The 57671-nt window shown below is 43.6% G+C and carries 62 protein-coding genes, 1 tRNA gene and 1 pseudogene (1 of these 64 only partly in view); 19 read left to right on the top strand and 45 right to left on the bottom strand.

The genetic code is table 11. The features are described from left to right. Positions 1–90 carry the end of a YitT family protein gene (locus tag E7L17_RS02885; protein ID WP_316321764.1) on the top strand. It extends 804 nt beyond the left edge of the window, so the window shows 90 of its 894 coding nt (coding positions 805–894); its start codon lies off the left edge, out of view; the stop codon is at positions 88–90. Between the two features lie 117 nt (positions 91–207). Here the strand turns inward: E7L17_RS02885 and E7L17_RS02880 are convergent, their stop codons facing one another. The 5 genes from E7L17_RS02880 to tsaE all read right to left on the bottom strand — a co-directional run bounded on the left by E7L17_RS02880 (position 208) and on the right by tsaE (position 3256). After that, positions 208–831, bottom strand: coding sequence for a CatA-like O-acetyltransferase (locus E7L17_RS02880; protein ID WP_316321763.1), 624 nt, complete (start codon positions 829–831; stop codon positions 208–210). A 198-nt stretch (positions 832–1029) separates the two neighbouring features. After that, on the bottom strand, positions 1030–1662 hold the full coding sequence (gene upp, locus E7L17_RS02875; protein ID WP_316321762.1) for a uracil phosphoribosyltransferase: 633 nt from the start codon (positions 1660–1662) through the stop codon (positions 1030–1032). 12 nt (positions 1663–1674) lie between these two features. Further along, positions 1675–2121: a ribose 5-phosphate isomerase B gene (rpiB, locus tag E7L17_RS02870; RefSeq protein ID WP_085833566.1), complete on the bottom strand. Its 447-nt coding sequence runs from the start codon at positions 2119–2121 to the stop codon at positions 1675–1677. A gap of 2 nt (positions 2122–2123) precedes the next feature. Next, positions 2124–2837: a tRNA (adenosine(37)-N6)-threonylcarbamoyltransferase complex dimerization subunit type 1 TsaB gene (gene tsaB / locus E7L17_RS02865; protein WP_316321761.1), complete on the bottom strand. Its 714-nt coding sequence runs from the start codon at positions 2835–2837 to the stop codon at positions 2124–2126. Beyond that, positions 2834–3256: a tRNA (adenosine(37)-N6)-threonylcarbamoyltransferase complex ATPase subunit type 1 TsaE gene (tsaE, locus tag E7L17_RS02860; protein WP_316321760.1), complete on the bottom strand. Its 423-nt coding sequence runs from the start codon at positions 3254–3256 to the stop codon at positions 2834–2836. Before tsaE ends, tsaB begins: the two co-directional genes overlap by 4 nt. A gap of 259 nt (positions 3257–3515) precedes the next feature. On the opposite strand from tsaE, the gene E7L17_RS02855 reads away from it, so the two are divergent. Continuing rightward, positions 3516–4598, top strand: coding sequence for an FtsW/RodA/SpoVE family cell cycle protein (locus E7L17_RS02855; RefSeq protein ID WP_316321759.1), 1083 nt, complete (start codon positions 3516–3518; stop codon positions 4596–4598). A gap of 63 nt (positions 4599–4661) precedes the next feature. Here E7L17_RS02855 and E7L17_RS02850 read toward each other — a convergent pair whose 3' ends face one another. The 4 genes from E7L17_RS02850 to typA all read right to left on the bottom strand — a co-directional run bounded on the left by E7L17_RS02850 (position 4662) and on the right by typA (position 9265). Next, on the bottom strand, positions 4662–5552 hold the full coding sequence (locus E7L17_RS02850) for a radical SAM protein (RefSeq protein WP_316321758.1): 891 nt from the start codon (positions 5550–5552) through the stop codon (positions 4662–4664). Beyond that, positions 5542–6378 carry a peptidoglycan editing factor PgeF gene (pgeF, locus tag E7L17_RS02845; RefSeq protein WP_316321757.1) on the bottom strand — a complete coding sequence of 279 codons (837 nt, stop codon included), beginning with the start codon at positions 6376–6378 and terminating at the stop codon, positions 5542–5544. The genes E7L17_RS02850 and pgeF overlap by 11 nt, the downstream gene beginning before the upstream one ends. A 109-nt stretch (positions 6379–6487) precedes the next feature. Further along, positions 6488–7396: a 3'-5' exonuclease gene (locus tag E7L17_RS02840; protein ID WP_316321756.1), complete on the bottom strand. Its 909-nt coding sequence runs from the start codon at positions 7394–7396 to the stop codon at positions 6488–6490. Between the two features lie 48 nt (positions 7397–7444). After that, positions 7445–9265, bottom strand: a complete 1821-nt coding sequence (gene typA / locus E7L17_RS02835) for a translational GTPase TypA (protein WP_316321755.1) — start codon at positions 9263–9265, stop codon at positions 7445–7447. 333 nt (positions 9266–9598) lie between these two features. Here typA and E7L17_RS02830 point away from each other — a divergent pair, with 333 nt between their 5' ends. Beyond that, positions 9599–10540 (top strand): DMT family transporter, encoded by a 942-nt coding sequence (locus tag E7L17_RS02830; RefSeq protein ID WP_316321754.1) that lies wholly within the window; start codon positions 9599–9601, stop codon positions 10538–10540. A 69-nt stretch (positions 10541–10609) separates the two neighbouring features. On the opposite strand, the gene E7L17_RS02825 is transcribed toward E7L17_RS02830, so the two are convergent. Further along, positions 10610–11488 carry a DUF4261 domain-containing protein gene (locus E7L17_RS02825; RefSeq protein ID WP_316321753.1) on the bottom strand — a complete coding sequence of 293 codons (879 nt, stop codon included), beginning with the start codon at positions 11486–11488 and terminating at the stop codon, positions 10610–10612. A 167-nt stretch (positions 11489–11655) separates the two neighbouring features. Next, positions 11656–11731 (bottom strand) — tRNA-Gly (locus E7L17_RS02820). 326 nt (positions 11732–12057) lie between these two features. Between E7L17_RS02820 and E7L17_RS02815 the strand changes: the two genes are divergently transcribed. From E7L17_RS02815 to E7L17_RS02790, 5 genes and pseudogenes are all read left to right on the top strand, one after another. Continuing rightward, entirely contained in the window at positions 12058–13065 is a 1008-nt protein-coding gene (locus tag E7L17_RS02815) for a DnaD domain protein (RefSeq protein ID WP_316321752.1), read from the top strand. A gap of 7 nt (positions 13066–13072) precedes the next feature. Further along, a complete protein-coding gene (locus E7L17_RS02810; protein ID WP_316321751.1) occupies positions 13073–14062 on the top strand; it encodes an ATP-binding protein in 990 nt (329 codons plus the stop codon). A 35-nt stretch (positions 14063–14097) separates the two neighbouring features. Then, the gene (locus E7L17_RS02805; protein ID WP_316321750.1) at positions 14098–15771 is read left to right on the top strand and encodes a DUF2207 domain-containing protein; all 1674 of its coding nucleotides are present in this window, start codon (positions 14098–14100) and stop codon (positions 15769–15771) included. 61 nt (positions 15772–15832) lie between these two features. Beyond that, a pseudogene (locus E7L17_RS02800) lies at positions 15833–16246 on the top strand (carboxymuconolactone decarboxylase family protein); the annotation flags it as partial. 416 nt (positions 16247–16662) lie between these two features. After that, positions 16663–17145 carry a YbhB/YbcL family Raf kinase inhibitor-like protein gene (locus E7L17_RS02790; protein ID WP_316321749.1) on the top strand — a complete coding sequence of 161 codons (483 nt, stop codon included), beginning with the start codon at positions 16663–16665 and terminating at the stop codon, positions 17143–17145. 104 nt (positions 17146–17249) lie between these two features. On the opposite strand, the gene E7L17_RS02785 is transcribed toward E7L17_RS02790, so the two are convergent. Genes E7L17_RS02785 through prfB form a run of 6 tightly spaced genes read right to left on the bottom strand, consistent with a single transcriptional unit; the run spans position 17250 to position 24410 of the window. Next, complete coding sequence (locus E7L17_RS02785; protein WP_316321748.1) at positions 17250–18326, bottom strand: glycosyltransferase; 1077 nt, start codon at positions 18324–18326, stop codon at positions 17250–17252. Positions 18327–18340: 14 nt separating this feature from the next. Next, complete coding sequence (locus E7L17_RS02780) at positions 18341–19402, bottom strand: glycosyltransferase (protein ID WP_316321747.1); 1062 nt, start codon at positions 19400–19402, stop codon at positions 18341–18343. Continuing rightward, complete coding sequence (locus tag E7L17_RS02775) at positions 19399–20814, bottom strand: oligosaccharide repeat unit polymerase (protein ID WP_316321746.1); 1416 nt, start codon at positions 20812–20814, stop codon at positions 19399–19401. The genes E7L17_RS02780 and E7L17_RS02775 overlap by 4 nt, the downstream gene beginning before the upstream one ends. Beyond that, on the bottom strand, positions 20811–21962 hold the full coding sequence (locus tag E7L17_RS02770; protein WP_316321745.1) for a leucine-rich repeat domain-containing protein: 1152 nt from the start codon (positions 21960–21962) through the stop codon (positions 20811–20813). Before E7L17_RS02770 ends, E7L17_RS02775 begins: the two co-directional genes overlap by 4 nt. A 21-nt stretch (positions 21963–21983) precedes the next feature. Next, on the bottom strand, positions 21984–23258 hold the full coding sequence (locus tag E7L17_RS02765) for a lipopolysaccharide biosynthesis protein (protein WP_316321950.1): 1275 nt from the start codon (positions 23256–23258) through the stop codon (positions 21984–21986). Between the two features lie 24 nt (positions 23259–23282). After that, positions 23283–24410 (bottom strand): peptide chain release factor 2, encoded by a 1128-nt coding sequence (prfB, locus tag E7L17_RS02760; protein ID WP_316321744.1) that lies wholly within the window; start codon positions 24408–24410, stop codon positions 23283–23285. A gap of 363 nt (positions 24411–24773) precedes the next feature. Here prfB and E7L17_RS02755 point away from each other — a divergent pair, with 363 nt between their 5' ends. The 5 genes from E7L17_RS02755 to rpsR all read left to right on the top strand — a co-directional run bounded on the left by E7L17_RS02755 (position 24774) and on the right by rpsR (position 28103). Beyond that, positions 24774–25856, top strand: a complete 1083-nt coding sequence (locus E7L17_RS02755; protein WP_316321743.1) for an RING finger protein — start codon at positions 24774–24776, stop codon at positions 25854–25856. A gap of 25 nt (positions 25857–25881) precedes the next feature. Next, the gene (locus E7L17_RS02750) at positions 25882–26757 is read left to right on the top strand and encodes a UTP--glucose-1-phosphate uridylyltransferase (RefSeq protein WP_316321742.1); all 876 of its coding nucleotides are present in this window, start codon (positions 25882–25884) and stop codon (positions 26755–26757) included. Positions 26758–26971: 214 nt separating this feature from the next. Beyond that, the gene (gene rpsF, locus E7L17_RS02745) at positions 26972–27328 is read left to right on the top strand and encodes a 30S ribosomal protein S6 (protein ID WP_316321741.1); all 357 of its coding nucleotides are present in this window, start codon (positions 26972–26974) and stop codon (positions 27326–27328) included. Positions 27329–27333: 5 nt separating this feature from the next. Beyond that, positions 27334–27792, top strand: a complete 459-nt coding sequence (locus E7L17_RS02740; RefSeq protein ID WP_316321740.1) for a single-stranded DNA-binding protein — start codon at positions 27334–27336, stop codon at positions 27790–27792. 50 nt (positions 27793–27842) lie between these two features. Then, positions 27843–28103 (top strand): 30S ribosomal protein S18, encoded by a 261-nt coding sequence (gene rpsR / locus E7L17_RS02735; protein ID WP_085833592.1) that lies wholly within the window; start codon positions 27843–27845, stop codon positions 28101–28103. A 323-nt stretch (positions 28104–28426) separates the two neighbouring features. Here rpsR and E7L17_RS02730 read toward each other — a convergent pair whose 3' ends face one another. The 28 genes from E7L17_RS02730 to flgB form a co-directional block, all read right to left on the bottom strand. After that, entirely contained in the window at positions 28427–28912 is a 486-nt protein-coding gene (locus E7L17_RS02730) for a chemotaxis protein CheD (protein ID WP_316321739.1), read from the bottom strand. Continuing rightward, positions 28909–29526, bottom strand: a complete 618-nt coding sequence (locus E7L17_RS02725; RefSeq protein ID WP_316321738.1) for a chemotaxis protein CheC — start codon at positions 29524–29526, stop codon at positions 28909–28911. Before E7L17_RS02725 ends, E7L17_RS02730 begins: the two co-directional genes overlap by 4 nt. Positions 29527–29589: 63 nt before the next feature. Continuing rightward, positions 29590–31317 (bottom strand): FapA family protein, encoded by a 1728-nt coding sequence (locus tag E7L17_RS02720; RefSeq protein ID WP_316321737.1) that lies wholly within the window; start codon positions 31315–31317, stop codon positions 29590–29592. A 28-nt stretch (positions 31318–31345) separates the two neighbouring features. Further along, positions 31346–32050, bottom strand: coding sequence for a flagellar hook-basal body protein (locus E7L17_RS02715; protein ID WP_316321736.1), 705 nt, complete (start codon positions 32048–32050; stop codon positions 31346–31348). A gap of 99 nt (positions 32051–32149) precedes the next feature. Continuing rightward, positions 32150–32890 carry a flagellar hook-basal body complex protein gene (locus E7L17_RS02710; RefSeq protein WP_316321735.1) on the bottom strand — a complete coding sequence of 247 codons (741 nt, stop codon included), beginning with the start codon at positions 32888–32890 and terminating at the stop codon, positions 32150–32152. A gap of 13 nt (positions 32891–32903) precedes the next feature. Beyond that, positions 32904–33674 (bottom strand): FliA/WhiG family RNA polymerase sigma factor, encoded by a 771-nt coding sequence (locus tag E7L17_RS02705; RefSeq protein WP_316321734.1) that lies wholly within the window; start codon positions 33672–33674, stop codon positions 32904–32906. 46 nt (positions 33675–33720) lie between these two features. Beyond that, the gene (gene flhA / locus E7L17_RS02700) at positions 33721–35796 is read right to left on the bottom strand and encodes a flagellar biosynthesis protein FlhA (RefSeq protein WP_316321733.1); all 2076 of its coding nucleotides are present in this window, start codon (positions 35794–35796) and stop codon (positions 33721–33723) included. Next, complete coding sequence (flhB, locus tag E7L17_RS02695; RefSeq protein WP_316321732.1) at positions 35780–36859, bottom strand: flagellar biosynthesis protein FlhB; 1080 nt, start codon at positions 36857–36859, stop codon at positions 35780–35782. The genes flhA and flhB overlap by 17 nt, the downstream gene beginning before the upstream one ends. Positions 36860–36911: 52 nt before the next feature. Beyond that, positions 36912–37688: a flagellar biosynthetic protein FliR gene (locus E7L17_RS02690; RefSeq protein ID WP_316321731.1), complete on the bottom strand. Its 777-nt coding sequence runs from the start codon at positions 37686–37688 to the stop codon at positions 36912–36914. A gap of 20 nt (positions 37689–37708) precedes the next feature. Next, the gene (gene fliQ, locus E7L17_RS02685; protein ID WP_316321730.1) at positions 37709–37975 is read right to left on the bottom strand and encodes a flagellar biosynthesis protein FliQ; all 267 of its coding nucleotides are present in this window, start codon (positions 37973–37975) and stop codon (positions 37709–37711) included. A gap of 36 nt (positions 37976–38011) precedes the next feature. After that, entirely contained in the window at positions 38012–38608 is a 597-nt protein-coding gene (gene fliP / locus E7L17_RS02680; RefSeq protein WP_410470641.1) for a flagellar type III secretion system pore protein FliP, read from the bottom strand. Positions 38609–38741: 133 nt separating this feature from the next. Beyond that, entirely contained in the window at positions 38742–39149 is a 408-nt protein-coding gene (locus tag E7L17_RS02675; RefSeq protein WP_316321728.1) for a flagellar biosynthetic protein FliO, read from the bottom strand. Positions 39150–39171: 22 nt separating this feature from the next. Next, positions 39172–39534 (bottom strand): response regulator, encoded by a 363-nt coding sequence (locus tag E7L17_RS02670; RefSeq protein ID WP_085833608.1) that lies wholly within the window; start codon positions 39532–39534, stop codon positions 39172–39174. Positions 39535–39567: 33 nt separating this feature from the next. Beyond that, entirely contained in the window at positions 39568–40752 is a 1185-nt protein-coding gene (fliY, locus tag E7L17_RS02665) for a flagellar motor switch phosphatase FliY (protein WP_316321727.1), read from the bottom strand. A gap of 24 nt (positions 40753–40776) precedes the next feature. Next, the gene (fliM, locus tag E7L17_RS02660) at positions 40777–41775 is read right to left on the bottom strand and encodes a flagellar motor switch protein FliM (RefSeq protein ID WP_316321726.1); all 999 of its coding nucleotides are present in this window, start codon (positions 41773–41775) and stop codon (positions 40777–40779) included. A gap of 122 nt (positions 41776–41897) precedes the next feature. Further along, complete coding sequence (locus E7L17_RS02655) at positions 41898–42098, bottom strand: flagellar FlbD family protein (RefSeq protein WP_085833611.1); 201 nt, start codon at positions 42096–42098, stop codon at positions 41898–41900. A gap of 76 nt (positions 42099–42174) precedes the next feature. Next, a complete protein-coding gene (locus E7L17_RS02650; protein WP_316321725.1) occupies positions 42175–43548 on the bottom strand; it encodes a flagellar hook-basal body complex protein in 1374 nt (457 codons plus the stop codon). A 32-nt stretch (positions 43549–43580) separates the two neighbouring features. Then, positions 43581–43994 (bottom strand): TIGR02530 family flagellar biosynthesis protein, encoded by a 414-nt coding sequence (locus tag E7L17_RS02645; RefSeq protein WP_316321724.1) that lies wholly within the window; start codon positions 43992–43994, stop codon positions 43581–43583. 33 nt (positions 43995–44027) lie between these two features. Further along, a complete protein-coding gene (locus E7L17_RS02640; RefSeq protein ID WP_316321723.1) occupies positions 44028–44717 on the bottom strand; it encodes a flagellar hook capping FlgD N-terminal domain-containing protein in 690 nt (229 codons plus the stop codon). Between the two features lie 14 nt (positions 44718–44731). Beyond that, the gene (locus E7L17_RS02635) at positions 44732–46021 is read right to left on the bottom strand and encodes a flagellar hook-length control protein FliK (RefSeq protein ID WP_316321722.1); all 1290 of its coding nucleotides are present in this window, start codon (positions 46019–46021) and stop codon (positions 44732–44734) included. Positions 46022–46069: 48 nt separating this feature from the next. Further along, complete coding sequence (gene fliJ / locus E7L17_RS02630; RefSeq protein ID WP_316321721.1) at positions 46070–46510, bottom strand: flagellar export protein FliJ; 441 nt, start codon at positions 46508–46510, stop codon at positions 46070–46072. A gap of 2 nt (positions 46511–46512) precedes the next feature. After that, positions 46513–47811 carry a flagellar protein export ATPase FliI gene (gene fliI / locus E7L17_RS02625; protein WP_316321720.1) on the bottom strand — a complete coding sequence of 433 codons (1299 nt, stop codon included), beginning with the start codon at positions 47809–47811 and terminating at the stop codon, positions 46513–46515. Positions 47812–47840: 29 nt separating this feature from the next. Further along, positions 47841–48653: a FliH/SctL family protein gene (locus E7L17_RS02620; RefSeq protein WP_316321719.1), complete on the bottom strand. Its 813-nt coding sequence runs from the start codon at positions 48651–48653 to the stop codon at positions 47841–47843. Beyond that, positions 48646–49653, bottom strand: coding sequence for a flagellar motor switch protein FliG (gene fliG / locus E7L17_RS02615; protein WP_085833618.1), 1008 nt, complete (start codon positions 49651–49653; stop codon positions 48646–48648). The genes E7L17_RS02620 and fliG overlap by 8 nt, the downstream gene beginning before the upstream one ends. After that, positions 49646–51331 carry a flagellar basal-body MS-ring/collar protein FliF gene (gene fliF, locus E7L17_RS02610; RefSeq protein WP_316321718.1) on the bottom strand — a complete coding sequence of 562 codons (1686 nt, stop codon included), beginning with the start codon at positions 51329–51331 and terminating at the stop codon, positions 49646–49648. The genes fliG and fliF overlap by 8 nt, the downstream gene beginning before the upstream one ends. A gap of 63 nt (positions 51332–51394) precedes the next feature. Beyond that, positions 51395–51694, bottom strand: coding sequence for a flagellar hook-basal body complex protein FliE (gene fliE, locus E7L17_RS02605; protein WP_316321717.1), 300 nt, complete (start codon positions 51692–51694; stop codon positions 51395–51397). 6 nt (positions 51695–51700) lie between these two features. Further along, the gene (gene flgC, locus E7L17_RS02600; protein WP_316321716.1) at positions 51701–52138 is read right to left on the bottom strand and encodes a flagellar basal body rod protein FlgC; all 438 of its coding nucleotides are present in this window, start codon (positions 52136–52138) and stop codon (positions 51701–51703) included. Positions 52139–52162: 24 nt separating this feature from the next. Next, positions 52163–52546 (bottom strand): flagellar basal body rod protein FlgB, encoded by a 384-nt coding sequence (gene flgB, locus E7L17_RS02595; RefSeq protein ID WP_316321715.1) that lies wholly within the window; start codon positions 52544–52546, stop codon positions 52163–52165. Between the two features lie 407 nt (positions 52547–52953). On the opposite strand from flgB, the gene E7L17_RS02590 reads away from it, so the two are divergent. From E7L17_RS02590 to E7L17_RS02565, 6 genes are all read left to right on the top strand, one after another. Beyond that, positions 52954–53286: a flagellar biosynthesis anti-sigma factor FlgM gene (locus tag E7L17_RS02590; RefSeq protein ID WP_316321714.1), complete on the top strand. Its 333-nt coding sequence runs from the start codon at positions 52954–52956 to the stop codon at positions 53284–53286. A gap of 68 nt (positions 53287–53354) precedes the next feature. After that, positions 53355–53834 carry a flagellar protein FlgN gene (locus tag E7L17_RS02585; protein WP_316321713.1) on the top strand — a complete coding sequence of 160 codons (480 nt, stop codon included), beginning with the start codon at positions 53355–53357 and terminating at the stop codon, positions 53832–53834. Between the two features lie 13 nt (positions 53835–53847). Next, positions 53848–55581, top strand: a complete 1734-nt coding sequence (flgK, locus tag E7L17_RS02580; RefSeq protein ID WP_316321712.1) for a flagellar hook-associated protein FlgK — start codon at positions 53848–53850, stop codon at positions 55579–55581. 28 nt (positions 55582–55609) lie between these two features. After that, positions 55610–56977 carry a flagellar hook-associated protein FlgL gene (gene flgL, locus E7L17_RS02575; protein ID WP_316321711.1) on the top strand — a complete coding sequence of 456 codons (1368 nt, stop codon included), beginning with the start codon at positions 55610–55612 and terminating at the stop codon, positions 56975–56977. A gap of 15 nt (positions 56978–56992) precedes the next feature. Then, positions 56993–57400, top strand: coding sequence for a flagellar assembly protein FliW (gene fliW, locus E7L17_RS02570; RefSeq protein ID WP_316321710.1), 408 nt, complete (start codon positions 56993–56995; stop codon positions 57398–57400). A gap of 19 nt (positions 57401–57419) precedes the next feature. Next, the gene (locus tag E7L17_RS02565) at positions 57420–57650 is read left to right on the top strand and encodes a carbon storage regulator (RefSeq protein ID WP_316321709.1); all 231 of its coding nucleotides are present in this window, start codon (positions 57420–57422) and stop codon (positions 57648–57650) included. The last annotated feature ends 21 nt before the right edge of the window (positions 57651–57671 follow it).

The following is a 57671-nucleotide window of genomic DNA, read 5'->3' as shown; positions in this document are numbered from 1 at the left end:
AAACGTATTGTACGCGACATTGACCCCCAGGCCTTTATCATCATAAACGATAGGTTAGACATAAGCGGTAACTTTATCAAACGATTATAATGACTTTTCTGTAATTTCAAGTAAATAAACCGGCGGTTTCCCTTATTAATGAAAAGGAACCGCCGGTTTTTTATTATGATAGATTGAAATTTAAAAATAAAGGTCGATTGACTTTATTTATGAATCCAGCTCAGAAAGCAATCGATTTAATTCCTCGTAGAAGCGCCCGATATGTAAGCCATCTACAAACCTATGATTTAGCTCGATGGAAAGATTCAGCCGCTTGCGACCATTTTCCTCTTTATATTTTCCCCATGCAATACGTGGTACGGCATCATCGGGATTCATATTGCGCTCATTAGTTAAAGCCGTTAACTCAACCCAAGGCAAGCAGGTATAATAAATATAATCATTGGTGTCGTTATCCGTATCAATAAAGCAGTTTTGTGCCTTGCTGGTTTCTGTCGCTGTTCTGCAAAACTCTTCTAAGCTTCCCGTACAGGGAATGGTAACGATGTGGAACTGCTCGCTCCCCTTTTTTAAATCTGTAAAGCTTGGAATACGTTCCTCTAGAAGGTGCAGTTCGCCTTCTAACAACGTATAACGGAATGCCTTTACTGAATTTATTGCTTTGCTACATAGGTAAATAAAAGAATAGTAAAATGAAATATTGTGCTTCTTCACATAGTGATATAATTGTGTGACGTCCACAGTAAAAGTAACCATATAAAATGGATTTGACATTGCGGAAAAGAAATCGAACACTTCTTTTCGTTCCCAATCTTTTATCTCTACCTTCAATTTGTAATCCTCCTTATTCGCATTTATTATTGTGTATTATAACGCTGCTCTGTTCCTAATTTCAAACAATATTTTCTTTGCTCCTGTATTACATAAGAATCGATTGAATCAAAATAAAAAGACCCTCCCTAAAGCAAGCAACGAATTGCAATGCCTTAGGGAGGGCCTCTTCATTCTATAAAAGCAATAAATATGATATCACTGGGTACCAAAAATACGGTCTCCCGCATCGCCAAGACCAGGAATAATATAACCAGCTTCATCCAGACGGTCGTCGATATGAGCACAGTAAATCGGCACATCCGGGTGCGCCTTGCTCAGTGCTTCCACACCCTCGGGGGCTGCGATTACACACATAAACTTAATGCTTTTCGGATGACTGCGTTTGATAATGTTAATTGCATCTACAGCAGAGCCGCCTGTTGCCAGCATGGGGTCAAGTACAATTACATCGCGCTCGTTGGTATCGAGAGGAAGCTTGCTGTAATATTCTACCGGCTGCAAGGTCTCGTGGTCGCGGTATAAACCAATGTGGCCAACCTTTGCCGCAGGCACCATCTCCAGCACAGCATCTACCATACCGAGGCCAGCGCGCAAAATTGGTACAAAAGCTAGCTTACGGCCAGAAAGCACCTTTGTGGTAGCCGTAGCAACTGGGGTTTCTACCGTTGTTTCTTCCAAAGGAAGATCGCGTGTTGCCTCATAGCACATAAGCAGGGCAATTTCACCTACCAAACTGCGGAACTCCTTCGAGCCTGTGTTCTTATCTCTCAAAAAAGTCAGCTTATGCTGAATGAGAGGGTGTGTCATTTCAAATACCTGATGTTCCATCCAATTACTCCTTTATAGCTTTTCTCCGTCTTCAATTTCCTTTATCTGTGCAATTCTTCTAGCGTGGCGTCCGCCTTCAAACGGAGTCTCTAGAAAAATCTTTGCTAGCTTTACGGCCATTTCTTCATCGATTACACGGCCGCCCATGCACAAAATGTTGGCGTCGTTATGCCGGCGGGTTGCATCGGCGCAAAATTCATTGGTACAAACTGCTGCACGAATCCCCTTAACCTTATTCGCCGCAATTGAGATACCAATTCCGGTTCCACAGCACAAAATGCCTTTATCTGCTTTACCGTCAACAACATCGCAGGCAACCTTTGAAGCAAACGGTGCATAATCAACCGATTCCTCGCTGTAACAGCCATAATCGTGATACGGGATAGAGTTTTTTTCCAAATAATCCTTTACTGCTTCTTTCAGGCGGAATCCGCCATGATCAGCTCCCAGTACTACCATACTCAGCCCTCCTTTTGATTTTCCAGCCTTTTTTTAAGTTCCCGCTCTGCCTGAGGCAAGCGCAGGTATATGGGAAGCAGCTCGGAAGCCGTTACAGCTTCACCTCGCTGCCAAGCACCAAAAGCAGCTTTTCCCACACCGAATGCACGCTGGTATTGCGATGGCTCCGGCGGTAAAACAACGGCAAGCTCTTGAAACCCGTTCGTATTATAGCACAATTTTGCTCCATCTCCAACAAGAAATAAAGGCTGGCTATAATTTTTACATTCTTCTAAAAGGTCTTGTATCGATATTGCGCGGTCTGGTGTTATGCGCTTTATTTGATCTTTTTCCAATCGAAATACCGCATTATAAACTTGGTCGCGGCGTGCATCCATCACCGCGCACACGGTAGCCCCCGGCAAAGCGATATTATAGGCCATTGCCTCTAAGGCTGAAACACCAACACAAGGCTTGCCGCTGGCCATTGCCATGCCCTTTATGCTGGCAACTCCAATGCGCACACCGGTAAACGAGCCTGGCCCAGCCGCAACCGCAAATAAATCAATTTCATTTACCGAAACACCTACACAATCTAACACATTTTGCACCATTGGCATGAGTGTTTGGCTGTGCGTAAAGCTGGTATGAATAAAGAATTCTCCCAGCAGTTGGTCGTCCTCCAGCACTGCGGCCGACGCCGCGGTGGCGGTGGAGTCTATCGCAAGTATCTTCATAGCTCTAATCCCTCAATTCGGAAAATACGCTCCTGCTCCGTTTTTCCTGCGGCCAGTTCAATCGTGACTGCATCGGGAGGAAGAGCTCCTTCAATATTTTCACTCCACTCAATGACTAAAACCGCTTTTGTATCCAAATAATCAAAGAAACCGGTGGATTCTAAATCCTCCCAGCTTTCTACCCGGAACATATCAAAATGGTAGACCGTCAGGCGACCATGGTATTCATTTACAATAGAAAACGTAGGGCTGCTAATGCCCGACGTAATTCCAAGGCCAGCCGCCAATCCTCTTGTAAACGCTGTTTTTCCCATGCCCATTCCACCAAACAGCGCCAGTACTTCCCCACCCTTCAATTGTTGAGCTACTCGGCGGCCAAGCTCCTCTGTTTCTACGGGTGAGTCTGTAACAATCTGCAAAATAGAATCCTCCCTTAACGATTCCAAAGAGCTATACGAATACAGTATGTCCAAACAAAAATCAACTGCATCACGAATCGTACTCTTGGCTAAAAAACATTTACAAAGAATTATACCACAGATAAGATATGGATAAAAGTATTTGCTTGAACTTTCGACGCGTTCATTCTATAATAGATTTCGAGGTGAAATTATGTCGAGAGCTTTTGAATCATTTAAAATGTATTTTCGAAAAACGAACAAGCCATTGTGGCTGTTTATGATAACAATTTCTGTTTATGGGCTTCTCTTAGTAGCAAGCGTAACTCGTGCCTTTAGTGTAAACTACTTTAAAACTCAATTGGTTGCCGTATTATTAGGGTATGTTGCCGCCATCATTTTGACCCGTCTGAACTACCGGGAAATTTCTAATTACTGGTACCTAGTGGCGGGCTTTTGTATTTTCTTGATTGTTTACACACTGCTATTCGGTCATTCCGCCTCCGGTTCTTCCGGCGTAGATGCAAGGGCTTGGATTAAACTGCCGGGAGGAACCACGTTCCAGCCATCTGAATTAGCGAAAATCGGCTTTATGATTACCTTTCCAAAGCACCTTTCTGTTTTGGAAGAACGTGGGCTACTCCGTAACCCATTGTATGTGATTTCTTTAGGTGTACATGCTCTCATTCCCATGATGCTCACTCATATGCAAGGGGATGACGGTGCCGCTGTTATCTTTTTCTGCATGTTCCTCGCTATGTCTTTTGCCGCAGGAATACAGATTCGTTATTTTGCCCTCGTTTTTGGTTCCATGTTAATTGGTGCACCGCTGGCTTGGAAGTATGTTCTAGCAGATTACCAGAAAACGCGATTGATTAATATGATGAATCCCGAAGCCGACCCTCTTGGTGCAGGATTACAGCAGATTCAAGGTAAAATTTCGATTGGCTCTGGCCAGTTTTGGGGCCGTGGACTTTTTGAAGGCCCTCGTGTTGCTCGCAACAGTGTACCAATCCAACAAAGTGACTTTATTTTTTCTGTTGCAGGGGAAGAGTTAGGATTTATTGGAACTACCCTTATTCTTTTACTCATTCTATCACTGCTTATTACCGTCCTGTACTGTGCGAGAAGATCCAGCGATTCCTTAGGCACCTATGTTTGTTTTGGATTTTTTGGAATGATTGCATCCCAAGCTGTTTTTAACATTGGTATGTGCCTTAGTCTTTTGCCTGTTATGGGTGTTACACTTCCATTTTTCAGCGCGGGTGGTTCTTCAACTGCCTGCTTATACCTTGGTTTCGGACTCGTACAAAGTGTGTATATGTTCCAGCATGACTCAGATAAAGTACGATTGCGGCTATAAAATAAAAATGATAAGAAAAAGCCTGCCTCTAACACATGTTTAGGGCAGGCTTTTTTGTACTTGTTATTGTAGTCCCTCAAGATTAAATGATGGAATATACGTTTTTTTAGCAGAGGAGCGCTCCTGCACAAAGCCGTCCAATCCCAACTCTATTAAATAATCTTCTACTTTATGGAATTCTCGTGCGGTAATGGGGCGGTTTATTTCCGGGTACTGCTCTGCTTTACCGCAAGGGATGTACTGTGCCATTAAGCTTACTGGTACTCCATCGGGTAAATGCTCTTTCAGCCAACCAAGAACTGCGATAGACTCTCGTGTATTACTTGGCAGAATCAAGTGGCGAACCACAGTACCGCGAATGAGTATACCCTCTTCGTCAAACTGCGCTTTACCGGTCTGGCGAACCATCTCGAGTATTGCCTGTTTGGCATATTCGGGGTAGTTTGCTGCACCGGAATAGCGAAGAGCTGTTTCAGCATTTACATATTTTAAGTCCGGCAAGTAAACATCAATAAGACCCTCCAGTAGCTTGAGGGTTTCCAGCGTTTCATAGCCACTGCTGTTATACACCACCGGAACTGGGAGCTTTTTAAGCCTGAGTGCCTGTGCAATTGGTAAGGCGAACTGCGTGGGGCTTACCAGATTGATATTATGCGCGCCCTGTTCAACAAGGCTCTGAAAGACCTCGGCAAGCTCAGCAACGGTAAGCTCTTTCCCAACCTGTCGCAAACTGCTAATCTCGTAATTTTGGCAAAACACACAGCCTAGTGTGCAGCCGGTAAAAAACACCGTGCCAGATCCGTTGGTTCCACTGATGCAGGGTTCTTCCCAAAAATGAAGTGCTGCGCGTGCTACCACGGGGAGACTGCCCATGCGGCAGAAGCCATTCCCATTGGAAGGCTCCCTACGAACGCTACAGCGGCGGGGGCACAGCTCACATTCCTCAAGAATCAAGAGGCTGCGCCTCCTTCAGGCTCATCATCGCCACCATACCACCGCGGTTATCCCCCATCTGCCGGTGCGAAAAGAACAGCTCTGGGTGGCACTTGGTGCAAACCTCACCTACCGATATGTTCTCATCTGGAATGCCTGCCAAAACAAGAATACGCCGATTGCATTCCCACAAATCGAGTAGGTACTTGCCCTCACCTTGTTCCTCGAGCACTTCTTCGGGAACAATATCATCCAGTCTCATAACCTGCTCACGAACCGTTTCATCTACCTCATAGCAGCAAGGGCCAATGGAAGGGCCAATCGCCGCTATAATATCCTGCGAAGAGCAGCCGAACTGCCGGCACAGGGTTTCGGTCATTTTTTCACCGATGCGCTGTACCGTACCACGCCAGCCAGCATGTGCTAAAGCAATTACGTTCCTTGTGGGGTCAAAAAAATACAGCGGAACACAATCGGCATAGCTGGTAACAAGCGTGATTCCGGGAACATCGGTATACAAACCATCTACGCTTTCCATGTCACGTGGCTTTGTAATACCAACGCCTCTCTCAAGCTCAGTTACATAACGCAAAGTGGTGTGATGATCCTGCGCGGAAGCCACCAAACCATCAAATTCGTACCCCACTGCATGGCAAATGCGCCGGTAATTCTCAAGAATATTTTCCGGTGTATCTCCATTGCGAAAGTTCAGGCTTTCATAATTCCCTTCACTCACCCCACCCACCCGGGTAGAGAAAGAATGCAACAGCTGCGGGTATTGGTCCAAAGCTGGGAAGGTAATATATTTAACCCCGTCTGTTTCGTGCAGTTCCATTTGATTCAGCATACCGTGCTCCTCCTGTTGTATCACCACAAAAAAGTAGGTAATTTCACCCCCGCCTGCGGCGGGGGTGAAATGAATGCATATTGTTCTTGTGAGCGCTTTGCCTATTGATTCAGGACTCCTCCTGTATCTCTTGCAGCTCCGATACCTCTTCCCCGTTCTCGTCTGCTTCTTCTTGTACTTCCTCTTGGTAAGGTAAATTTCTCTTTTTTACAACGAGGCCGTCATACTTCAGCTTAAACTGGATGCGGCCAGTAAACCGATAATCGCAGTTTTCACAGTAAAAATCGGCACGGAAGCTTTTGTTGCGAACAAGCCAATCGTCGAGCTGTTTCGCTTTAAGCCCACAGCGGTCACAAAAAATATTCATGTCCGCATCTCGTACCAAAGGGTTATCCCAGTCTGACAAAATAACGGTTTTAAAGGTAAGCCGGGGGTAAAAATCGGGATCATCTGCATCCTGCACCATCGCTTCAAAGGCTTCCTTTTGGTACAAAATGCGAAAGCAATCCAACGAGAGAACGCTGTCGTTGAGTGCACGGTGATGCTCCGATTCTTCCTCATCGATTCCTAAAAGCTGAGCGCAGGAAGAAAGCCCCATCTGCATATTCCCAACGGTTGGCAGACGTGATTCGCAGTAGCGCTGCAAATCCACATATTTCTTTAAAAATGGAATGTGACCGTCGCCGCAGAAGTAACGGCAGTTCTCAATTAAAGCCAACAAATCGGAGGTACCCCACGTCATCAGCACTGCGTCGCCCGCCCATTTTTTAAAACGGCTGACCGCCTGCATATATAACATGCCGTCTACCAAATCCTCATTGCTTAACCGGGTAAGGCTGCGAATTTTTCCGCTGATTTTTTTGCCTACCTGAGGGCGAACAAATGCGTGAAAGGTATCTATTACCGTTAATGTTTCATCAACTTTAACGGCTCCAAATTCGATGATTTCATTGATATAGCCTTTCAGGCGGCGGCTATAAGTTCCATTCCATTCCAAATCCAGTATAATCAGCTTCATTGCTTCTCTGCGGGCGGATGTCAATCCATCAATTCCCTGGCGCTTTCTTTATTTTTTTCGATTCGTCTGCTTCATGCGCATTTCTTTGTTTAGAACCATTTTACGCATGCGAACGGACTTCGGGGTAACTTCAACCAGCTCGTCCTCCGCAATGAACTCCAAAGACTGCTCTAGGCTGAGAACGGTGTGAGGAGTTAACTTAAGCGCATCATCCGAACCAGATGCACGTGTATTGGTAGCATGCTTTTTCTTGCAGATATTAACGGTAATATCTTCCTGCTTGGGGCTTGCGCCTACAATCATACCTTCGTAAACCTCAACACCGGCTCCAATAAACATTCTTCCACGGTCTTGAGCGGCAAACAAACCATACGCCGTGGAAGGACCGGTTTCATGGGCAACAAGAGAGCCCTGTGAGCGCTGTACAATGTCGCCGCGATAAGGCTCGTAAGAATCAAACACGTGGTTCATAATTCCGTTGCCGTTGGTATCAGTCAAAAACTCCGAACGGTAGCCCATCAGGCCACGGGCAGGAATTTTAAATTCCATATGCGTAACGCCGCTCTCACGAGTACCCATATTCACAATTTCTGCTTTGCGGGAACCAAGCTTTTCCATAACCGCACCAACGTATTGATCCGGCACCTCAATCATGAGAAGCTCGATTGGTTCATGCATCTTGCCCTGAATGGTTTTATAAATTACATTGGGGCGAGAAACCTGAAACTCAAAGTTCTGGCGGCGCATTGTTTCAATTAAAATGGATAAATGCAGCTCACCACGACCAGATACCTTAAAAGTATCCGCAGAGTCTGTTTCCTCCACTCGAAGTGCTACGTTCGTTTCCACTTCTTTAAATAGGCGGTCACGCAAATTACGGGAAGTAACAAATTTGCCTTCCTTACCTGCAAATGGGCTGTTATTGACCATAAACATCATAGAAACCGTAGGCTCGTCTATTTTAACGAACGGCAGGGGTTCTACGCATTCCGGTGAACATGCTGTTTCGCCAATGTTCAGGTCTGTAATGCCCGAAACTGCAACAATGTCGCCCAATGCGGCTTCGGTTACTTCTACACGCTTGAGTCCTTCGAACTGGTAGAGCTTCACAATGCGAGCATTGCGGTTGCCATCCTCATGGCCGCAAAGCACAATACTCTGGCCATCACGAATTCTGCCGCGCTCTACTCGACCAATACCAATACGGCCAAGATACTCATCGTAGTCAATGTTTGAGAACAATACCTGTGCGGGACCTTCCAATTCTCCCTGCGGAGCAGGAACAAATTTTAAGATAGAATCAAACAAGGGCTGCATGTTCTCGCCGGGCACGTCTGGGTCCAAAGTAGCGTAACCATCTCTGCCTGACGCATATACCACCGGGAATTCAAGCTGGCTTTCATCGGCACCCAGCTCAATAAACAGGTCGAGCACCTCGTCCACAACCTCTATCGGGCGTGCACCGGGGCGGTCAATTTTATTGACGACGACCACTGGCTTTTTGCCAAGACCGAGCGCCTTCTTCAAAACAAAACGGGTTTGGGGCATGCAACCCTCAAACGCATCCACTAAAAGGAGAACACCGTCCACCATCATAAGGATACGTTCCACCTCGCCGCCAAAATCAGCATGGCCGGGGGTGTCTACAATATTGATTTTTGTTCCATTAAACATGACCGCAGTATTCTTAGAAAGAATCGTGATACCACGCTCACGCTCCAGATCGTTCGAGTCCATCACTCGCTCGGCAACAGCCTCGTTTACGCGGAAGATTCCGCTTTGGCGCAGGAGCTGGTCAACCAGTGTCGTTTTACCATGGTCAACGTGCGCAATGATCGCGATATTTCTTAAATCGTTTCTAGTGTCCATCCAATTACCTCTTTTGAAAATTTACAAACATGAAATAGTATAGCATACTTTTTTTCTTTTTCATAGAAAGCGCCGTGTGAAAATCCTACAAAATTTGAGTAAAAAATCACCTTATATACCTAACGATTTGTATAGTTGCCTCCAATTTTTAGAAATTTATTTTTGATAGAGAACTATTTTATCTTCTTTTCCCATCAATTCAAATAAAATATCCTTTTCATTGATTATTGTATGGCTTGTCTTCCCCAATGAATAATGATACAATAAAATAGGATTTATTAGGAAAAGGAATGAATAACAATGCACTCACTGAAACAATATAAAGGATCTTTTATGCTGGCTATATGTGCAATCATTTGGGGTACCTCATTGGTTCCTCAAAAGCTGGGAATGCAGTATCTTGGGGCATTCTCATTTGGAGCCGCTCGCTTTTTAACAGGTGCAATTATTTTTTTACCTTTGAGTTTACTTGTAAAACGCCTTATAAAAGAAAAAGAAGAAGTCTTTTTGAGAAAAGATTTACTCATTGGCGGAGGGCTTTGTGGCACAGTTATGTTCCTGGGCGCTTATTTTCAGCAATTAGGGCTTACTGATACCACCGTGGGAAAAACCGCTTTTATAACCTCCATGTATATTGTAATGATACCCTTAATTGGTCTGTTTTTTCACCGAAAAACTGAAATAATCACTTGGGTTAGCATTGGGCTGGCGACGGTTGGTTTATACTTTTTGTGTATTTCCGAAAATTTCAGCATCTCAAAAGGCGATTTTTATGTTTTTATTGGGTCTGTATTTTGGGCAGTTCAAATCACCTTAGTTGATTATTATTCCAAGAAAACAAACAGCTTGGAATTGGTTTTCGTAGAGTTTACGGTAGCCGGCATATTATCGCTGGTTTGTGCGTTTCAAATGGAGGCACCTACCATTCAGGCAGTAACAAGCAGTATTGGCCCTATTTTATATACCGGAATTATGGTAGTGGGGGTCGCCTATACGTTGCAAGCACTCGGGCAAAAAACGGTTTCCCCTGCAATTGCAGGGCTCATTTTCAGCACAGAATCACTGTTTGGAGTACTTGCTGGTGCACTCATGTTCCAAGAGGTAATGAGCACTCGTGAAATCATCGGTTGCATCCTTTTGTTTATTGCATTGTTACTTACACAAATGAAGTTTTCTCCAATACAAAAAGGCAAGAAGCAAATGATTATAAATCCAGATGCAGAAGAACTCGCACAGCAAGTCGTACCATGTGAAACACCAACCTTTAAGGTATAGTATTAAAACAACCCTTAAGAATCCCTCAAAGCAATTACTGCTTTGAGGGATTCTTTCAAACTATGACGATTATGCGCGACCGCCACCCACATATTTCCCCGGGCAAATGTCTAAAACCATACGCTTAGGGCTAACCATAGAATTCTCACGCTGGCAAAGCCATTTGCCGCCGTCGATGCCTTCGACCGTATTGCCATCTTGAATTACATTGCCTTGGCGGTATAAATATGCCGCCAAATTTCTTAAAAATAGAACGACATCACCCGGTTCTAAATCTTTGCAGTGGCATTGCAAATCCGGTAAATCAATGGCTGTAAAACCAAGAGTATCAAACAGCATTTCACCTTCGGTATCTGCTAAATTGAAAAAACGGACATTCAATCCACCGTCCAAAAAATGCAAATCCGGCGAGTTCCACCCGGAATGCTCAAAAGCCTCGCGCGGTACCAGCCGCTGACTATGCGGCCAGTAGATGCCAATGCACTCTGGGAACAGCTCCAAAATCAAATCAGCATAATCGGCAATAATTTGGTATTGTTCCATTCGAGGCAGATTCGCCGCCATCATATTGCTTGCCATCAAAGAATATCGGCAACGAGCAGCGAAGCTCTGCCGATCGGGCTGGCAGTCCCAAAATTGTGCGATAATCTGTTCGTCCCATAGTTCTTGATCAAACTGATCTGGCCCATACATAATCAATTGACTTGGAAGGGTACGATCTTCCTTTTGATAATGTGCGGAATGCTCCAATAAAGCAACCCCCAGTAAACTTGAAGATTTTTGGGGCATTTGAGGGTTATCTGCCAAAAAGTTTATCTCGCCGAACTTTTGGGTTAGCGCCTGCTCAAATTCTTTGAAAGCTGGCATTTTGATTGGTTGTTCAAACACAGGCATAAAAAAATAAACGGAATTCCATTTCTCCACAAAGGAGTTTCCTTTTTTCTCCATCTGCTTCCTCCCGATTATTATGTATTCTCATCCATTAAAACCACCTAATGGAAGTAACATGCTTACAAAAAGAATATCTTACTCTATTTAGTCCATTTTGGGTGTTTGAAAGAACAAAATAAATAAAAAAAGACCGATTCCATAAAACAGAACCGATCTTTTATGCTTGGAGCGGATGACGAGGCTCGAACTCGCTACCTCCACCTTGGCAAGGTGGCGCTCTACCAGATGAGCTACATCCGCGACTGCGAGAGTTATTATATGACAAAATTCGCCTTAAGTCAATACTTTTTCCAATTTTTTTCAAATTATTTTTCAAACCTCCTATTCGCCATTGTATTCCTTCTATTGCCGAAATATGTTATAATATTAAAAACTCAACTGAATGGCGGAGGGGCAGTCCGTTCAAATTGATATTCTGTTTACGAAACCATTTATTTTTATATAGTCCAATGACATGATTCCTTTTTGTATCAGCCTAAAAGTATATCGTGTCTTTTTTTATTGACCTGCCGCCCGGTTAAAAAACAACTGGCTTGTAAGGTCAATCTTTATAAAGGAGCCTAACCATGTCTTTTTCTATTCTTCCGGGAGCTTGGAGATCGGTTTTCGCCGTTCCCAGTTCACTTGTCGATTCGCATATCAAAATGGCAAGCCCGAATCAACTAAAGGTTCTTCTGTGGGCACTGCGCCACGCAGAAGAGGTCTTTTCGCATGAGGCGATTGCATCTGCACTTGGCATTTCTGTTTCAGAAGTACAGGATGCCATGCTGTATTGGATTCAGGTTGGGCTGGTAGCAGAGGATGCTGCAAAGCCCGTGGCGCCGCCCGCCGTTCCGAAACAGCCTATTCCAACGGAGCTCCCATTGGCAGCCGCTCCCATTGCAGAAAACACCTCCCCCATACCGGCTCGCCGTATTCCCAAGCCAGACGGCCTGTTTATTGCGGAGCGAATTAATCAGTCAGCTGAAATTCGCTTTTTAATGCAAGAGGCGCAACAGCTTTTGGGTCGCCCGCTTTCCCCCGGCTTATCTTCTACCTTGCTTGCTATTCACGACGATTACGGCCTACCAGTAGATGTAACCCTCATGCTCCTGCAATTTGTAAAGAGCAAAGGCAAAGACAACACCAGCTACATAGAGGCAGTAGCCCGCGACTGGGCTGAGGAGGGGATTTCATCCCACCTTCAAGCGGAAGAAAAGCTGCGCCGGTTGGATGAAATTAATAAGGCTTGGCGTAAAATTGAACAGGCTCTACGACTTTCACCCCGTGCGCCCAGCTCTAGAGAAGAGCGTTACTCAGACCGTTGGCTGCTAGAATGGAAGTTTTCTCCCCAAATGGTACGGGAAGCCTATGACCGCAGTGTAGATGCCATTGGCAAACTGAGCCTAAGCTATATGAATAAAATCTTAGAGCGCTGGCATAAAGAGGGGATTACCTCACCACAGCAAGCGGCAATGGAACAAAAAGAAAAAACTGCGGTGCAAAAACAATCGAAACCGCAGCATACCACATACGACATTGAAGAGTATGAACGCATGAGTGCCGAAGTACCAGATTTATTAGGAAGGGAATGATGCAGCGATGGCCTATGGAAAGGATATTTACCAAATAGCTCTTGGTATGCTCAATGATCGTCGTATGCGTGAAATGGAAGCCGCCGAAGAACGCCGCCGTGCATTTTATTCCATATATCCCCGTGCACAAGAGATTGAGCGCCTGCTTGCTTCTACGGCAATTGCCGCGGCAAAGGCAGTACTTAACGGCAGCGATACTGTTACCGAGTTGACCCGCCTAAAAGAGAAGAACCTTACTTTGCAGCAGGAGCTAAATGAAATGCTTGCTCGTGCAGGCTTGGAGCGAAACTACTTAAAGCCACAGTACCAGTGCCAAAAATGTGAAGATACCGGTTATGTAGACGGTAGAATGTGCAGCTGCCTACGTAATCTTTTGCGTAAAATTGCTTATCAGCGTTTAAATGAAATGACCCCTCTCGCCCTTTGCACCTTTGAGGATTTTGATTTGGGGCATTACCCCGAGGAACCCCAAAACGAAGGTGAAATTGCCCCCAAAAAGCAGATGGAGAATATTTTTCTCTATTTACGCAACTATGCAAGGGATTTTTCTCTTAAATCGAGCAGCTTAATTTTACAAGGAGGAACCGGTCTAGGGAAAACCCATTTATCGCTTGCCATTGCCAATGAAGCGGTAAGCAAAGGGTACGGCGTGATTTATCTTTCAGCGCAGAACATGGCAACTAGCCTAGAGCGTGAACGGTTTGGCAGAGCGGAAGATAATGAAGATACCAATGCACTTTTGTTAAGCTGTGACCTGTTGATACTGGATGACCTTGGTACTGAATTCTCCACTTCGTTTATTGACGCAGCCGTTTATAATATTGTGAATACGCGTTTAATGGCGGCAAAACCTACCATAATAAGTACGAATCTCTCTTTATATGAACTGCAAAAAAGATACTCTGAGCGTTTTGTCTCTCGTATTATAGGCAGCTATGTTCGCCTTACCTTTTTGGGTAAGGATGTACGTCAGCAAAAAAGAATGAAGCGCGGCTGAAAATAACTTCCGTGCGCAACTGACAGGAGGAAAAAATGAAATCTACTAAAAAACGGTCGGTTCTACTTTCTCTATTCCTTGTCTTATTGTTTGTGTTTACCGCTGCTCCAGTTTTTGCAAAGGAGGATTCTATCCCCTCCATACAAATTGATGCTGCTTTGCGCGAAGATGGCTCTGCAGTTATTACAGAGATATGGACCGTTCGCGGCGTTAGCAGCGGCACAGAATACTATAAAGCATTAAAAAACCTAAGCGATGGGATGAGCGTTCATTCCTTTACCGTAAAAGATGAATCTGGAACCCAATACAAAACCCTCAATGAATGGGATACGAACCGTTCGAGGGAAGAAAAAGCCGGCACCTGCGGAATATTAAAAAAGTCTGATGGCTATGAGCTTTGTTGGGGAATTGGCAATTATGGCGACCACCAATATACCATTGAGTACGTTCTGGATGGTCTTGTAAAAAATTATGGAGACTATGCCGGTTTCTATCACCTATTTGTTTCGGACTTATCCAGCTCCCCAAAATCGGTAGCGGTTACGGTTCGTATGCCAAATACCAGCTTTAATGAAGGTAATTCAAGGATTTGGGGCTATGGCTTTGAGGGTGAGGTTTTTGTAAATAATAACGGTACCCTTTTTGCATCTACCGCAGGTAGCCTAAATAAAAGCGATAAACTGAATTTGCTGTGTCGTTTTGATAACGATATATTTCCACAGGCCTTAAAGGCAGATATTACTTTTGAGGAATTGCAGAATAAAGCAAATGACGAAGAAAGCGCCTCAAATACAGCACTTATTATTGTATTTGGCATATTGGGCGTTCTTATCATCGGCGGGGCAGTTTCCTTCGCTTTCTTTTATTCTCGTTATAAATTAGCGGATGGTTCTACGGTACGTCTGGAATCGCGAGAGAAAATCGAACCATCCTGGTTGATTCCCTTTGGTGGGGATATTCCTGCTGCGTATGCCGCTCTGACATTGCTACGTAAAGGTATTTCTTGCGACAAGCTTTTGGGTGCATATTTTATTCGCTGGCAAAGAGCGGGCTATATTCAAATAGAAAAACGCGTCAATGAAGATAAGCGGAAAAAGAAAGAACCGGAAGAAATCATTGTTTTCCACCCCGAAAATACCCCCACCGTAAAGGTAGAACAATCGTTATACGCTATATTAAGTAGCTTTGCTGATACGGACGGAATTCTTTGGAGTTCTAACATTGAAAAGAAAGCAGATAAGATTTTCGATAAGCTAACGTTATGGTCGGAAGAAGTAAAAAAAGAAGGCGAAAAAGGATTAATCCGCTTAGGTGTAGTCGCAAAGGATGAGCGAGAAGTTGTACGCTTTACCTCTAACGGGTTTCAACAAGCGGTTCGTTTGATTGGGCTGGAAAAATACCTAGTCGATATGAAAAAGAAAGAGCAAGAAGGGCTTGCTCCTCAAGAGATGTGGGGAGATTTTCTTGTTTTCGCAACACTGTTCGATATTGGCGAGCAAGTGCTCAATAGCATGAAAGCACTTGACCCCTCGCATTTTGAAGAATTCTCAACCATGTACGGCTATAACACCACCCATATGCTCCTGTTTATGTCGATGACCAATCATATCTCCAGCAGTGTTTCCCCCAATAGTAACGGTATGGGCGGTGCAGCAAGCACAATGGCTGGCGGTGGCTTTTCCGGCGGCGGCGGCGGTGGCAGTCGTTAAACGATAGCAGTCTTTGAACGCTTTCCCCTCTTTTATCTAGCTAAATTATGAGGTATTGAATATGGCAAGCATTGTTAATTCTCAAATAGGCACCACCCCATTCCAGCAGTTGCTGGGGCACCAGCCACAATTATTGGAAAGATGGAACGAATTGGAAGCATTTTTTTCTTCAAGTAGAACGTTCAGCGTAAAATTAAAAGAAGAAGTGAGGCGCACATTGGCAGTAGAAAATGGGTGCCAGTACTGCATGGCGAAAGGGAAGCCATCTGACCACATTGAAGACTTAAAAATTGGATTAGCCGTTAAAACCGCACTGTTATCTGTAAATGAGATTCATTTAAGCGATGAGCACATAGAAGAATTAAAACGTATTTTTACAGATGCAGAAATATCGGAACTTCTTGCACTTATTTGTTTTATCTCAGCATCACAACGATATGGAGCGTTACTTCACTTAGAGCCGAATTGTTCTATAATCGATTCCGATAATCAAAATCTACCCTCAAAAGAGAATCAAAGTGATCCCTATTGTAAAATGGAAGTATTCTTGCCGGAAACACATCTTGCCGCACTCCAAAAAGCCCTGCAAGAAGTGGACGCTGGCCACATTGGGAATTACGACAGCTGCCTTTCTTATAGCGAGGTTACAGGCTGTTGGAGGCCTCTTTCCGGCAGCACTCCCTATATTGGCAGTGAAAACGCCATTAGCTCTGAGCGTGAGTTAAAAGTTGAATTTATCTGCCTGCGTGAAAACATAGATTTAACCATCAGTGCTATTAAAAAAGTTCACCCGTATGAGGTACCTGTCATCAATGTTCTTCCTCTTTCCCGAACCAGTTTCTAAATTTTAGAGTAGTCGAGGAGGTTCATCTATGAATAAGAGGTACATCTTTGAATAAATTGAAAGTTTGCAGCGGTGCATTTGAAGATGGTGGCTGGATTCCGGCCCGTTATACCGCGCGGCAGGAAGACATTTCTCCGCCTTTTGAGCTGGAAGGCCTTCACCCCAACGCAGTAACGCTTGCTATAACACTTGACGATGCCTCTCACCCCATCTTCCCGAATTACAACCATTGGGTAATTTGGAATATACCAATGCAGACAAGCATCCCAGAGGGCATTCCACATGGCAAAACTCTTAGTTCCTTTGGCGGTGCCGTTCAGGGTATTGCTTACGGCCGAAATCGTTATAAAGGCCCTAAACCTCCATTGCGTTCCATTCATACTTATGTTTTTACAATCTACGTTTTAGATTGCACGATTCATTTATCTCCAAGCAATAAAAAACAAGCCTTACTTAATCAAATGGAGGGGCATATTTTACAGCAAGCTTCCATTTCTGGTAAATTCCAGAGCCATAGAGCAGAAGAATAAAAACTTTTCTCTATTTGAATTTTACTTATAATAATAATAATAATATAAAAGCCGGTGTCTCCCCTCTCGTTGATTGGGATAAACACCGGCATTTTTCTATTCCATTATTTATGTTCTGCTATGGCTGCCTGGTACACTTGCTCCATTTGCTCCACATTCTTTTTGAAGTCAAACAGGCGTAGAACTCGTTCTCTTCCAGCGGTACCCATATTGCGGCGCAGCTCTACATCTTGGCTCATGGTAAGTAAATGCTCTGCAAGTGCCTCTACGTCCCCACAAGGAGCTAAATAGCCCGTAACGCCATCCTCTACCGTCTCGATGAAGCCGTCTACGTTGCTGGCGATGACAGGCACACAGCAGGCCATTGCTTCCACTGCCGAAACACCAAAGCTTTCCGAACGGCTTGGCAAACATACAACATCCATTTCGCTAAGTGCCTGCGGCACTTTTGTATTGGGAATCACTCCACACAAATTGGCGCACTGTGAAATACCTAGAGAATCAATCAGGCGCTGAAGCTCACCCTCACGGCTTCCTTTTCCATAAATGTTCAGTGTATAGGAGCCCGGAGGCGCTTTCTTAACAAACAGTGCAAATGCACGAATCAAATCATCCATGCCATATACGTCTTCCAGCGCTTTGACCGCACCAACACAAAAGCCGTCATGCTCCTGCGGCTGCGGTGAAAACAAGGAACAATCCACTCCAAAAGGAGTAATCCAAATTTTCCGTTTCTCTCCAAATACACGGCGAACCTGTTCTGCCATCACTTGGCTGGTAGAAGCCACAATATCTGCTGCTTTCAGGTTACCTGCAACCAACAGCTTATGCAAAGGGCTTTTAAGCGGAAACTCGTATACATCACTCCCCCAAACAGAGAGCACCAAGGGGTGCACCTTGGCCATACGGGCAAGCGTACCATAGCCACTGGCATAGTGTGCATTGATAACATCTGGAGCAAAATCCGCTAAATCACGGCGAAGCTCACTGCCATTTAGAAAATACCCCGCAAAGCCGCTCTTCCCCAAATACACCACTTCTACCTCAGGGTTCAGGTTTTTCTGGCGGTTCTCATGCTCCGGCAGTGAATAAAGACGCACCTTATGCCCCTTTTTGCAAAGGGCATTTACCCACTTTACAGTGTGACTAGAGCTTGCTGCTGAAACAAATGCTATTTTCATGCCTGTTTCTCCCCCTAACGGCCGCCCAAATCCGCTATTACCGTTTTTGCTCGGTCTACCCAAAGGTTCCCTTGCACGGCTTGTGCAGCATTTTGAGCGCAATGAGCATACAACTCGGTATTGTTCAGTATTTCAGATATTTTCGCCGCAAAATCCTCTGGGTCGTTTTTACAAATAAGTCCTAAATCATACTTGCGCACGAATTTTTCTGTTTCGGTACAGTTTACCGCAACCATGGGCAAACCGTATTCCAAATACTCCATTAATTTTACGGAAAAAGCAAAATCATTGTAAGCATTTTTTTCAATGGGATACAATGCCAAATCTGCCTGCTCATACAATGGAGCTAATTCCTTTGCGCCGGAAGCATGTACCAAATTAAGCCAAGGCTTATTCAGATACGCTCCAATATACACAGCTCCTTGCGGGCGGCAAACTAGGGTTAAAGGGAATGCTTCCCCATCCTCATTGAGAATATCAAACGCTTTTAGCAGGGTATCGGTTCCATAGCGCTTCGAAACACCACCCACATAAATACTGCGCATTCCCGGTAGCTTCTCCAGCTTATTGCCACGGCTGCCCATGCAAGCGGGTGGAAGATACGCAACCCTGGGAAAATCAAAGTATGCAGCCATGCTTTCCGTGGGTAAATAAATGAGGTCAGTATTCTTTTTTAAGAAGCGAACATCCCATTCCGACATCCAAGCGATTACATGCTGCTTCAGGCTCTTTTTACCAGAAATAAATATTTCATCAAAACGGAATGCCGCATCGCGGTAAAAGTAACCAACTGGAATCCCCATTTGGTGCACACGCCGAATCAGCTTTCGGTCAAAACCGTGAAAAATTGGGCCGGAGGGGCTTTCTACGTAACAGAAATCCGGACGGTTGTGGTCGAGCCACTGGTTGATTTCTTCCACTGCGTGGCGGCGCTGCTCACGCTGGTTTTGCTGTGCCTGCAGCAACTTTACTTCACAGCCAAGAGAAAGAAACGCCTCGTACATCATTTGCGGGCGTACCGAAGAACCAGACTGAAAATCGCCAAAATCGATATAAGTCAGGTATAAAATCTTCATGATTTTACCGCCGCTTTCTTTTCTTTACCATCTAATTTATCTATGAGCTTAACCACTCCTGCAGGCATACGGGGCAGTAAGCGCTCCCACACATAAGGAGCAAAATGACCGGCCACAAGTAAAAACAGCAGTACGTAAACCTGAAAATTATAAATGAAATCAACAAAGCCGCCCTGAGTGGTAAGTGCCAAACGGCTTGTGAGCATTGCAGTTAATGCCAATTGATACGGTGTTTTGCGTAGGCGGGTAAATGCATAAAACAGCAATCCCAGTAATACCCCCATGTAAACAATGGAGAGAACCATACCCCAAAAGCCGAAGTTTGCGTAGGCTTCCCCAATATAAAACGCATTCATTACTCCACCAGTGCCATCATAGACCTTTTCGGAACCGTAAAAATCCATAACCAGCTTGGCGGAACGAACATGACCGCCCTCAATACCCAATAGCTGCATTGCCGTTGGAGAAAAGCTTCTGCCACCCAAAAATGGAAAAATCGTTGGGAACAGATCAAAGTGCATGGTTAACGTACCAACCTGCGTAAAGATTGTGCGACCAATTGGTCCATTGTAAAAATTGCTGTCTCCAGAAGTAAAGCTGTAGCCCATGCGCCCATAGATGAACACAACAAACAGTGCCATCACAGCGCCAAAACCAAATACCGTTCTGCGAGAGATACCGCCGCGCTCGTACATTAAAATTAAAAGCAGTACAAACAAATAGAACAGTACAGGCGATTTTTCAAAGTTGATGGTTGCAGAAACAATAGAAGAACCTACCAAAACAGCCGTAAGAGCCCACCACCAGAACTTTTTGAGAACCACCGCATAAGCAAACGAAATATAAGAAAGCAGTGGTAAAAACAACCCTAACAAAAGATTTTTTACATAGCTATTTATAATGACAATTTGCGAAATACGCTGGCGTTCCACACCAAACTCAAAACCGGCAGGTGTACGAACAAGGCGCAATAGCGGAAAATATCCAATTTTAATAATGTAAAGTAAAAGCAAAACGCAGCAAATAAATCCAATACCAGATAAAACGTAAAATGCCAGCTGTTCGTGCTTTACTTCCACTGTTTTTTTCAAATAGCTTTTATACCGCTGCTGAATATCAACATGAAAACAACGGTACAATAAAATGATAGTAAGCGGGAATAAAATTGCTGAAAGTAATACGCTGTAAAACATCAGGTCGTAGCTGTCGCTGACTGTAATATACTTCATTGTATAATGATTGCGGTCACCCAAATAAACCAGCGCTGCACCAATATACGTTTGCAGTAAAAACAGGTACATGATATAAGATAATAAATTTATTTTTCCAACATTCAGCGTTGCCGATGCCTTATGAAATAGAATAAGGGAAATGATAAGGCCAAGGACAACGACCAGTTCTTTCCAGATCATTCGTTGGTCTCCTTAAAGCCATATTTTTTGTTGAGTAGATATTGCTTTGTAATCAAATCACCATTGCGGAAGCGCCCTTCCAAAAAGCGAACCTTCGAACGGTCAAATTCGGGATCCAAAAAGATTGAATTGAAATTTGGCAGTTTTTTCAATAATGAGATGTCTTTAATGTCCGTATATTGCATTTTCAATACTTGAAGCTCGGTATTGTTTTTTAAGGGCTCCAAAGAAGAGATATTGTTCAGGCTAATTGTTAACTCCAATAGCCAAGGATATTTCGAAGCAAAGTTGATTTCCGTTAAGCAGTTAGAGGCAACACTGAGCTTCTCCAGTACGGGCAAATCACCCAAGTCACCAATCGTAGCAAGCGAGTTACCCTCCAGGGAATACTCATACAGCTCACTCATCCCCGTTATGGGCTTTGCGACCGAGATTCGATTTGACGTTAAATTTAAAATATTAAGCTGTGACATTCCGGAGAACACACTGTTGTCTGCGATTCGATTACGAGATAAATTCAAGCTTTTTAAATTCGTAAGCTTTGTAATGTCTGTAGTAACCCCAATAATGGAGTTGCCGGAAAGATTTAGCTCCGTCAAATTTTTCAATGTATATAATGGAGACATACTGCGAATATAGTTGCCCGAAAGCGTAAGCCGCTGCAATGTTTGAAGCTTCCCAATTGGGGTGATGTCTGCAATTTGGTTATTGGAAAGATCCAATTCTTTTAAATAAGGAATATCCTGCAATGCGCTTACATCTGTAATCTTCGCAGAAGTAATTGAAAGCTTCGATAAGCCCTTAAAATACTTTAAGTCCTGAATATCTTTTATGGGAACATTCTGAATTGTTAAAATGCTGATTTTCTCAACATCCACATCATACACATCGTCCTTGGGGCGCTCGAGTAAATTGCGAACCTCACGCTCCAAGTTTTTATCATGAAATTCGATTTTAACGGCGTCCTCATTAATCACATCATCGTTCATGAGAACATTATAAACATTATTATATGTGTTGATTCCCAGAAAAAATAAGGAAACCAGCAACAAAGCCAGCGTATATGAGAACGGCTTGTTGCTCTTCATATACCCGGACATCTGTTTCACGCGCTCTCTTAGGCGCAGCTTACTCTGTTTTTGTTGCATTTCAGTTACCTCTCGATATCACTATTTTGCGTTCTTAACGATTGTTCGGCAGAAACGGTAAAAAATATAATAAGCTCCCGCCATCGGCAGAGACGCTGCCAACAAATACTGCTCAAACGACATGGGTATTACAAAGGTAAGCAGTGACGGTACCAAAACAGTGAAGAGCAGGAAGAACTGCCACACCATTACCGCTTTCTGACGCCCTAAAGCGATTGCGCTATTGGTTACTGGATTCACGATAAAGCGCACCATAAACAGCGGAATTAAATATTTTAGGTAGTCTGGCACCGGCCCCCACTTCGGACCCAAGAACCATGGAATAATCGGGTCGCCCCACAACAGCAAAAACCCAAATGGGAAAATAGATAAAATCGCCAGCCACTTTGTAACGGTTGTGAAAGTCTTGTTCAGCTTCTGCCCATCGTGCTTGTCCGTAGAAGCACCGCGTAAAAACACCTGCGATACCGCATTGGATACCAGTATGAGTGGCTGGCCTAACAAAGTATTAATCTGGCTGTAATAACCATTCATCGTTTTACCATACTGCATGGGAATAAAGAGCCCCATCATGCTTTGAGATAAGCTATTTACAATTGCACTTGGCAGCATATATTGGGGATAAGCCTTGTTTTTTAAAGCAACACGCTTTAAAAATTGTAAACTAAACATAGAACGGCGAATTCTGCCCTTTAAGGTCATCATCATGCGGAAGTTACCAAAGAAGTAGGATAAGAATTGACCAACAATTAACCCCCAATAGCTTGCACCTAAGTAGCCCAGCACAATCTGTGTCGCTAACATAACGGATACACGAATAATATTGGAAGCAGAAATTACTTTATACTTTTCAAATCTTACATTAAAGTAATTTAGAGCGGTCGTTAACCCACAAATTAAGGTAGTGAGCGGAATCATCCATAGTGTTTTTGCGGCATCCCCTGTCAAATTAAAACACTGAGCCAGCGGCGGAAGAAACGGCCACATAAACAGGCTAAGTGCAAGGGAAAACAACACTGCAAGTGAAGCACTGAGAACAAAGGCACCGCCTGCTTCTTTGTCATTATCAGCCACGACAATGGCATAATCATAACGAAAGCAGGCGATCTGCTGTGTAATATTTGTAATTACGACATAAATTCCATAAACTCCCCGAACATCCGGCCCATAAATTCGGCCTAAAATCGGCATAAAAAGGAACGGCAGCAGTACCTGCGCCACAGCTGTGCCGCCTGTAAGAACCGCTACGTTCTTTAAAAACCGATTCTTTTTCAGGGAATTCATCTTTGATTTCACAAAAGACAAGACATAGCCCCCTGTTTACTCGATGTTTTCTCCCAATGTGCCCAAATTCTGCGCCTTGAGATATGCGTTGATAAAGCCATCCAAATCGCCGTCCATAACAGCTGAAATATTACCCATTTCAAAGCCTGTACGGTGATCTTTTGCCAAGGTATAGGGCATAAATACATAAGAACGGATTTGGCTGCCCCAAGCTATTTCTTTTTGGTCACCCTTAATGTCTTCAATCTTTTCCAAATGTTCACGCTCTTTGATTTCTACCAATTTAGAAACGAGCATTTTCATTGCAACATCTCGGTTTTGAAACTGGCTGCGCTCCACTTGGCAGGAAACTACAATACCGGTAGGTTTATGCGTTAAGCGTACCGCCGAAGAGGTTTTATTAACCTTCTGTCCACCTGCGCCGCTGGCACGGTATACTTGCATTTCAATATCATCCGGGCTAATCTCTACAGAGGTGTCGCTGTCTATTTCGGGCATAACCTCGAGCGAAGCAAAGGAAGTATGACGGCGGCCGGAGGAATCGAAAGGTGAAACTCGAACCAATCGGTGAACACCCGCTTCACTCTTTAAAAAGCCATATGCGTTAATGCCCTCAATTAATATAGAGGCACTTTTCAGCCCGGCTTCTTCTCCGTCCAGATAATCCAGTGTTTTCACCTGAAAACCATGGCGCTCCGACCAACGGCAGTACATACGGTACAACATGGAAGCCCAATCCTGCGCTTCTGTTCCGCCCGCACCCGCATGGAACGTTAAAATTGCATTTTTGGCGTCGTATTCTCCCTTTAAAAGCGTGGTAAGGCGAATCGCCTCCAAATTTGTTTGGATTTTATCATATTCCTCTTGTGCTTCCGGCAGTAAAGAAAGATCCTCTTCCTCATTAGCCAGTTCTACCAGAGCCAGTGCATCTTCTAAAGAAGAACACAGCTTTTCATACGTGCTTATTTTATTCTTGAGCATACTGGAACGCTGAAGAATTTTCTGCGAACGCTCCATGTCATCCCAAAAGCCGGGCATAGCGGCTCGTTCATCTAGCTGCGAAATTTCTTCTTTCATGCTCTGCAGCCCAAGCGCATCTGCCAGATCCATAATCTCAGGCCTGAACTTTTCCAGAGCCAGCTTTAGTTCTTCAAATTGCAGCATCCGTACCATCCTTTTAATTCTATAAATTCAAAGTTAGAAACAAATTTCAAACAAACACTTTGCTTTGCAGTAAGATGAATTAAGATAAATTAGATTTTTATTGGAATACTTTTCTCATCTTAATTCTTGCGAAATTAAAGTTTCTGTTTTTGCACAATAATAAAATATTATAAGATATTATTAGAGAAATGTAAAGAAAAACCATGTTTCTCTCCCTACTAAGTGTGTGAACGTAATGAAAACTTATGCAAGAAATGATTGCAGTTTTCGGTAGAATTAGGTACAATAATTGTATTAAGGATTTTTAAAAGTCCACTCGCTGTGGCTAGGCTAGCGGCGTTTTATTACAGGAGGCTTTTCAGCATGAAGTATACTGGCATCAAATGCCCGAGTTGCGGCATCCCATTTCAGCAGGATGACGATATTGTTGTCTGCCCAGATTGCGGAGCGCCCTACCATAGGCACTGTTATGAAAAAGATGGCAAATGCCTGTTTTCAGATACACACAATACCGGAACATATTGGGCTCCTCCTTCGGAGAGCACCCACACTCACAATGAAGAAGATATTGTTTGCTCTACCTGCGGCAGAAACAACCCACCAGATTCGCTGTTTTGCAGCCGCTGCGGGTCATCTTTAAAGCCCGGCAATGAAGCAAAATCGGTCCAAAAGCCGCAGCAAAACAATATACCCGGTTACCAGAACCCATACCAAAGCACGGGTTACCAAAACCCCGGAAGCCCTGCTTCCCCAGCCTCACCTTTTGAACCACCGAAAGGTGATTCCCCATACCAAAGTGCACCGAATCCCTTTTCTCCCGTTACCATTCGAGCAGATGAACCCATGGAAGAAGATATTACGGCAGGAGAAATTGCAAAGTTTGTACAGAACAACTCTTCTTACTTTTTAACAGTATTTTTCCATAAAAAAAGGACAAACCGTACTCATTTTAGTTTTTCAGCTTTTTTATTTTCCGGCGGCTGGCTGTTATACCGTAAAATGTACCGTTTGGGTTCCATTATTACGGCGTGGATGGCTGCATTATATGTTACCAGCACATTTATTTCGCTAAACTATTCCTCCCCCCTATTAACCCGTTTGTATGAGCAGGCAGGAGTAAGTACTAGTGTATACCCATCTTATGAAGAACTTATGAAGGTAACGCAGCTTGTTTACCAGCTGGATACCGGAAGTATCTTTTTGCTGTTTACTCCTTTGCTTACGTTAGCAATTCAGGGGGTAATTATGCTTTACTGTGGTTTTGCTGGCAACCGTTTGTATTACCAGCATAGTGTAGAGAGTATACGCCATATCAAAGAGGAGTATCCTATCACAGAAGATTACGACAAAGCACTGCAAGAAAAGGGCGGTGTAAATGTTTCGTTGGCTTTATGCCTTCTCATTTGCTATTCTATTATTATTTATCTTCCAAGTTTCTTTTCATAAATTATAACCGGTAGGAGGGAATTCTGTGAAAATTACGAAAGCTGTTATCCCCGCTGCGGGGCTCGGCACACGTGTTCTTCCAGTCTCTAAGTCCATGCCAAAAGAAATGCTCCCTATTGTAGACAAACCGGCCATCCAATACATTGTGGAAGAGGCTGTTCGTTCTGGCATAACCGATATTTTAATTATCACGAACCGTGGCAAAGGCTTAATTGAAGACCATTTTGACCGTGCGCCGGAGTTAGAGGCACACCTTATGAAAGGTGGCTCAGAAAAAGAGCCTACCCTAAAAAGTATTATAGATATTTCTCGTTTAGCCAACATTTATTTTGTACGCCAAAAAGAGACACGTGGTCTTGGGCACGCGGTAAATTGTGCCCGTTCTTTTATTGGGAATGAACCGTTTGCTGTTTTATATGGTGATGATGTTATTATTGGCGAAGACCCGGCGTGTGGCCAGCTCATTCGTGCTTATGAGGAGTTTGGCAAGGGCGTATTGGGAGTGAACGAGGTTTCTCCCGAGGTAATTGGTCGTTACAGCTCTTTAAAGGTAGAGCCTCTTCGTGAACGTCTCTTCCAATGTACGGATATGATTGAAAAGCCGTCCCCTGATAAAGTATTTTCAAACTATTCTATTTTGGGTAGATGTGTTCTTCCTCCCGAAATATTTGATATTCTTGATGAAACCCCTCCCGGCAGCGGCGGTGAAATTCAGCTAACCGATGCTATGAAGGTTCTAGCACAAACGCAGGGTATGACTGCTGTGGAGTTTACTGGCAAGCGGTACGATATGGGCAATAAGCTTGGTATTCTTCAGGCCACGGTTGAGGTTGCTTTAAAGCACCCAGAACTGGCAGAGGGCTTCCGTGCATATTTAAAAGAAATTGCCACCACTTTATAATCTAAATCAATCTTTTATTTTCTTGTGTTAAGATTCATTTGGATGGAAAAGCCAAATTTAACCAGTATTTTCTATCAGAATGGAAAAAACAGCTTGACTCTCCTGAATCAAGCTGATATAATCAGTCTGTTAGGCCTGCCCTATGGGTAGTGCTTTTCATATTCCTTGCTCCAGTTCTTACTGGGGCCAAAGTCCAGAAGGAGGTGCAATTAAAATGCCAGATGTAAAAAATGCTTACGAAACCGTATTCATTCTGTCTACAGCACAGGGTGAAGAGGCAGTTCAGACAAACGTTCAGAAGTTTAAGACTCTGATCGAGAAGAATGCAGTGATTGATTCTGTAGACGAGTGGGGCAAACGCCGTTTTGCGTATCCCATTGAGAAGCAGACTGAGGGTTACTACACCCTGATTAACTTCACCAGCGCTCCCGATTTTATCGCAGAGCTGGATCGTATCTACAAGATTACTGACGGAGTTCTTCGTTCTCTCATTGTCAAAAAAGAAGTAAAGAAAGAGAAGCCGAAAAAGGCTGTTGAAGTCCAGAAAACTGAAACTGCTGAAAGAGAGTGATCGATATGCTCAATGTGACTGTATTAATGGGCAGGCTGGTTGCTGACCCTGAGCTTCGTCACACTACTAGTGACATTGCCGTCACCAGCTTTACGATTGCGGTGGATCGGTCTTATGTTAAGTCCGGCGCTGAGCGTCAGGCGGATTTTATCGATATCGTCGCATGGCGTTCCACTGCGGAGTTTGTATGCAAGTACTTCCGCAAAGGACAGTTAATTGCAGTTCAGGGCTCGATTCAAACTCGCAGCTATCAGGACAAGGACGGAAACAAGCGTAAGGCTTTTGAAATCGTGGCGGATAACGTACATTTTGCGGAATCCAAACGCGAAGGCGGAACAACCGGTGGTACTGGGTACAGCTCTTTTAGCCGTACCGATGCACCGATGCCCTCTGCTCCCGCTTACACCAGCGGTAACACAGGTGACTTTGAGGAAATACCGACAGACGATGATCTGCCGTTCTAATTTTCTCGCATTTACTTTATTTTTTGAATTGAGAAAAGGAGGCTTTTGGCATGGCTGATAGAAACGATCGCCCCGAGCGCGATAATCGCCGCGGCGGACGCAAAGGACGCAAAAAGGTTTGCAGCTTTTGTGTAGAGAGAATCGATAATATCGATTATAAGGATGTAGCAAAACTGCGCCGCTTTATTTCTGAGCGTGCGAAGATTCTGCCCCGCAGAGTCACCGGTACTTGCGCACATCATCAGCGTGAGCTGACGGTTGCGATTAAACGCTCTCGTCACATCGCATTGCTGCCTTTCAGCAGCGACTGATTCGACAAGACATAAAAAGAGGAAACGGTATTTTACCGTTTCCTCTTTTTTAATATACAAGAAACCATCGGCTATATCGGTGCATTCTTGTTCTTATACATTATTGTTTTAAAAGCGTAGCAGAGAGAAATTGACAATCACCTGAAATAAGACTTTTCAGGGCGCCTGCACACGGCAGGCTTGTAGGGCCTGTAATCAAATTGGCAGTTTGTTCAAAACGCGTAAATAATTTGCTCTTTCAGAGCTGAATACACTCTTGTTATTAAAAAAGCTTTCTTTAAAATCCGGGTACCAGGATTTTATAGAAAGCTTTTTTCTTCATATTAATATACCTTTACACCATTTGCAAAGGATTTAATTGTCATGACACCGTCATCCGTTGTAAAGTATAGGGTTCTTCCGTAATTCAGCCCAGTATCTTGTGCTTTAATCGGTATTTTCTCATATGCCAGCATGGCTCGTACTGCCATTACATTACGCTGGCCAATATTTCCGAAAGCGGAGTCTCCGGAAACCTCAAACATCTTCGCTCCACCAGCAATTTTTGCGGTAAGCTGGGCGCGCACCGCACCCAGCTTTTCCATCTCTCGCAGCATTTCATTGATACACGTATCCGCAAAACGGTATTTATTCTCTTTCGGATTTGCAGTAGGGTATTTCGGCAGCATAATGTGGCCTAACCCGCCTATTTTACGCATCGAATCGTACAGGCAAATTCCTACGCAGGAACCTAGCGCGTACGTAACAAGCTGCTCACCGCCTTTCACGACCTTCATGTCGGATATGCCGATGGTTATCATATTGCTCATAATTGGATCCCTAATTTCTGCATTAATCTATTCAACGAGTCCATGCTTGGAATCAGCATCATATTTGAGGTAATGTCGTTTGCAGAGCTAATAAAATCTTCTTGAATGAAAATAATCTTGTCCGAAACTGTACGCATTTCAATTGCAGGAACACTTAAAAGGGCACCTGCCATATCTACTGCAATTGCGGGAACAGATGACTTAATGACCATTTGAGACAAAGTGCTAATTGAGCCGAGGTAGGCTGAAATCATAATATTGCCTATTTCAGAAATAGCAGAAAGCTGCATCTCTGTTAAAGCAGCATAGCTCACTTGCTTTTCCCCTAGCAGAGCTTCTAACACAGAGCCCGCAAAAGATTGCCCCACAATAAACATCATAAGGCCTTCTATATCACCTGAAATCTTTGCCAAGATTCCAATTACCGGGTTTTCTGGCCCGCCAAGTGCGGTGGCAGCATCGCTAATATCCAGAATGCGAACCTTTGGTACAGACATATTCACTTCTGCATTCAACATTTGAGAAAGAGAGGTTGCCGCATTTCCTGCGCCTATGTTTCCAATTTCTCTTAGTACGTCAAGGTGTATATCATTTAATTCATCAATACTCAACATAACTTCAACTCCTTATTCCGCTCTGGAACGCTGCTGTTCCAAATATAGAACCCAAATAATCAATTAACGCTTCACCGAGTCTGGCGTGTCGGTTGGCGTAGCAGGCCGCCATTCTATCTTGCCGTAAGATAGGTGAAACTTAGCACAGCTTGTTTCTTTAATTACATTGTAGGTGTAGCCGCCTATCTCCATTTTCACCCCAGGGTAAACCATTCCTTTTGCAATAACACAATAACTCAAAAAGGATTTCAAAGATTCCTGTGATTGCTCATACTGTACCTGAAGCTCTTCAATCTTTTTAGAAAAAACAACTCGCTTTTTTTCAGCCGCTAAGCGAACCTGTTCAAATCCAGTGCCATCATCTGCAGGGTGCTGCTGAACAAACTGCTGATGCAGGCGTTCATAATTATCTTCAAATGCTTGCAACTCTTGCCGAGCTTTTTCCAGTTCTTCAAGAAGTACTTCGGGATTTTTTAGTTTCTTAGATGTCTCTGTTAAAAGGGAAGTTAACTCGCGAGACTCAATGCGTAAACGCGTAACGCTGCCGGAAGTATTACCGATATTCTTTGCGTAAATGCCATACCCAACATTGCAATCGCCGCCTGCCAGTGTGGCTAAATCTTTATTTAATATTAAAGAATCACCTGCATGAACCAAGCTGCTCATAATGATACTGGCATAAATATCGTGCTTTGCATCCAAAATTGCGTTCTCAAAGAACTTTCCAGAAATATTACCACCGGCTTTTAGGCTGCCTCTTCCCCCACCATTCATTCCTTGGGAAATAACGATATTACCGCCGGCTTCTAGGTGTGCGTGCTCTACGATTCCACGTACTGTAATGTCTCCGCCTGCGCTAACCGAATAGCCACTGCGAACGTCACCTTGAATTAATACAGAGCACTTTGCACTTACGTTCCCAGATTCTCGCCCTACATCCCCTTTTACAATGAAGATTTCATTTACATTGATGGAGTTGGGTAGAATTTCAATACTGCCATCCACTGTTGAAGATAGTATAAGCCCATCTTCAGAAATGACTGTATTAACTCCCACCGGCAAATTTGGTACAGCACCCTTTCGGCATGGCACAACCTTACCGAAAATATCCATACCGTCACTGCCTGGTCTTGGAGGCAGCAAGGTGCAAAGGGTGTCCCCTTTCGAAATATTTTTTACTAGGCCAAGCTCACGGTAGTCAAGGGAGCCATCCTTCCGTTGTATGGGGCGAAGCGCCTTGTCTGTATCAAAGTGGTACTCAATACGGCCATCATTTTCGTCTATAGCTTGTTTGCCCACCGCACAAACCAACTGCTGCGAAAAATCTGCCTGTGCACAAAAGTCGCGAATTTCATCTTCAAGAATCCCATATGTAATCTTGTTTGCTTTTATGAGACTCAAAATCTCATCTGGTGTAACGGTTTGTCCGGGCGCATTTAAAGTAATTTCCATTACTGCCCGCATATTGTTGGAAGAGATCTTAAAATCAAGGATTGGTGGAGCGGGTGGGAGTAAGTCTTCGAAAGATTCCGTTTGTGAAGACTCTTGCTGCTCTTTCTCCAAGACCTGCACTTTCTGCTCTGGTTCAACGACTTGCTCTAAATCAACCGTTTGCTGTGGTTCGATAACTTGTTCCATTTCGACGGACAACTCCGTATTGTCCTGCTCGACTACCGGTTTTGCTTCTTCAGGCGGATTCGGATCCTGCTCAATTGCTCCGTCTAAAGATGAATTCGTGTCTTGGTTTTGTTCCTTCTTGTTCCAAAACTTTGCCAAACCCTTGGGAAACATAATCATCACCCTTTTCAGACAATATAAATCACCTCAGACCATTCACAGTCTGCATAATTTCGTCAGAGATTTGCACTATTTTAGAGTTGAATTGGAAAGCACGCTGTGTTTCTAATATGGAAGCCATTTCATCAGGTAGGCTAACAGAAGAGTTTTCTAAATAACCCTGCTGCACTTCGGCATTTTGTACGGTGCTTGCTCTGCCGGAAAGCGGTGTTTCTACAAAATACGTTCCGGCTTCTCTTAGCAGGCCGTCGCAGTTTGCAAAGGTAAATACGCCTACTGCGGCGGGGTCTTTTTCATTTTTCACTTGAATTGGCTGCCCATTTGCCCCTAACACATAGCCACCATCCGATGCGACGAGATAATCGGTTTCACCTTGCACAGAGAGATGAAAATTACCGTTGCGAGTGTACCGAATCGTATCACCATTGCGAATGGCAAAAAACTGGTTGGACTGCGGGAGGGCATAGTCCAGAGGGCGCGAGGTGTTGTTCAGCGAACTGGAAGCAAATAGAGTATCAGTTTTTGCAAGCTTGGTACCATGGCCAGCAACAAGCTCTGCATCTGTTCCCTCTGCCGAATGTATCCCTGTATATACTAAGTCTGCAAAGGCTCCTCGTTGAGCCTGAAAGCCAGTGGTAGAAATGTTTGCAATGTTGTTAGACGTTACATCCATCCCCTTTTGCACCTGAATGGTACCAGTGGCCGCCGTGTAAAATGATTGAATCATGGTAACCCTCCCCTTTATGATTATAAAATGTAGCACCAGTATTCTAGTTTGTAAACAAATTAATACCGCATATTTGATTGGGATTTCTATAAAAGTGAGTTATATTTTCCCAATCTCCGTTACAGAGCGGGATAATACTTGATCGTACATTTTCAGCGCCTGTGAGCAGGTTTGAAGACCTCTTTGAATAGCAATGGCATCCGTCATCTCTTGAGCAGCATCAATATTAGAACCTTCAATGTTCTTCCATTTCATCTGCGGATTTTGTATTTGCTGAGCGCCACCTGCGGCAGTATAGGCATTTTTTCCCGCTGGCTTTAGCGTATTGTAATCAGCAAAGCCAAACACAGCTAGCTTACCCACTGCCGTGTTGCCAACGGTGATATTTCCCTGAGCATCTGCCTGAAACTGGTCGGTTCCCACACGAATAGGGCCATTTGCCCCCATAACGCGGCCGCCAAGGTCACTGCTGACTAAATAGCCCTGTTCATCCAAATTAAAGCTGCCATTGCGCGTATATACCATGCCATTTTGCCCTTGAACCGCAAAGAAGCCCTCGCCTTCAATGGCAAAATCCATGGTTCGGCCAGTCTCTTTAAAGTTGCCCTGTGAATGAATCACGCTTGTCTTATCGGCTACTGTCATCATACTAACTTCACCAATTGGTTCATTCGTCTGATTATTTAGGCGGTGAATCATGATGTTACCAAAGTTCGTCGCGGTAACAACGTTTCTTTTATACCCGGCTGTTTCTACATTTGCCAAGTTATTACTAGTTGCTGTTAGCTTTCTGGTCTGAGTCAGCATCCCAGAGCCTAGCATGTAAAATCCTCTAACCATTGGAATCTCTCCTTTACGAATTGTACTCCGTTAAAAATCGTTTGAGCTTCTTTAACCCATTGGAGTGGATTTGTGATACACGAGAATCACTAATACCCATTACCGCAGATATTTCTTTAATTTTCATTTGCTCTTTGTAATAAAGAGAAATGACCATTTTTTCCTTCTCATTCAATTTCTCAATATAATCTGCAAGTACAACTTGCAATTCTTTTTCTGCTACTACCTGTTCGGGACCTTGAATGGTATCTGCCGAACCGCTAAAGCGAATATCTTCTACGCCCTTCTCGTATATCATTTCTTCAAAGGAGAGCATGCTAAGCGCACAGGTTTCGGCTTGCATCTTTTGAAATTCTTCTACTGAAACGCTAAGATATTCCGCCATTTCCTGTTCCAAGGGGTAACGACCCAGCTCGTAGCTCAACGTATTTTCCGCATCGCTAATATTCTTGGCAATCCGCTTTAAACGGCGGGGGAAGCAATCTTGCTTTCGTATGTAGTCAATCATAGCACCGCGCACCTTAATAGATGCATAAGTTTCGAATTTGACCCTTTTTTCCGGATCGAATTTTTCAACTGCGTCAAGCAAGGCAATCAGCCCTTCATTGACCAAATCATCCATATAAGTGAAATGCTGGTAGGCTCCAACGGTTTTAAGAGCAATACATTTTACAATATAAGCATAATGAATGACGAGCGAATTGCGTACATCCTCCTCTTTATATTCAAGGTATTCCTCCCATAGGGTTTCGATGGTTCTTTCTTTGCTAATAACACGTTCCATCCAGCGTTTTCACCTCCCTGTGCGGTTTGTCCGAATAAAAACCGATTTACGGTTCCAGAGTAATGTTTGCCACAGCTTGAATTTGTACATCCGAATTCAGTTCGCTAAAGGAAAGCACAATTGCACCGGGATAAAATTGCTCCAGCAATTTACTAAAGTATATACGTACCACCGGTGAAGTAAGTATAATAGGCACATTGATAACGGCCTTTACTTTCTTTATGCTGTCAAGCAGCTTTGTAATAATTGTTTGTGTGGTTTGCGGGTCCATAGACAAAAACGAGCCTTGGTCGTTGCGATTAATGGAGTTTGCAATAATACGCTCCACCTCGCTGTCCAGCGTGATAACGCGGATTTGACCGCCGTCTGACCATTTTCTAGTGATGGTACGTTTTAAAGCCTGGCGAACGTATTCCGTTAGAATCTCTGTTTCACGTACTGTAGAGGCATAATCGGAAAGCGTGCTGAGTATTGTCTCCATATCGCGAATCGGTACGCCCTCTTTCAGCAAGGCACACAGCACCTTTTGCAAACGGCTGAAAGAAACCAGGTTTGGCACCACATCGTCCACCAAAGCCGGATCTGCCTTTTTAGCAGACTCCAAAAGTTGAATTGCATCCTGACGAGTAAGTACCTCGTACGCATGCTTTCGTATGGTTTCGGACAAATGGGTAACCACCACAGACAATGGGTCGATAACCGTGTAACCGTATATCTCTGCCAATTCTTTTTTCTCTGGTGTAATCCACTTACTGGGAATTCCATATGCCGGTTCGATAGTTTCAATACCATCAATGGTACCGGTCAAATTACCGGGGTCGAGCGCAAGGTAATAATCGATTAAGACCTCGCCCTCACTCACTACCTCGCCCTTGATTTTGATTACATATTGATTGGGATTGAGCATTCCATTATCTCTAAGGCGTACTGCCGGAATTACCATACCCATTTCAACCGCAAACTGCTTACGGAAGGTGACCAAACGGTCAATAAAGCTGCTACCGCTTCCTTCGTCGACGAGAGGGATAATGCTGTAACCGAATTCCATCTCAATTAAATCAATTTGCAGCAAGCCATAGATATTATCTATATTTTTGTAATACGCCGTTTCGTCTTCCACTTCTGTTCCGGCCATAGCAGCGGCGCCAACACCCTCAACCGCAAGCTGCTGCTCTTGCTCAGTTTCCATTGCGTGTTTGCGCAATACAATCCCAAGAACAATCATGGTACCTGCAATGAGTAAAATCTGAAACAGCGGCATGCCAGGAACCAGGCACAAGCAAGAAATTGCTACACCTGCAATCAACAGTACGGTAGGCTGTGCGGAAAGCTGGCGGGTGACATCCATACTCAGGCTCGAATCGGATGCCGCACGCGTTACAATCATACCAGTAGCAGTCGAAATTAAGAGAGCTGGTAATTGAGAAACAAGGCCTTCACCAACGGTTGCAATGGTGTAGGTGGTAAGAACAGAGCTAAAATCCTGCCCGCCCTGTACCATACCAATCACAGTACCGCCTAAAAAGTTAATGAGCGTAATGACGATAGATGCAATTGCATCACCCTTAACAAACTTGGTGGCACCATCCATAGCACCGTAAAACTCGGCCTCGCGCTGAATGTCACTTCGGCGGGTCAATGCTACCTCCTCCGAGATAAGACCGGAGCTCAAATCAGCATCAATCGCCATTTGTTTACCGGGCATTGCATCCAACTTAAAACGAGCAGATACTTCAGAAACGCGCTCCGCACCTTTTGTAATAACAAGAAAGTTAACTAAAACAATAATGAGGAAGATAATAAAGCCAACCACAATATTGCCTGCCAAAACAAAGGTACCAAACGTTGAAATAACTTGGCCAGCGTGACCGGCATGAGTAAGTATTAAGCGTGTAGATGAAATGTTAAGTGATAATCGAAACAAGGTAGTAATTAAAAGCATGGACGGAAAAATAGAAAATTGCAGTGAATTTTTCACGTACATGGTCATAAGTAAAATGACGATTGATAAGGTGATGTTTAACACAAACATCATATCCAAAAGGAACGTGGGAAGAGGTATGATGATAAAAGCGATAATAATGATGACAAAGATTGTCATCGCGTTATTTAGAACCTTCAATATCTGCTGAACCTCTTTTCATGGAATACACCCAAGCCATAATTTCTGCCAGAACAACATAATATTCCGCTGGGATGGGCCGGTTCACCTCTACCTCGCGGTACAGCGCCTGAGCCAAGGGTTTATTCTCTGTCATAGGAATGTTGTGCTTTTCAGCAATAGCAATGATTCGCAGCGCTGAATAATCTTGCCCCTTTGCCACTACGATTGGGGCGGCATCATTTTCTATATCATAACGAAGGGCAACGGCAAAATGTGTGGGGTTCCTTACAATCACATCTGCCGTGGGTACCTGCTGCATCATGCGCTGCATCGACATTTTTCTGCGGCGCTCACGCTGCTGACCCTTTACGTGCGGGTCTCCCTCCATCTGCTTATATTCTTCTTTCAGGTCTTGCTTCGACATACGAATGTTCCGCTCGTATTCCCACCACTGGTACAGGTAGTCCAGTGCAGAAATCACGATAAAAGCGGCACAAAGCTTTAAAACGATGCTCATGATATTACGAAGAATGAACAGTACGCCTTGGTATACATCTGCATACATCAGTTTGGTAAAATCATGTGAAATGCTCAGTAGTGAAGTATACAATAGATAAATCATAATGGATATTTTCACGACTGATTTAATCAACTCCACAATGGAGCGAATGGAAAAAATACGCTTCATACCCTGAAGCGGGCTTATATTAGAGAATTTAAATTTTATTTTTTCTTTGGAAAATTTTAATTTGGTTTGAAGCGCAGTACCAATGATTGCTGCTGCAATAGAGGTAAGCATCACTGGCCCTGCGAGAGCTAAAATAGCTCCTACGCAGTCTTTGGCAATGTCGATTACACCAGCCTGCGATAAAGAGTCCATAGACGAGGTGTACGAAAAATAGCGGGACATAAATTGCTGCATAAACTCATAAGCGTTTGGCAAGGTCATTCGCAGAATGAGAAAAATAGACAAAAGACTTATTGCACTAACAATATCTGTACTTTGAAAAATGTTACCTTTCTTTCGTTCATCTTGTCGTTTTTTCGGGGTAGCCCTTTCGGTTTTACTGCTATCCGGCATTGTCATCCCCCCTTACACACCGATTTCTGATATCAGAGGGCAACCAACCTTGCTAGGTTAGCATACGGTAAAGCCCATCAATCTGATCAAACATCAGGCTAATCAGTCTTTCGAGGAAGGACGCCAAAGGCCCTGCCATTAACAAAAGAATTCCTAAACCTAAAAGAACCTTAATCTGAATATTGACCATAAAAATATTCAGTTTTGGTACGGCTTTCATAACCAAGCCAACCGCGAATTCCGTAATTAGCTGTGACGCCATAACTGGCAGCGATAATTTAACTGCGTATATTAAAATCAACCGAAACAGCATCACGAGATGAGAGAAAACCTGCGATTGAATAGCAAGTTCCCCATAAGGTACGATAACACAAAGCTGTACAAAAACCTGAATTAAGGTACGGTGCGCACCCGTGGAAAAAAAGAGAAGAAAAAACATTGCATTAATGAACGAGCCGGTAATTGGCATAGACACATTGCTCTGTGGGTCGTATATTTTGGACATGGAGATACCAATCTGCATGTCCATATTCTCACCGCTGATTAAAATCACAGCCACGAAAAGCTGTATAATAAATCCGATTAGAAAACCTAAAAACAGCTCTCGTATCATGGTGACAAAAAAGATAAGAATGCTAGGAAGAACCACCGTTCGTACCGGCACAAGCTGATACGAAAACAATGAGAGCATAAGTGTAAGACCAACACGTATGATAATGGGAATATTGGTTCGCCCAAAAATAGGGCTGAACACTATACAACCTGTCATACGCATAAAAATAAGGAGCAAAAGAGTAACGTTGTAATTGAGTGTAAGCAAATCTAACATTCCAAACCCTTATGCTCCTTTTAACTAAGATTCGCAATTAAGCTGAAAATGTAAGAAACAAAATCTCTCATGACCTCCATCATCCACGGCCCCAGCAGAATTAACACGACGGCGATGATGATAAGCTTCGGAACAAACGAAAGTGTTTGCTCATGAATCTGCGTTGCTGCCTGTAGCACCGCTATAACAAGGCCAATTAGCACACTCGAAATCAGAATTGGCATTGCAAGCTTCATGGTGGCAAGTATCGCCGCTTGAAATACCCCGATAATCTCCGATGTTGACATGAAATAAATACCTTCCCAAATCGTGTGATGCGTACGTTACATGTTAAAGCTGGTAACCAAAGTCTTAAAGAGAAGACCCCAGCCATCTACCAGTACAAACAACAGCAGTTTGAACGGCATAGAGATAATTGCCGGCGGCAGCATAATCATACCCATAGACATTAATGTACTGGAGACCACAATGTCGATAATTAAAAATGGGATAAAAATAAGAAAACCAATTAAAAAGGCGCGGCGAAGCTCACTTGTCATAAAAGCAGGGATTACCACCGTAAGGGGAGCCTCCTGAGCGGACTTAATCTCTGTTTTTGATAAATCTATAAACAGATTCAAGTCATCCTTTTTCGTCTGCTTTAGCATAAATTCCTTCAATGGCACCGACGCTTTTTCAACAAATTGCTCTTGTGTAATTTTTTCTTGCTTGTACGGCTGGTAGGCTTCTTTATCAATTTGCGTTAGTACTGGAGTCATAATAAACAAAGACAAAAACAAGGCCATTCCAATGAGCACCTGATTTGGCGGTGTTTGTTGCAATCCCAATGCATTTCGTAAAAACGAAAACACAATGACAAGGCGAGTAAAGCATGTAGTCATGATAAGAATAGACGGCGCGAGAGCCAGAATTAAAAACATCTGGAGCAAATCGAGCGTATCTACACCATTTCCGTTCACTTGGATACCGGTGGAGGCTGCGGACGCCTGAACCGGGAGAATAGCCATAAGCACCAGTGAAAACAGCGCCGTTACCAAAACTCTTTTTCGGCTTTTAGTCTTCCCTGTCTTTGCCTCTGCCTTTTTTGTTGGCATCGGTAATTCCCCTGAACTCTTCAAACGATTTCACGCTCCATCCGTTTTTCCTAGCTTGCTGAAATAATTGTACAAAGCTCGCTGCTGAGCTGCCCGGTTCTTCCAATTGCATCTCACTGGCCGAAAGTTCCTGCAAAATTTCAATGCTTTGGTTGGAAAAGCCAATTAAGTAATACTTGCCGCAGATTTGTGCCAAAGCCAGCCCTTTGTCTTGCGACAAAGGGACTTTCTCGAGTATTTTTATGTTTTGTGAGTTCGAAAATGTATTGATTTTCTTTGCGGCATACTTGCTGAACGCATAGCAGCCAAACAGAACAATTGCTATGCCAAACAGAGAGAACAGCAAAGAGAAAAAGTCGTCACCCATGCGCTCTCCCCCTTTGGTTTTATTAACCTAAAATACTATTTACAGTCTTCATAATACGGTCTGGTTTAAAGGGTTTTACAATAAAATCCTTTGCACCGAGCTTTAGAGCATCCACAACCATGGTTTCTTGCCCCATGGCCGAGCACATAACGACCTTTGCACCACTATCCATTTCACGAATCTGGCGAAGAGCCTCTAGTCCATCCATTACCGGCATGGTAATATCCATTAAAACCAAATCCGGTTTTTCAGCGGTATATGTAGCAATTGCCTGCTCGCCGTTACCAGCCTCAACAATTTCGGTATAGCCGTTCTTTTGCAGGGTGTCTTTAATCATCATCCTCATAAAAGCAGCGTCATCTACCAGCATAATTTTCTTACCCATGATAGTTCCTCCTATAAGTAAAATCCTTCGTTTTTATTTTAAAGCATTGATAATATCAACATTACTTGATATTTCAGTAATACGAACACCGTAGTAATCATCCACAACAACAACATCGCCCTTGGCAATTTTCTGTCCGTTCACAAAAATATCCACCTGAGAACCGGCTTGTTTATCCAGTTCTAAAATTGTTCCAGTAGTAAAATCAAGAATTTCTTTGATTTTTCTTTTTGTGCTGCCTATTTCAACTGTAACCTCAAGCGGAACAGAAAGAATCATGTTTAAGTTGTTTGACTGATCGTTGGTCAGTACGGTTTCTTGTTCATCAAAATTTTGGTAAGATGCGCTTCGTACGTCATAGACAGGGTTTTCAACCTGACGCGTATTGCCACCCCGTATTACCGCAGACTGCTGCATTGGCGGTGTACCATATGCTGGCTGTGCATAAGCTGGTTGCTCTGGGTAATAGGCAGGCGGAGGCGTAAGGGCCTGCTGTGGGGGTGCTTGCACAGGTACCGGTGGCGGAGCAGGCGGTGCAGGCGCTGGTTCAGCCACTGCCTGCTTTGGCTCCTCAGCAGGTTGAGAAGAAGCATCTTGCAGCGAAGAGCTGCCAAACCCAAAGCTAGAAATTAAATCCTTAGCAAGGTCAAGGCTCATAATACTGATGAATTCGCTGTTTGTCAATTCCCCAATCATTAAATTAAAATGAATTGTCACAATTGGTTCGTCATCGCTAAAATACTTTTTCTTAAACTGCTCGGCATTGTCAATTTTAAAGGAATCCGGTGGAGATATGTTAATCGGCCTATTTAAAAGCTGGGAGAGTGCAGTGGACGAAGCACCCATCATTTGATTCATTACTTCGCAGATTGCACCGAGGCTCATTTCATCTAAAACAAAATCTTCCTCAGAGTATTCTGTTTGCAGTAGCAGGCCAACAATAGTACGAACATCCGATTCTTTTAGAACCATTACATTCTTGCCGTCCAACCCGCTAACATAATTAATTTCGACTGCCACAGCAGGCTCCAAGCCTTTAAACTCAAACTCCTGTGCTGTAACGATATTTACCCGGGGAGTCGTAATGTTTACACGCTGATCGAGCAGTGTAGAAACTGTTGTTGCAGACGATCCCAGGCTGATATTCATGATTTCGCCAATGCTGTCGACTTCCATTGGCGACATCAGTTCCTCGTGGTTTGACCCGTTAGGCTCCATAGAAATCACCTTTCCGTTTAGAAATTATAAAATTTGATCGATTTTAACCGCATATTTTTTCTTTTTGGTACCAACAACCCCGGTGAACCAGGGGAGGTCTTCTACACAGACCGTGATTTGGTTTTCTTCCAGCGGTGTATTTAGGGTGATCACATCCCCAACCTGAAGGCCTAAAAAGTCCTTCAGAGTTATTTGCGTTTTTCCAAGCACTGCCGAAACATAAAGCGGCGATGCTTTGAGGCCTTTCATGATGATCTCTTTGCGTTCCTGCTCCACCTCAGGGTCGTCTTTACGCGGAATTCTCACATATTTTGAATTGAAGACTTTAAAAATCTCTTCCAGCGAAGCGGCGGGCAAGCATATATTCATATTTCCCTTTAAATTATCATCCAGCGTCATCTCGATTACCACAATGGCCACAGATTCATCCGGCTGAATGGACTGAATTAGACGGGAGTTTGTTTCAATCATATCCAGTGTGTGCTCAATTTCAATATAATTGGACCAAGAGTTTTTAAGGAGTGAGAGCATTTGTTTAAACAGGTATTCTACCAATGCAAGCTCTATATCGGTATAATCCCGTTCAATGTTGTAGCCAGTGCCACTCCCCCCCAGCATTCGGTCTATTACCGAAAAGGATATTGGGCGAGCCATTTCTAATAGAATTTGCTTTCCGTCAATGCGGTGGTCTGCGTTGTGCATACCAATCATCGCAACCAATACGGAGTCATTCAATGCGTTATTAAATTCTTTATAGTCCTCTTCTTCTACCTGCAAAACTTCCATTTGGCACGAAATGCGAAGCATACTGGCAAGCTGCAAACTGAGCATCCTTGCAAAGTTATCGAAAATATTATCCAATAACTTTAGCTGCTCACGAGAGAACTTTTTGGGCGACATAAAGTCATATTCTTTTACTTTAGGGCCGCTTGATTGGGTTTCAACATCTTTAAAATCGACATTTCCACTTTGCAAACTGCCCAGCAACTCGTCGATTTGCTGCTGCGACAATATTTCCGCCATAGTACCACCAATCCCTCGTTAAGTTAAAATCTTGAGAAATGTGTCCTGATCCTTAAAACACCCGAGGACAGTTCCAGAGAATCCGGACGGCCTCCCACCGGGAAAGCTCGGGATATGCCACACTAAACTGTGCGAATCACATTCTGAAATATTTTCCGATTGTATTCTATCACTTTTTCAACCACTTCGTCCGGCTTTTCTCGCACTAAAAAATATTTACCGGTCGTAGTCATTACCTTGGTTTCTGGAATTAACTCAATGGTTTCAATCAGATTGCTGTTGAGCACAAATGTGATTCCATTTAAATTTGTTAGCTCTACCATAATGCACATCCCTCTTTTGAATCAAACACCTGTTCCCAAACCAGCTCTCCGGTTCAGGAACAGGAGCCGATATTTATTAACGTTTCAGGTTTACCAATGTTTCCAGCATTTCATCACTAACGGTAATCATTTTAGAGCTTGCCTGGAAGCCTCTCTGCGTCATAATCATGTCAGAGAATTCATTTGCCAGGTCAACGTTGGACGATTCCAAACCGCCGCTTCTCAGAGCACCCGTATTGCTTTCACCAGGTGCGGTATAGGTGATTGCGCCAGTGTTATTCACTGCTTTGTAATAAGAGTTACCTTCGCGCTGTAAAGCGTCTGGGTTCGGAACGTTTGCAAGGGCAATTTTGCCGATAATCTTGATTGTGCCGTCGATCGACTCACCAGTAATCGTACCATCAGTGCCGACGGAAATATTTTTCATTTCGCCTTCGCCATTGATTATTTTTTTAACATATTGAGCTTTGTCCGTAGCACCTTGACCTTGAAATTCAGCTTCTTCTGCAATTTTGCCGGTTGTGGCCTTGACCTTATCTGCTTTTGTAGTAGCATCTTTAGCACCGTCAACAGTAATCTGGGTTAGCACCAATACGTCTGACCACTTGAGCGGATCACCATTTTCTTTTTTTAAAGCATTTCCGCTCGAATCCTTAATTGAAACATCACTTAATGAATTTTTTCCAGCAGCCTCACCAGCTACCGTCCATGTAGCTGTCTGCAACGTACTCTCAAGTTTTTCTTTGTTCATATCATCAGTCTTCAAAGTAACGGTAATCGTCTTTTTTGTAGGATCCAACTCCACCCCATTTGTCCCTGATGCACCACCATCAACAACTTGAAGAGTATACCCTTCAATGCAGCTGGTGTTCTTCTTATCTACGGTATAGCTACCATTCTTTGTATTATCAGTATCAGAAACGGAACCGAAATCAATCTTGACATCACCAACTGAAACTGCACTTTTCAATTTATTTACAGAATATCCGCAAACAAAATTGCCGGCACCATCGGTCAAATTTCCGTCACCGTCAAAGCCAAAGGTACCCACCTGCGTGAGGTGTTCGTTGCCAGCTCCGTCCCTTACTACAAAGTAGCCCTCGCCATCAATGTACAAATCCATTGAGTTACCAGTCGAAGCAAATCCAGTACGAGTATTCAAAACATCTACCGATGCAACCGATGCACCGTAACCAACCTGAGAAGCATTTCTGCCGCTGCGGGTTCCACTGGCTGAGGAAGATGCGGAAATAGTCTGATAGTACATATCACGAAAAGTGGTGCGTGAAGATTTGTATCCGTAGGTATTGACGTTGGCAATGTTATTACCAATAACGTCCATTTTAGTCTGATGCGCTTTCAAACCTGCTACGCCAGAAAAAAGTGATCTTAACATAGAAGTATTCTCTCCAATCTTTCTATTCGGTGAGCCGTTGGGCTTCTCTGTCATTCAAAGCCCGGTAACTTCCTTTTAAGGTCCGGTTACATTATAACGGCTCCATCAATATTTGTAAAAACGTTTTCTTTCATTTCTCCGCCATTTATCATAGTGATGACGGTACTGCTTGGAATGTTAACAATAAATGCGGTTGCTGTTGTTCCATCCATAATCAGTGCTTCGCGCACGCCCTTTTCCCTTGCCTTTTCTACGGCTCCGCTTAACTGTGTAAGGCGTTCCGGAGATAGCTCTATGGAGCGCGACTCTAACCTTTGCACAGCATGCTTTGAGAAATTAAGTTGGCTGCCTTTTTGAATGGATTGGCGTACCAGTGCTGCAAACTCACTGTTTTGTTGATTTCCCTGCGGTTTTTGTGTGCCGGAAGGTGGGGTGTTTTTTACACCATAGCTTGGCGGCAGTAGTGCAGAATAGTTTTTCTTAAACTCTAAATCGTTCATGAGATATCCCTCTTAAAAAGACTCAAGCTTCTATTATTCCGAAGCGGGCGTTTTATCGCCATCCGTATTGGAATCTGAAGATGAATCGGAACCCGGTTCGCTTGTATCATTTTCTGTGCTGGCATCTTGCGAAATTACTTTTCTCACAGCAGAAAGCGTGTAATTTTTACCGTCAACAACAACCATTGCATCACCCGAAGCGAAGGAACAGGAAGATACCAAGCCGGTATTTTCAACCACTTTACCATCTTTATCATAGCCACTTACCATTACTTTTTTCCCTACAAGGGACGCAGCGTATTGGTACGACTGATAACTGGAGTCGTTCATCACTTCCATAATGTTCGTAAGGTCATATGACCTGCCATTTACTATAACGGTGGTATCTCCAGAAGAATAATCCGCTTGGCTGACGATTCCTATGTCAGAGATATACTTACCCGATGTATCATACTTTGCCACACTCACTTTTTTACCAATGAGCGAACTGCCATATTGGTAGCTAGCATACTGGTTCAAGTTTTCGAGAGCCTGCAAAGAAGTAAATTGAGCCATCTGGGCCACAAATTCCGTATCCTGTGTGGGGTTTAGAACATCCTGATTTGAAAGCTGAGCGGCAAGCAGACTCAAAAATTGGTCGATGCTGAGAGATGCCGCAGATTTTCCACTGCTACTGCTTTTCTTTGCAGTAGAGTTATAGCCGTTGATTTGGCTGACGTCCAAATCAGACACCTCCTTTATAAAGCTCTGCTTTGTTCTTTCATTTGCTCCAGAACGGTTAGAAAATCTTCGGTTGTTTCCTGTTTGCTTTCTTGCTGATTCTGCCGGCTTTCTTGCTGTTGGTTGGATGATTCTTGTTCCTGCTGGTAATAAGCGGGAGCATCCTGTTGGGGCTGTGTTACCTGAACAGGCTGGCCCATAGCCGACTCCAATAAGGAACGAATTTCCCCCGAACCGGATGCCAAAATGCTCTGCGTTCTAGGGTTATCCGCCAGAATATCAACAACTAGCATTCCTTGCTCCATTTTCATAGAGACCGATACTTTCCCAAGGTTATGCGGGAAAAGCTCCATGCGGAAGTTATTGTTCTTTGCTTGAACATTCTTCAGAATTTGATCTGTTAAATGCGTAGCCGTACCGGCAGACAATTTAGCGGGAGCAGAATGAACCGTAGCAGAAGAATGAACTGACTCATTTTGATTTGCAAATAATGCTGCAAATTCCCCCTGCGACTCAGTCGCTTCTTTTGAAGAATCCGTGCCAGTTTGCTGTTGCTGACCAGACAAAGCTGTACCGAAATGATTTTGCTGGTTTTGCAGCACGTGAAGCACAGGGGATTCTATGTTCGTATCGGAAACCTGCGGCGAAACAGGAGAAACTTCCGAAGCTACATGATTTTGTTTTTGCTCTACTGGGACAGAAGTTTTAATCGGCATTTGTGCTGCATATTGCGGGGCAACCGCTTCTTGAACAACGGGCTGAAGTGGCATGCCATCCAGAGGAAGAGCTGCCTTTTGCACCTGCACAGAGTTATTCATAACCGACAAGGCGGTTTCAGGGGCATTTTCTACCGAAGCTGCTGTTTGCGGCATTACCTGCTGCTGCGAGAGCATTTGCGGGGCAACTTCCGTTTGCATTTGCACAGTGCCACCTTGGGCAGTAACCATAGGCTGTGTTTCGGCAAAACCCGTAACTTTTTCAATAGGAGCACTTTGTAGAAGAAGCTCTGTGTTTTGCACCACCTGCTGAGAAGAAAGCATATCCTGCGTAAAAAGCCAAGGCATTAATGCAGACAAAATCGTGTTTTGCTGTTGCGTGTCTGCTTTGCTTTCATCCTCTACAAGTACAGCTGGTTTTTCTTCCTGTTCTGCACTTGCTTTCACAACAGAATCGTTGGGTACAATCGCCTCGCTGAAGTTTTCTGCTTTTTCCAAAGCAGCTTTAAAAGAGGCGCTTTCCGCTTTGCATTTCTCTTTTACTTCCACCTTGGGAGGATTTGCTACTGGAATATTTATTTGCTGTACCATCCTTTTCACCTCCTTTCATAAAATATCTTATTAAATAACTTCAAACAATCAAGAAACCATGATACCCTGTGAAATAAACTCCTCAATTTCCAGCTCCTGCTGTTTACGGGTGCTGTCATTGTATTGGTTGAGCTGTTTATCTTTCAACTTTTCTAGCCCAGAAATTTCTTGATTGCTTTGAACGACGCTTTCTTGTTTTTCGTCTGCTTTAATTTGTAGGTCGGCTCGCTGTTCTTCTAACTGGCGAATTTGATGCTCCGCCGTTCGAAAATACATTTTATATACAGCCAGGTCTCTAGCATTGAGACCTACCGTAATTGCACGAGACATTTCTTGGTTTAACTGAACCAATTCAAGCTTTTTTTGCTGGATTTGTAAATCCAGCTCGTGCAGGCTGACTTTGATTGCGGCAAGCTCTTGCTTTTTTACATCCAGCTCTTGTTCATGAAAACGAAGCACCTTTTCCAAAGAAAATATGAATTTTTTCATTTTTACATCTCTTTCATTATTTGAAGGGTGTCTTCAAATAAATAGCTTTCATTTACTTGCTGGCATAAAAACTGATTGATGTCTTCCATCTTTTTTACTGACTCATCCAAGCGAAAGTTCAGCCCCGGCTTATAAGCGCCGATGGAAATGAGATCTTCGTTCTGCTTGTAAACAGACAGCCAATTACGAATTTTCGCCGCCGACTGTTTATGATCTTCTGATGCGATGTCGTTCATTAAACGGGAAACACTGCCGTTCACATCGATTGCAGGGTAATGGTTTTTATGAGCCAGCGCTCTGCTCAGCACGATATGTCCATCTATAATTCCTCGAACAGTATCGGAGATTGGCTCATTGGTATCGTCACCCTCTACCAAAACGGTATAAATACCAGTTATAGAGCCCCGCCTAAAGTTGCCGCTTCGCTCTAAAAGCTTTGGAAGCTCTGCATAAATGCCCGGTGTATACCCGCGGGCAATCGGTGGTTCCCCGGCAGCTAGTCCTATTTCTCGGTGAGCCATCGCAAAGCGGGTTAGAGAATCCATCATAAGCAGAACGTCTTTGCCTTGGTCCTTAAAATACTCCGCAACGGCAGTCGCCACCATTGCACATTTCAGGCGGTACATTGCGGGTTGGTCTGAAGTAGCAACCACTAATACGGAACGCGCAAGGCCTTCTGGGCCAAGGTCTTTTTCCATAAACTCAGCAACCTCACGCCCGCGCTCTCCAACAAGAGCAATTACATTCACATCTGCGGTTACATTGCGGGCAATCATACCCATAAGAGTACTTTTGCCAACACCACTTCCCGCAAATATTCCCATTCTCTGGCCTTTTCCAATGGTTAACATACCATCAATGGTCTTAATACCAAAATTCAGACGCTCACTAATACGTGGCCGTTCCAAGGGGTTAATGTAACCTGAGTCAACACCATATTGTTCCCCCTCTGGGAATTCTCCCTTACCATCGATTGGGCAGCCAGTTGCATCAATAATTCTTCCAATGAGAAAATCTCCAACAGGAATTTGCAGTTTATGGCCAGTGGAACGAACCAAACTGCCTAACCCCACCCCTTTTACATCGCCATAAGCAACTAACAGCACATTGCCGTTTTTAAAACCAACTGCTTCTGACAAAACCGGAGGAGAGCCTTGAAACCCGTCGATGGTACAAATATCGCCCACATTGGCAGATATTCCGCTGGCCTCAATCATCGAACCAACTATATTAATCACTTTTCCCTTGCAAACCACGGAGTCTATCTCTGAAAGGCGTTCCAGCCGTTCTTCCAGCGTCAACTAACTCTCCCCCTTTCATACATTTATTATTAGAAATGAAGCTCATAAGAAATTTCCGCTAACTGTGAATCCACACCGGCATCCAACTGACGTTCCGGCAGGTCAATCTGGCAATCGGAATCACTCATAGAGTCGCACGGAACAATGCGAAGATTTTTAGACACAGCCTGAAGGCGCTCCATCAGTTCTGCATCCGATTGCAGCAGCTCCGCAGTAGCGGGAGACAGATTAATACACGCCCACTCTTGGTCTCGATATTCTTCCAGCACAGCAGAAACTACTTCAGGGAAAACCTCTGGGTTGCGAATCTCTTGGTGCAGCACCTTGCGGGCAATCTGCATTGACAGCTCTTCAATACCAGAACGAAACTCTTCGATTATCTTATCTTTGGTCTGTTCCATTTCTTCTAATAATCGGGTAATTTCATCTCTGTTTTGCAAAATCTGCTCTTGCAGATTTTGCAGCCCCGCTTCATGGCCGTCTTGCAAACCCTGTGCGTAGCCTGCCTCATACCCTTGCGCACGGCCTTGTTCAAGCCCCTCGGCATTGCCCTTCGAGAATCCCTCCTGGTACCCGGCCGTTTTCATACGGGCAGCCTCTTCATTCATCTGTGCGGCAGATTCACGAAGCTGATTCATGGTAAAGCTGCGAGCGTTTTCCATAATGCTCTTCGCCTGCTCCAAAGCCTGCTGCAAAATCGCTTCCTGACTATGCCCAGCTTCTTGAAGAACCGCAGAAAGCTGCGTTTCTTCACTGTGCCTTTGGCTGGAAACAAGTTCGGAAAGATTGGCATTGCGCACACGAGAATCGGAATACTGCGAAGCCTTGATAACGTTAGGCAATGAACTCATCCTTTCCGCCCTTCGTAATCACTAACTCGCCTTCGCTCTCCAACCGGCGGATGATACCAACAATGCGCTGCTGGGCTTCTTCCACATCACGCAGTCTGACATTGTGGGTGTACTCCAGGTCGGAGCGAACACTTTCGCTGGAACGGGTAGACATATTTTTGAAGATCGTTTCGGCAACCTCTTTGTTGGCTCCCTTGAGCGCAAAAACAAGGTCTTTGGAATCCACTTCGCGAAGGAAACGCTGAATCGACATATCGTCCAAAGCGGTAATATCTTCGAACACAAACATTCTTTTGCGAATTTCTTCGCACAATGCCGCATCCTTGCGGGTAAGCTCGTCGAAGATATACTTTTCGTTCGCTCTGTCCATATTGTTCATAATATCTGCAATGTAATTGACACCGCCAATTTCGGTGAAATCCAAAGACATAAGAGACGAGAACTTCTTTTCCAGATTCTGCTCTACAATCTTTACCACTTCTGGAGAGGTTCGATCCATCATTGCAATTCGCTCTACAACCTCAAGCCGAATATCCTTTGGCAATTCCCCGATGACGCTCGCCGCTTGGTCAGCACTGGTATAAGAAAGAATCAGCGCAATTGTTTGTGGGTGCTCATTTTGAATAATAGCAATAATATTCTTATAGTCCGCCTTACGAATGAACTCGAACACCTTGGTTCTTAAATTGCGAGTTACTCTCTCTAGCAAAGAAGCAGCCATTTGTGAGCCATACGCTTTTTCAAGTACATTGCGGGCGTATTCTACGCCACCCTCTGTAATAACCTTCTGTGTTAAGCACACCTGGTAAAAATTATCTAGTGTATTCTCAACATCATCTGCAGAAAGCTGGTCAAGCCTCGCTATTTCAAACGTTAATTGTTCGACCTCATCCTCTTTAAGGTATTTATAGAGTTTTGAAGCATTTTCTACGCCGATCGCAACAATTACGGATGCGGCTTTCTGAGGTCCTGCTAATTTTGTATCACTCATTAAAGTCATCACCCCTCAGCCATGTTCTAATTAACTGGGCTGCAATTTCCGGATTTTGTGAGGCAAAATCTTTCAGCTTGCCACGCAAAACTTCCTCTTTGCCCGACCGAACTTCGCGGGATTTCTCAAGAGCCTCCAAAGCCTCTCGTTTGCTGCGGAGAGCATCTTCGGCTTCCTTTCTTGCCTTTTCTCTGGCCAAGGCTTCCGGATCCTCCTCTGCTTCTTCCTCCGGATTCTGACTGCTGACCGGCGTCAACTCGTAGAATTCTTCAGGCACGGAGATTTCTTCGCCTTCTGCCTCCACCATTTTTCTCTTTCTGGACTTTGTTACAGCCAGCAGAATGATAATCAGCAGAAGCAACGCTGCCGCGCCGATACCGACAAAAATCAGAATTCGGGTCATTTCGGGTGTAATGAGACCATTTGCATTCGCTGGTGTAGCTGGTTTTTCAGCAAATGGAGCATTGTACACAGCCACCTTAGAGGAATCAATGGCGGCAGCATGTGCAACCAAATCGGTAATCTGTGTTTTTTGGGTATCGTTCATCATCTCTTGATTTATTACGACGGAAATCGTTAAATCTTTAATGCTTGCCGCGTCCCCTTGAACCTGCTCCTTTACCTGACTAACCAAATATTTGTAGGATTTTTCATCTTTTGCATAGATAGTGTTTCCATCCACCTTTACACCAGGATACGTAGTAACATCGGAGTTTGTTTCTGCTCCGGCTGCTCCACCGGCACCACCGTTTGCACGTTCCTGCTGCGTTGTTTGAGAAGATTCGCTCACAATCCCTGTGTTTGAACCTTCAGCGGATGGTTTATAGGTGATAATCTCTTGAACCTTTTTATCAACATCCATCACACTCTTTGCAGTAATCCCCACATTATTGGCACCAAAAACAGGGCCAAGCACCTTCATTACACTGCTTTCCACATCGTTTTCGTATGCCTTTTCAATGGTTCTTTTAAACTGCGATATGTCCACTTGACTGCTGCTGCCGTCACTAGTAGAGCCGAGCTCTTCGCCACTGGCTGTATCAATAACAACTACATTCTCCGTAGTAAGGTTCGGTACACTTTTTGATACCAATTGCTTAATACCGTTTACCTGCTTAGTATTCAGTGCATTTTCCCCATACATCGTAATCGATACCGAAGCGGTCGCCTTTGCGGAGTCTTGGCTCCAAGCATACGTGTTTTCTTCCGGAATGCTTATGGTAACATTGGCTTTTTTCACACCGTCAAGCGTTCCAATCACATCTTCCAGCCTTTGGTTCAGCTGGAATTTCTCAATTGTTTTTTTCTCATAGTCCGTTGTCATTACATCGGTATTCTTCGTAAAGAAATCGTAATTCGGGCCAGATTTTGGGTAGCCCATATTCGCCAAATCCATACGGAGTGAATTTTCCTGGTTTTTAGGAACTGAAATGGTACCGTTCTTTTCTTCATAGGCCACGCCGCGATTGCCAAGTTCCGTCATTACCGCTACGGCTTCCTCGTGCTCTAAGCCCGGATAAAGCACAACAAGAGGCTGGCGGTTCAATAAATATGCGGCAATTACAGCAATCAATATAACTCCTGCCATGCCGCTAATAATTATTATTTTTCTTTTTTTAGTTAAATTAACCCAAAACGTTTTAATGGGGTCTATATATTTTTTCACTTGCTCATTCATGGTTCACCCTGACAGACGCCTTTCCAAAACAAATGTAGTTATGAATGTAACGAAGTCTGAAAACTAAACACTCATCCTCATCACTTCATTATAAGCGTCTAACGCCTTATTTCTTAATTGAACCAAAAGCTGAACGGACATAGTCGCTTTTTGTGATGCAATTACAATATTATGTAAATCATCAGATTGACCGGTAGCCAGCTTGTAAATCTCATCTTGAACAGCATAGTCCGTTTCTTTTACATTGTTCACCGCATCTTGAAAAAAAGACTGAAAAGGAAGCTGTGCTTTATCGGCTAAGGCAGTTTTTCCAACTGCCTCCAAATCCAATGAACCAATCGGCTGAATCGGTGTAATTATCATTATGGTTTATCTCCCCATCTCCAAAGCTTTCGTAGCCATATTTTTCACAGCATTAAACGCTGTAAGATTCGCCTCATAGGCGCGGGTTGCCGCCATCATGTCTATTGTTTCTTTTACCGGGTCTACATTTGGCATCATTACATACCCTTCGGCATTTGCATCCGGATGGGTTGGGTCGTATACCGGAGTAAAAGCGCTGGTATCTTCTGCTACCTGAGTTACCTGTACCCCTTGTGCAGCCTGAAGCTGGTCGCTAAAAATACGACGAAAACGAGTTCGGTCTTCGCCTTGTGCCTGTAACACGACCATTTTTCTGCGGTAGGTACCGCCATTTTCAGTACGTGTATTGTTTGCATTTGCAATATTTTCTGAAATAACATCCATTCGAAAGCTTTCCGCCGTTAAAGCAGAAGCACTAATATTCAAAGAACTTAAAAACGCCATAATAATATATAGTCCTTTCTGTTTTTAGCTTCTGCCCTCTGTAATTACATAACGAAGCCTTGAAAAATAATCGGAAAGTTCTCGCATTGAATACATGTAGTTAAACTGTGTTCGGGTTAATTCCGTGTTTTGCTGAATGACATCGACATTGTTGCCATCCATCCTTTGAGACAATGCTTGTGAAACTGTAATTTGAGGCTGCGTGTTTTCGATCGCTCGTGTCCGTTCTGATCGCTTCTGCTGAGAAGATAAGCTCTTTTCCAGTTCTTCTTCAAAGCTTACCTCCTTGCTTTTATACCCAGGAGTCTCCCAGTTTGTTAAATTACTGGAAATAGCCTGCTGCCGCGTCCAAAGCCCTTCCAAATCCTTTGTTAAGAGGGTTATGGGAACACTATTCAGCCAATCCATCTTTCATCTCTCACTTTCCAAATCATTTTTTATCAACAAATAAAAAATTTAAATTTTCAGGAAAACAAATTGAGTCTTATCTGACTTTCTTTTTTGTATAAACTGTTAAGTTTTTGTGACTGGATTTAAACTAATTATATACATCAAATCGACAATAGTCAACTTATTTCTGCAAACTTTATCCTATTTATACTACATTATTTTCCTTTCAAATGAACTGTTAAAACAATATCTATTAATGTATAGAAAAAGGAAAAAATAACCACTCTTATTGCCGTGTTTAATCATACACCATTTTGTTTATAAAAATACGCTGAAAACAAATTAAAAATAATATTATAAGTTCCAGAAAAAGCCACTAAACTGTTATGTATTTGTGCCGATATTATTTGTATGAGGTGAGTAATATGAGAATTGAGAATCAAGGATACGTGTCTAACACAGCGAAAAGCAGCTATGTAAATAAAGCGGCACAAAGCAGTGAGCTGAATCAGCAGCAATCAAACGGAGCAAAGCTAGATAAAATTTCTGCTCCGGCAAGGCGCGACACCATTGAGATTTCTCAGCGCTCGCAGGCAGAGCGCCCCACCCTTGTGCAGGCAAAGGAGCAAATTGTAAATAGCTTGCACCAGGAAAAAAGCGAAGAGTTTTTAGAGGAACTTAAAGCTAGAATCGAAGCCGGCGAATACAATATAGATTCTTTAGAGCTGGCTGGTCTTTTGCTTGACCATAGCATTTGACTAGTTTGCTTTCCTTTCCCATTTGCAGCTTTTTAGCCGCAATCCCTATATATAGAAGGAGCGATCAGATGAACCGGCAATTATCGTGGGAGTTTGTTGACTTCCTAAATCGTTATCTGGCACTGTTTCAGGAATTCTTTGTTTTAGAAACACAGAAATACCAAGACATTGCCCAAGGGCAAATTGATAAGATAAATGAACACGTAAAAGCAGAAGAGGTATTCATGCTTCGTTCAAAAGGAATGGAAGCGGAACGCGAACGCTTAATGAAACGTGCAGATTTTCCAGAGGCAACCTTTCGCGAGCTCCTTCCCCACTTTGACCCAGAAGTAAAAGACGAAGCAGAAGAGCTTTTCGAAAAACTATCTAATATAACTATGGAACTAAAAGAAATGAATTTGCGCTGTAATTATTTAACGGAGCTACGACTTCGCAAGGTAGATGCGGCGTTAAAAAAGATAAATAAGCAGCCGGAACTGCAAAAAAAATATGACGCAAAGGCCAAGGAAGAGACGAAATCCAGCGGCTTTATCTCAAAAAAAGTTTAAGGAGCGCAAAAATATGGCATCTAGTTTTTCTTCTTATTATGTGGCGCGTAGCGGAATTCAAAATGCACAATACAATCTGAGGATTACCGGTCAGAATATGGCTAACGCTTCTAACAGCACTACAAGTGGCTATACCCGGCAGCGTTTAGACTCTTATGCGGTTGGTTCCTCCGGCAGCAACATGCGGTATGCAAACTCATCGGACTTAGCAATTGGAGGAGGAGTAGAATCCAAAGGAGTTTCGCAGCTTCGCGACCCGTACCTCGATGTTCGCTATCGCCTGGAAAGCGGTAAAGTAACGCAATCTGCTACCGAGGCTAATACTCTGGGCAATGTTGAAGACCTATTCGATGAAATCAATAAAAATGGCATCAACAGCCAAATCACCGATTTAATCAAGCAATTAAATACATTGGCAGGCTCCCCTGCTGACACAAACTTAGAAACCGTTGTAAAAAACTCTGCGCTTCTTCTTACGCAGGCTTTTCACAATGCTTCAACCCAGCTTTCGCAGGTTCGCAAGCAGGAGACAGATTCTTTTCTAAGTTCTGGAGTAGATTCAGCAAACAGCTTGCTAAAAAACATTGCACAGCTAAACCGCGAAATTAAAAGCTGCGACATTTCGCAGGTTCCCGCTTTGGAGCTGCGCGATCAACGCAACATGCTTTTGGACGAGCTTAGCCAGCAGTTTAACATTCGAATTTCGAGCAACTCAGTTTCCATTGGCGCAGGAAGAACGGTAGAAGAAATGCAGGTTCACCTGGTGAGCGGTAATCAAACGATTCAATTGATTGACAATGACCAATACGTACAGTTTGAGGCAGCTCAAAACAAAGATAATATTGAATATTACGGCGATGACGAAGATGGAAATTCTCAAGTGTACAAAACAAAGGAATTGAACGTTTCTGTGTACATGCGTGGGTTTAATGGAGAGCTCGTTAAAAATACTGACGGCTCTTCTCATGTATTTAATGATAATTTAACGAGTGGCGTATTTGGCGGTTATTTATCGATGCTAAATGACAACGGTGAATACGACGCACATGCGGGCGGAAAGGTTTTGATCGGAGACCCAGCGGTAGAAGTGACTGCCAGTTCGCTGTCTACCACCACCCGGGGCATTGGTTACTATGAGAAAATACTTGACCAGTTTGCTCAGGACTTATCAAAAACTTTAAACGATGTAAATTCAGTAACGACTACCATTACAGACCCGGATGACCCAACAAAAACAAAAACAGTTAAATCAGAAAAACCACTATTCTCATCTAGCGACGGTGCAGGTAAACCAATTACTGCCGCTAACATTGCCATTTCAGATGAATGGAGCAAGGCAACCGGCAATTACATTACTGCATCAAAAGAAGAAACGCTGGAAGGCGTGAATAATGAGAGCAGCGGCAAAAACATTCTTTACATGGTTCTCCAATTCCAAAAAGAGAGAACCTTTTCAACGGATGATGGCATTTCTCTGTTTACTTCATCCATGAACTCTTTTGTTTCAAAAGTATCTACCACACTTGGTCTCGATATTAAAACTGCGTTGAATGCAAACGACACGTATGTTTCGAACCTAAATGCTATTAGCACCCAGAGGGCATCTATTTCTTCCGTTGATTTAAACGAAGAAGGAATTAATCTGGTTATGTACAACCAGGCACTTACGGCCTCATCCCGCTTTATGACCACAATGGATGAAGCGATGGATACTATCATTAACAAAATGGGTATTGTTGGCCGCTAATTTTAAATCGAACGGAGGGTAACGCAACATGAGAATTACCATGGGCATGATTGCCGGTCAATATTCCAAAAACCTAAACACGTCGCTAAGCAATTTTAATCTTGCAGCTAGAAAGGCAACGAATTTTCGCAGCTTTGAAAAAACCTCTGAAAATCCGTTCGATGCAACTAAACTCTATCGGCTTCGCAGAGAATCAGCCGAAAATGAAACCTACCAAGATACTTTGGGAGATGTAGAAAGCCAATTGATGACCGCCCAAAGTGCAATGCAGTCTATTTACAGTATTGTGAGCAGTGCGGAGAGCGGCGATGTAATACAGGCAATTACGGGCACCATGTCGGAAAGTGACCGTAAAATTATAGCGGATAAAATGCAGCAGATGCAGCAAGCTTTCCTCTCTCCTTTGAATACCAAATTTGCAGAAAAGTACTTATTTGGCGGAACGGAAATGACCGATGCGCCTTTTACTGTGGGCAAAAGCGGAGAATTGCTGTACCGTGGCATTAATGTAAATAACGGTAAGCTGGAGAATGGCCCAACTGCTAACTTTAACGGAACACTCATTGAGTTTGGCGGTACGGAATTTACTGATAAAAGCACTTCTCCCCCAACTACCTATACGCTTAAGGATGGTGCCGTTTTAAAGGTAGCTGATGGTGGTGCAGGTAGCGATACGAACATTGCTATTTCGGACCAATATATTACAATAAAAGCTGACCTTTCAAAATATAAAACGAATCAGGATTTACTGAATCTAATCAAAGGATACGATGATATTGATTTTTCAAACATTCGCATCACTGGTGATATGAACCGTTCCATCGCTATTCCAAATGGTACTGGATACGAAGAACTCGTTGCAACTCCATTGGTCAGCTCCATTGGCGAGGATGGCCTGAAATCTCTTGCTAATGAAGAGGTGCTGGTCAATTTGGGAATGGGTTTGAAAACAACATCAGATGCAGGCAGTACTACTATCAACTCGCAAAGTGCGTTTAATTCCGCGATTCCTGGCCTCTCTTTTATGGGCTATGGGCAATCGGAATCCGGAGTATCTAATAACTTGTTTACTCTTATGGGGCAAATTGCAGACCAACTAAAAAGTGACAGCTTTTCGATGGAGAGCATACAGCCTTATTTGGATCAATTTGGAAAACAAGCAGATGCGCTGCTTGGTAAAATTACGGAATCCGGTTCAAAATCTAACTTTTTAAGCACGATGAAAACAAACTTGGTTGCTATGGGAGATGCGTTGCTAGAGCGCTCGCAAGACATTGAATATTTAGACCCCGGCGACGCGATGATGGACTATTACATGCAGCAGTACGCTTACAATGCAGCACTTTCTATGGGAACAAAAATCCTCAGTAAATCTTTTATTGACTATATGAGCTGACAGGAGTAAACAGATATGGAAACGAATCAGGAATCGCGTAATGTGATTACCTTTCCCGAGGGCTTATTGGGCTTTGAGGAAATTCATGAATACCGATTGTTCCATGAGGATGAAGAAAATGTGCTTTGGAGCCTTACGGCCGCCAACGAAGACCAGATTCCTTCCTTTATTGTGATGGACCCCTTTACAATTTTCGAAGAATATAACCCTCATATCTCCCCAAAAGACTTAGAACAGTTGGGTAACCCTCAGCCAGAAGATTTATGCTTTTTGGTAATTGCGGTGATTCGCACCCCTCTCTCTGACTCCGTAGTGAATTTAAAAGCCCCCATCGTAATTAACATCGCTACTCAATTTGCAAAGCAGGTTATTTTAGAGGATGTGGCATATCCTTTGCGCTACCGGCTTTTTGATAGTCTCTAATGAAAGGAAGGGAACTGATTTGCTGGTAATTAGCAGAAAAGAAGCAGAATCCATCCTCATTGGCGACCAAATTGAAATTCGCATCTCTGAAATTAGCGGCGACCGCGTCAAGCTGGCTATTAGTGCGCCGAAAGAGATTCGTATTACTCGTAAAGAACTGCTGGAGACAGCCTCCATCAACCGCGAAGCGGGAGAACGACTGCAAGAGCAAACTCTAAACGAGTTGAAAGGCTTATTAAAGAAAAAATAAATTTTTCTTGCGAAAAGGTAC

The sequence above is a fragment of the Clostridium sp. genome (assembly GCF_032576335.1).
GTDB lineage: Bacteria > Bacillota > Clostridia > Oscillospirales > Acutalibacteraceae > Faecalispora.
This window is presented reverse-complemented; position numbering and strand designations above follow the sequence as displayed.

What these genes read in the sequence shown, in the direction of transcription:
- E7L17_RS02710 (WP_316321735.1), bottom strand. Translation starts at nt 32,890, where the DNA reads ATGGTTAGAGGATTTTACATGCTAGGCTCTGGGATGCTGACTCAGACC.
- E7L17_RS02785 (WP_316321748.1), bottom strand. Translation starts at nt 18,326, where the DNA reads ATGAAAATAGCATTTGTTTCAGCAGCAAGCTCTAGTCACACTGTAAAG.
- E7L17_RS02755 (WP_316321743.1), top strand. Translation starts at nt 24,774, where the DNA reads ATGAAGTATACTGGCATCAAATGCCCGAGTTGCGGCATCCCATTTCAG.
- E7L17_RS02770 (WP_316321745.1), bottom strand. Translation starts at nt 21,962, where the DNA reads ATGCAACAAAAACAGAGTAAGCTGCGCCTAAGAGAGCGCGTGAAACAG.
- flgL (WP_316321711.1), top strand. Translation starts at nt 55,610, where the DNA reads ATGAGAATTACCATGGGCATGATTGCCGGTCAATATTCCAAAAACCTA.
- upp (WP_316321762.1), bottom strand. Translation starts at nt 1,662, where the DNA reads ATGGAACATCAGGTATTTGAAATGACACACCCTCTCATTCAGCATAAG.
- fliW (WP_316321710.1), top strand. Translation starts at nt 56,993, where the DNA reads ATGGAAACGAATCAGGAATCGCGTAATGTGATTACCTTTCCCGAGGGC.
- rpiB (WP_085833566.1), bottom strand. Translation starts at nt 2,121, where the DNA reads ATGGTAGTACTGGGAGCTGATCATGGCGGATTCCGCCTGAAAGAAGCA.
- E7L17_RS02655 (WP_085833611.1), bottom strand. Translation starts at nt 42,098, where the DNA reads ATGGTAGAGCTAACAAATTTAAATGGAATCACATTTGTGCTCAACAGC.
- E7L17_RS02825 (WP_316321753.1), bottom strand. Translation starts at nt 11,488, where the DNA reads ATGGAGAAAAAAGGAAACTCCTTTGTGGAGAAATGGAATTCCGTTTAT.
- fliY (WP_316321727.1), bottom strand. Translation starts at nt 40,752, where the DNA reads ATGGAGCCTAACGGGTCAAACCACGAGGAACTGATGTCGCCAATGGAA.
- fliM (WP_316321726.1), bottom strand. Translation starts at nt 41,775, where the DNA reads ATGGCGGAAATATTGTCGCAGCAGCAAATCGACGAGTTGCTGGGCAGT.
- E7L17_RS02830 (WP_316321754.1), top strand. Translation starts at nt 9,599, where the DNA reads ATGCTGGCTATATGTGCAATCATTTGGGGTACCTCATTGGTTCCTCAA.
- E7L17_RS02720 (WP_316321737.1), bottom strand. Translation starts at nt 31,317, where the DNA reads ATGTTTCCCAAGGGTTTGGCAAAGTTTTGGAACAAGAAGGAACAAAAC.
- fliF (WP_316321718.1), bottom strand. Translation starts at nt 51,331, where the DNA reads ATGAATGAGCAAGTGAAAAAATATATAGACCCCATTAAAACGTTTTGG.
- flgC (WP_316321716.1), bottom strand. Translation starts at nt 52,138, where the DNA reads ATGGCGTTTTTAAGTTCTTTGAATATTAGTGCTTCTGCTTTAACGGCG.
- rpsR (WP_085833592.1), top strand. Translation starts at nt 27,843, where the DNA reads ATGGCTGATAGAAACGATCGCCCCGAGCGCGATAATCGCCGCGGCGGA.
- E7L17_RS02815 (WP_316321752.1), top strand. Translation starts at nt 12,058, where the DNA reads ATGTCTTTTTCTATTCTTCCGGGAGCTTGGAGATCGGTTTTCGCCGTT.
- E7L17_RS02855 (WP_316321759.1), top strand. Translation starts at nt 3,516, where the DNA reads ATGATAACAATTTCTGTTTATGGGCTTCTCTTAGTAGCAAGCGTAACT.
- fliG (WP_085833618.1), bottom strand. Translation starts at nt 49,653, where the DNA reads ATGAGTGATACAAAATTAGCAGGACCTCAGAAAGCCGCATCCGTAATT.
- E7L17_RS02650 (WP_316321725.1), bottom strand. Translation starts at nt 43,548, where the DNA reads ATGACAGAGAAGCCCAACGGCTCACCGAATAGAAAGATTGGAGAGAAT.
- E7L17_RS02725 (WP_316321738.1), bottom strand. Translation starts at nt 29,526, where the DNA reads ATGTTGAGTATTGATGAATTAAATGATATACACCTTGACGTACTAAGA.
- E7L17_RS02780 (WP_316321747.1), bottom strand. Translation starts at nt 19,402, where the DNA reads ATGAAGATTTTATACCTGACTTATATCGATTTTGGCGATTTTCAGTCT.
- E7L17_RS02740 (WP_316321740.1), top strand. Translation starts at nt 27,334, where the DNA reads ATGCTCAATGTGACTGTATTAATGGGCAGGCTGGTTGCTGACCCTGAG.
- E7L17_RS02670 (WP_085833608.1), bottom strand. Translation starts at nt 39,534, where the DNA reads ATGGGTAAGAAAATTATGCTGGTAGATGACGCTGCTTTTATGAGGATG.
- fliJ (WP_316321721.1), bottom strand. Translation starts at nt 46,510, where the DNA reads ATGAAAAAATTCATATTTTCTTTGGAAAAGGTGCTTCGTTTTCATGAA.
- flgK (WP_316321712.1), top strand. Translation starts at nt 53,848, where the DNA reads ATGGCATCTAGTTTTTCTTCTTATTATGTGGCGCGTAGCGGAATTCAA.
- E7L17_RS02805 (WP_316321750.1), top strand. Translation starts at nt 14,098, where the DNA reads ATGAAATCTACTAAAAAACGGTCGGTTCTACTTTCTCTATTCCTTGTC.
- prfB (WP_316321744.1), bottom strand. Translation starts at nt 24,410, where the DNA reads ATGCTGCAATTTGAAGAACTAAAGCTGGCTCTGGAAAAGTTCAGGCCT.
- flhB (WP_316321732.1), bottom strand. Translation starts at nt 36,859, where the DNA reads ATGCCGGATAGCAGTAAAACCGAAAGGGCTACCCCGAAAAAACGACAA.
- fliP (WP_410470641.1), bottom strand. Translation starts at nt 38,608, where the DNA reads ATGTTTTTAATTCTGGCTCTCGCGCCGTCTATTCTTATCATGACTACA.
- fliE (WP_316321717.1), bottom strand. Translation starts at nt 51,694, where the DNA reads ATGATAATTACACCGATTCAGCCGATTGGTTCATTGGATTTGGAGGCA.
- tsaB (WP_316321761.1), bottom strand. Translation starts at nt 2,837, where the DNA reads ATGAAGATACTTGCGATAGACTCCACCGCCACCGCGGCGTCGGCCGCA.
- E7L17_RS02705 (WP_316321734.1), bottom strand. Translation starts at nt 33,674, where the DNA reads ATGGAACGTGTTATTAGCAAAGAAAGAACCATCGAAACCCTATGGGAG.
- E7L17_RS02675 (WP_316321728.1), bottom strand. Translation starts at nt 39,149, where the DNA reads ATGGGTGACGACTTTTTCTCTTTGCTGTTCTCTCTGTTTGGCATAGCA.
- typA (WP_316321755.1), bottom strand. Translation starts at nt 9,265, where the DNA reads ATGGACACTAGAAACGATTTAAGAAATATCGCGATCATTGCGCACGTT.
- E7L17_RS02590 (WP_316321714.1), top strand. Translation starts at nt 52,954, where the DNA reads ATGAGAATTGAGAATCAAGGATACGTGTCTAACACAGCGAAAAGCAGC.
- E7L17_RS02840 (WP_316321756.1), bottom strand. Translation starts at nt 7,396, where the DNA reads ATGAAGCTGATTATACTGGATTTGGAATGGAATGGAACTTATAGCCGC.
- E7L17_RS02635 (WP_316321722.1), bottom strand. Translation starts at nt 46,021, where the DNA reads ATGGTACAGCAAATAAATATTCCAGTAGCAAATCCTCCCAAGGTGGAA.
- E7L17_RS02730 (WP_316321739.1), bottom strand. Translation starts at nt 28,912, where the DNA reads ATGAGCAATATGATAACCATCGGCATATCCGACATGAAGGTCGTGAAA.
- pgeF (WP_316321757.1), bottom strand. Translation starts at nt 6,378, where the DNA reads ATGCTGAATCAAATGGAACTGCACGAAACAGACGGGGTTAAATATATT.
- rpsF (WP_316321741.1), top strand. Translation starts at nt 26,972, where the DNA reads ATGCCAGATGTAAAAAATGCTTACGAAACCGTATTCATTCTGTCTACA.
- flgB (WP_316321715.1), bottom strand. Translation starts at nt 52,546, where the DNA reads ATGGATTGGCTGAATAGTGTTCCCATAACCCTCTTAACAAAGGATTTG.
- E7L17_RS02775 (WP_316321746.1), bottom strand. Translation starts at nt 20,814, where the DNA reads ATGATCTGGAAAGAACTGGTCGTTGTCCTTGGCCTTATCATTTCCCTT.
- E7L17_RS02715 (WP_316321736.1), bottom strand. Translation starts at nt 32,050, where the DNA reads ATGATTCAATCATTTTACACGGCGGCCACTGGTACCATTCAGGTGCAA.
- fliQ (WP_316321730.1), bottom strand. Translation starts at nt 37,975, where the DNA reads ATGTCAACATCGGAGATTATCGGGGTATTTCAAGCGGCGATACTTGCC.
- E7L17_RS02690 (WP_316321731.1), bottom strand. Translation starts at nt 37,688, where the DNA reads ATGTTAGATTTGCTTACACTCAATTACAACGTTACTCTTTTGCTCCTT.
- E7L17_RS02585 (WP_316321713.1), top strand. Translation starts at nt 53,355, where the DNA reads ATGAACCGGCAATTATCGTGGGAGTTTGTTGACTTCCTAAATCGTTAT.
- E7L17_RS02645 (WP_316321724.1), bottom strand. Translation starts at nt 43,994, where the DNA reads ATGAACGATTTAGAGTTTAAGAAAAACTATTCTGCACTACTGCCGCCA.
- E7L17_RS02810 (WP_316321751.1), top strand. Translation starts at nt 13,073, where the DNA reads ATGGCCTATGGAAAGGATATTTACCAAATAGCTCTTGGTATGCTCAAT.